Below are 55,148 nucleotides of genomic sequence, written 5' to 3'. Positions count from 1 at the left end.
TATGGTGACCGCTCTCGAGGGGAGGACCTAGGCCATGGCCGTAACCGTGAAGGACATGCTCGAGGCCGCCAACGCCGCCGTCCCGCGCATCAGCGCGCAGGAGGCGAAGGCGCTGCACGGGCACCCGCAGGTGGTGTTCGTGGACCTGCGCGAGCCGCCCGAGGTCGCGGCCTCCGGCAAGGTGCCTGGCGCGCTGACCATTCCGCGCGGCCTGCTGGAGTTCCGCGCCGATCCGGAGAGCCCGCTGCACGAGGCGGCCTTCGACCGCGCCAAGACCATCATCACCTACTGCGCCTCCGGCGGCCGCGCCGCCCTTGCCGGCAAGACCCTGAAGGACATGGGCTACACCGACGTCCGCAACCTCGGCGGCTTCAAGGACTGGGCCGATGCGGGGGGCGCGGTGGAGGGCGGCTGAGCCTCCCGCGCCGGATCGCCGCCGCCATGGCGGAGCCGCTGGCCGCGCCCGGCCCGCTTGCGGAGGCCGCGGCGGCGGAGGGCAACCACGCGCAGACCGGTTCGCCGAGCTACCGGCTGGCGATCGAGGACGCCGACTTCCTCAGGCGCGACGAGATGCGCGCGCTGCGCTTCGCCATGGAGTACGGCAAGGCCGAGCTGGCGCTGCGCGACTGGGGCGTGCGCTCGACCGTGGTGGTGTTCGGCAGCGCCCGCATCCCCGCCCCCGAGGCGGCGGAGGCCTTCGTCGCCGCCGCCCCGCCGGAACGCCGCGCCCGGGCCGAGGCGCTGGCCCGCCTCTCCCCCTGGTACGAAAAGGCGCGCGCCTTCGCCCGCCTGGTCTCGCTGCGCGGCGGGGCGCTGGCGTCCGGGGGGAAGCCGCGCGACAACGTCATCGCCACCGGCGGCGGGCCCGGCATCATGGAGGCGGCGAACCGCGGCGCGGCGGATGTCGGCGCCCCCTCGATCGGCTTCAACATCTCCCTGCCGCACGAGCAGGCGCCGAACCGCTGGTCCACGCCCGAGCTCACCTTCCGCTTCCACTACTTCGCCATGCGCAAGATGCACCTGGCGATGCGCGCCAACGCGCTGGCGGTGTTCCCGGGCGGCTTCGGCACCCTCGACGAGCTGTTCGAGATCCTGACCCTGCTGCAGACGGGCAAGGCCCCGCCGGTCGCGGTGGTGCTGTTCGGCCGCGCCTGGTGGAGCGGCGTCATCGGCTGGCGGATGCTCGCCGAGCACGGCATGGTCGAGCCGCGCGACCTCGACCTCTTCGCCATGGTGGACGAGCCGGAGGAGGCGTGGGAGGCGCTGCTCGCGCGCGGCCTGAAGGCGCACACTCCGCCCGGGGAGGCGCCTGAGCGGTGAGGCGCCCGCGGCCGGCATGGGATCTGGGGCGCAGCCGCCGCTCCGTGCCGGCTTCCGGCAGCCCTATGCGCAGGGATACCCGGCCGCGAACGCCCGGACTTCCCGCGCCGGGCATCAGATCATCGCCATGCCGCCGTTGACGTGCAGCGTCTGGCCGGTGACCCAGCCGGCCTCCTCCGAGGCCAGGTAGGCCACCGCCGCCGCCACGTCCTCCGGCGCGCCCATGCGCTGCATGGGGATGCGCTCCAGCAGCTTCGTCCGCTGCGCCTCGCCGAGCGCGTCGGTCATCGCCGTCCTGACGAAGCCGGGCGCCACCACGTTGCAGGTGACGCCGCGGGTCGCGACCTCCTGCGCCAGGGACTTCGTCATGCCGATCAGCCCGGCCTTGGCGGCGGCGTAGTTCGCCTGGCCCGCATTGCCGGTGACGCCGACGATGGAGGCGATGGAGACGATGCGCCCCCAGCGCTTCCTCATCATGCCGCGCAGCGCCGCGCGCGCGAGGCGGAACGGGGCGTTGAGGTCCACCTCCAGCACCGCCTGCCAGTCGGCATCGCCCATGCGCAGCGCCAGCATGTCGCGGGTGAAGCCGGCGTTGTTCACCAGGATGTCGGGCCCGCCGAGCCCCTTCTCCACCGCCTCTACCAGCCGCGCCGCCGCCTCCGGCTCGGCGAGGTCGGCGGGCACCGCCATCGCCCGCTCGCCAAGCTCCCCCGCCAGCGCCTCGAGCTCGGCGGCGCGGCGCCCGGTCAGCGCCACCTGCGCGCCCTGCGCGTGCAGCGCCCGCGCGATGGCGGCGCCGATGCCGCCCGTCGCGCCGGTGACCAGCGCGACCCTGCCGTCCAGACGGAACATGCCGCTCGCTCCCTAAAGCGTCCTGAGGAAGGACTCGATCTCGGCGGGGGTGCCGATGGCGGTGGCGCCCGCCTCGGGCGCGGTGCGCTTCATCAGCCCGGTCAGCACCTTGCCCGCGCCGAGCTCGGCGAAGCGGTCGCAGCCCATCGCCACCATGGCGGCGACGCATTCGCGCCAGCGCACCGTGGCGGTCACCTGCCGCACGAGCAGGTCGCGGATCGCGGCCGGATCGGTCGCCTTGGCAGCGGTGACGTTGGCCACCACCGGCACCGCGGGAGGGCGGATCTCGGCCCGCTCCAGCGCCTCCGCCATCGCCTCGGCGGCGGGCGCCATCAGCGCGCAGTGGAAGGGGGCGGAGACGGGCAGCGCCATGGCGCGCCGCACCCCGTGCTCGGGCGCCCTGGCGACGGCGCGCTCCACCGCCTCCCGATGCCCGGAGATGACGATCTGACCGCCGCCATTGTCGTTGGCGATCTCGACCACCTGCACCTGCCCGGTCTCGGGATCGGTCCGCGCCGCCTCGCAGATCGCCTCCGCCTGCGCCGTCTCGGCGCCGAGCAGCGCCGCCATGGCGCCGGTGCCAGGCGGCGTCGCCTTCTGCATCGCCTCCCCGCGCAGGCGCAGCAGCCGCGCGGCGGTGGGAAGATCGAAGGCGCGCGCCGCGGTCAGCGCGCTGTACTCCCCGAGCGAATGGCCGGCGACCAGCGCGACCCGCCCGGGCAGGGAGAAGCCGCCCTCCCGCTCCAGCACCCGCAGCACGGCGACGGAATGGGCCATCAGCGCCGGCTGGGCGTTGGCGGTGAGCGTCAGCTCCTCCGCCGGCCCCTCGAACATCAGGCGCGAGAGCCGCTGCTTCAGCGCCTCGTCCACCTCCTCGAAGACCTCGCGGGCGGCGGGGAAGGCGGCGGCGAGGTCGCGGCCCATGCCCGGGGCCTGGCTGCCCTGGCCGGGAAAGACGAAGGCGAGCGCCATGGCGTGTCCTCGTTGGCTGGGGGGTGGCGGGCGGGCGCGGGCTAACCGGGGGTCACGGCGGTGTCAACGGCGGGATGGCCGGCCGCGGCTCTTCCCCGGGCGGCATCCTGGCGGGCGGCGGGGCGGCCGGGGCCTCGGGCACGGCGGGCTCGGGCGGCGCGGCGAGGGAGGGCAGGGTGTAGTCCGGCACCACCCGCGCCTGAGCGCCGGTGATCACCAGCACCTTCTGCCCGAGGGCGAGGGGGGCGCGGTCGCGCTGTGTCACCGAGAGCAATTCGCCCTTGGTCGTGCGCACCACGTATTCGAAGGCCACAGTGTCCACCACCGTATGTTCGGCCGCCTTGCCGAAGACGCCGCCGATCAGCGCCCCGCCGACACCACCCAGCGCCGAGACGATGCCCCCGCCTGGCGCCTGGGCGCCGAGCACGCCCCCTGCCGCGGCGCCGGTGGCGGCGCCGGTGCTGCCCTCGGCGCTGACGCGCACCTCGCGCACGCCGATGACGATGCCCTGCTCGACGCGGTTCGCCTGCTGCACCGCGCGGGTGGCGTAGATGTCGGGCGAGTAGCGCCCGCCGCAGGCGGCGAGCGTCAGCAGGAGGGCAAGGCAGGCGCGGCGGGGAATCGGCAATGGCGGGACCCGGTGCGGAGTGGGGCGGGTTGTCTAGAGCAGATCGCGCGCGCCGGGGAGCGCGGACTCCGCGCCGCCGGCCGGTCACTGGAACCGCCGGGCCGCCGCCTGCGGCGCCCCTTGCCGCTGCCCGGACCCTGTGCTTTACGCCCCCCTTCCCTGCCGGCGCGGCACAGGCATGCGCGCCGGCTATGCCCGTTTGCGCCGCCGGCATGGGGCCGCGGCGCCCCAGGGCTGAGCCAGCCGAAGGGAGAGTCCATGCCACTTTACGAGTGCGTGTTCATCGCCCGCAACGATGTCACGCAGCAGCAGGTCGAGGCCATCGCCGACCAGATGGCGGCCGCCCTCGGCGAGCAGGGCGGCGAGGTCCGCAAGCGCGAGTATTGGGGCCTGCGCGGCCTTGCCTACCGCATCAAGAAGAACCGCAAGGGGCACTACATGCTCCTCGGCGTCTCCGCCCCGCCGGCGGCGATGCAGGAGGTGGAGCGCCAGCTCGGCCTGCACGAGGACGTGCTGCGCAGCCTGACGGTGCGGGTGGAGGCGATCGAGGAAGGCCCCTCGGCCATCCTCTCCCGCCGCAGCGAGGACCGCGAGCGCGAGCGCGGCTTCCGCGGCCCGCGCCCGGCCGGGCGCTTCGCCTCCGGGCGCGGCGGGCGCGAGCGCGACGAGCGCGAGGAATTCCGCGCCCGCTCCCGCGAGGAGATCGAACAGACCGTCCCCGGTGGCGAGGAGTAAGCCGGCATGTCCGAGACCCAGGAGCTGAACCCCGCCGCCCGCCGCCCCGCCGTGGGCGCCCGGCGCCCCTTCTACCGCCGCCGCAAATCCTGCCCCTTCAGCGGGCCGAACGCGCCGCGGATCGACTACAAGGACGTGCGGCTGCTGTCCCGCTTCCTCTCGGAGCGCGGCAAGATCGTGCCGAGCCGCATCACCGCGGTGAGCGCGAAGAAGCAGCGGGAGCTGGCGCAGGCGATCAAGCGCGCCCGCTTCCTGGCACTGCTGCCCTACGTCATCAACGACTAGGGCGGCGGCTCGAGGGCAGACGCCCGGCCGCCAAGGCGGCCAGGGCAGGCGGAGCATGGACGCGGTGACGGGCAAGGGCTCGCAGGGAAGCGGCCAGGGACAGGGCGTGCTGGGCAATCCGGGGCTGCTCGCCGCCGGGGCGGCCGGCTTCGCGGCCGCCTTCTGCGCCCTCTGGGCCTTCCGCGGCCTGCCGCTCGGCGCCGCCCTGCTCTGGGTCACGCCGGTGCCGCTGTTCCTCGCCGGGCTCGGCTTCGGCGCCGGCAGCGCCATCGCCGCGGCCGGCCTCGCCAGCTTGCTGGTGGCTTTGGTGGGCGGCGGCATCCCGCTGATCGCCTTCCTGCTGCTGTTCGGCGTGCCGGCGCCGCTCCTGGTGGCCACGGCGCTGCGCCCTGAGGGAAGGCTCGACCTTTCCCTGCCGCTCGCGCTGATCGGCATCTGGCCGGTGGTCGTGCTGCTGGCGGCGGCGCTGTTCTTCGCCGGCGAGGGCGGGCTGGAGGCGGCGATGCGCCGCGGGGTGGAGGGCACGCTCGGGCGCATGGGCCTGCCGGCGGGCGAGGACTTCATCGGCACCATGGTGCGGGTGAAGGCCGCGGCGGTCGGCTTCTGGGCCGGGCTCGCGCTGATCGTGAACGCGGCGGCGGCGCAGTCCTTCCTGGCCCGGCGCGGTCTGGCCCGCGCGCCCTCGCCCGACTGGGCGGCGGTGCGGCTGCCGCGCTGGTACCCGGCGCTGCCGGGCGCGGCGCTGCTGCTGCTGCTGGTCGCGCCGGCGGAGGCGGATACGGTGCCGCTCTCGGCGCTGCTGCTGCTGCTGCTGCCGCTGTTCTATCTCGGCCTCGCCGGGGTGCATGCGCGGGCGCGCGGCCACCGCGCCAAGGTGCCCATCCTCGTCACCTTCTACCTGCTGCTGCTCCTGTTCCTGCAGCTCATGGCCCCGGCCCTGGTGGGCCTCGGCCTGTTCGACCACTTCCGGCGCTCCGGGGGCAGCCCCCCGGCCGCGCCGCCCCAGACCTGAAGGGCTCTAGGCCATGATCGAAGTCATCCTCATGCAGCGCGTCGAGAAGCTCGGCCAGATGGGCGAGGTGGTGAAGGTCCGCCCCGGCTACGCGCGCAACTTCCTGCTGCCCCAGGGCAAGGCGATCCGCGCCAGCAAGGAGAACCTGGAGCGCTTCCAGCAGCAGCGCGCCCAGCTCGAGGCGCAGAACCTCAAGCGCCGCGAGGAGGCGGAGCGCATCGCCGAGCGCGTCGCCGGCCTCTCCGTCGTGCTGATCCGCCAGGCGGGCGAATCGGGCAGCCTCTACGGCTCCGTCACCGCCCGCGACATCGCCGAGGCGTGCAAGGAGGCCGGGCTGACCGTCACCCGCTCCCAGGTGCTGCTGACGCAGCCGATCAAGACCCTCGGCCTGACGACGGTGTCCGTGGAGCTGCACCCGGAGGTGCATGTGCCGGTCACGGTGAACGTGGCGCGCAGCCCGGAGGAGGCGGAGAAGCAGGCGCGCGGCGAGGAGATCGCCCGCGAGGAGGAGCCGACGCTCGAGGAGGAGCTGCGCGCCGAGCTCGGCGCCGCCACCGAGGAGCGCTGAGGCCGCGCGCCGCCGGCGCGGCGGACGCATGGGAGGGGGCCGCGAGGCCCCCTTCGCATGTCTCCCTCAGCCCGGCCGCGGCGCCAGCCCCGCGCCGCGCCGCGCGCGCAGCGCGTTGACCAGCAGCACCGGCGCGGCCAGCGCCAGGCCGGCGAGGGCGAGCGGACCGCTCGGCGCGATCAGCAGCAGCGCGGCGAGCACCAGCGGCGCCTGGCTCGCCAGGCCCATATGGGTGAAGGCGTAGCCGGTCAGCCCGATGCCCAGCACCAGCACGCCGAGCGCGCAGGTCAGCGTGGTGAGCAGGAAGCCGCCCCAGGTGAAGCCCTCCGTCACCACCAGCATCACCGGCGCGTAGGCGAAGACGAAGGGCACGATCGCCTTCGCCAGGCCGAGGCGGAAAGCGGTGAGCCCGGTGCGGAAGGGGTTCGCCCCCGCGATGCCCGCCGCGGCATAGGCCGAGACGCAGACCGGCGGCGTCAGGTCGGCGAGGATGCCGAAGTAGAGGATGAACAGGTGCGCCGCGATCGGCGGCACGCCGAGCTGCGTCACCGCCGGCGCGGCGATGGCCGCCAGCACGATGTAGAGCGCCGTGGTCGGGATCCCCGCCCCCATCATGATGCAGACCATCGCCACGAAGAGCAGGGTGAGGAACAGGGTCAGGCCCTGCATGGTGGCGACGCCGGGGGGCAGCGCCTCGATCAGCGGCCGGAACAGCTCGGCCGTCGAGGCGGCGGCCTGCGTCACGATGAAGCCGACGCGGAAGCCCGCCCCGGTCAGCGTCACCACGCCGACCACGATGCCGACCGCGGCCGCCGCCGCGCCGACCGCGAGCGCGTAGCGCGCGCCCATGTCGAAGGCGTCCCAGAGGTCGCGCAGGGTCAGCCGGTTGCGGGGGTTGAGGAAGCCCACCACGATGCAGGCGGTGATGCCCCAGAAGGCGGCGAGATAGGGCGTGTAGCCCTCAACGATCACCCAGACCAGGATCACCAGCGGGATCACCGTCGGCCAGCCGTCGCGCAGGGTCGGCCAGAGCCGCGGCAGCTCCTCCTCCGGCAGGCCCTTGAGGCCGAGGCGCTTGGCCTCGAAATGCACCTGCACGAAGACGCCCCAGAAATGCATGAAGGCCGGGATGGCGGCGGCCAGCAGCAGCGTGGTCAGCGGGATCTCGAGGAACTCGATCATGACGAAGGCGGCGGCGCCCATGATCGGGGGCGTGATCTGCCCGCCCGCGCTCGCCGCCGCCTCCACCGCGCCGGCGAAGTGCGGGCGGTAGCCGATCCGCTTCATCGCCGGGATGGTGAGCGAGCCGGTGGTCACGGTATTGGCGATGGAGGAGCCGCTGATGCTGCCGAACAGCGCCGAGGACACCACCGCCACCTTGGCCGGCCCGCCCGGGTAGCGCCCGGCCACCACCGAGGCGATGTCGATGAAGAACTGCCCGAGGCCCATGCGCGTCGCGATCACCCCGAACAGCACGAAGTGGAAGACGAAGGTCGCCACCACCTTCGCCGGGATGCCGAAGATCCCCTCCTGCGTCAGGTAGACGTGGTTGACGAAGCCCTCCCAGTCGGCGCCGGGATGGGCGAGCGCGCCGGTCAGGTTGTGGCCGAACAGCGCGTAGAGGATGAACACGCAGACGATCGCCGGCAGCACCCAGCCCATGGAGCGCCGCGCCGCCTCCAGCGTCAGCACCACCATGATGGTGCCCATCGCCACGTCGGTGGCGTTGGGCATGCCGATGCGGAAGGTCAGGTCGTCGAAGACGATCGGCAGGTAGAGCGTCACCACCACCGCGGCGGCGGCGAACAGCCAGTCGAGCAGCGGGATGCCGCCGAGGCTCGGCCCCGGCAGGCGCCGCCGCGTCGGGAACATCAGGAAGATCAGGGCGAGCACGGCGGCAAGGTGGATCGCCTTGTGCCAGTGCTCGGTCAGGATGCCGAAGCCGGCGGTGTAGTAGTGGAAGACCGAGAGGGCGACCAGCAGCGTCGAGACCAGCGGCACCGCGAAGCCGCGGAGCTGGCGGAAGCGCAGCTCCGCGTCGTAGCTCTTCTCGAGCGCGGCCGCGCGCTCGAGGTCGAGGTGGCGCTCCCCCTCGACCCGTCCGCCGGTGGCGCCGCTCACGAGGCGCGGCTCAGTTCAGCATGCCGGCTTCGCGGTAGAACCGCTCCGCCCCGGGGTGGAAGGGCACCACGCCGCGGCCCTGCAGCGCGTTCTCGCGCACGATCTCGCGCCCCTTGGCGTGACCGCGGTCGAGCAGGCCGCGGGTCACGTCCGACCACAGCGCCCGCGTGATGTTATAGACCAGCTCCTCCGGCACGCTGTCGCGCACCAGCCAGACGGCGCCGACGGTCAGCGTCGGCACGTCCGCCTCCATCCCCTCGTAGGCGCCGCGGGGGATCACGCCGGTGCCGTAGAAGGGGGCGCGCTCGATCACCCGCTGCGCGTTCGGTCCCTCGATCGGCAGCAGGCGGCATCCGGTGCGGGCGCAGAACTCGGTGAAGGCGGCGGCGGGGTAGCCGACCACGGTGAAGGTGGCGTCGAGGCCGCGGTCCTGCATCCGCTCCGTACCCTGGGCCTGGTTCAGGAACTCGGCGGTGTAGTCGCGCCCGGCGCGCAGGCCGTTGGCCTCCAGGATCAGCTCGCTGCCGATGCGCGCGCCGGAGGCCTGCAGGCCGATGGCGATGCGCTTGCCGCGCAGGTCCTCGAAGCCGCGGATCGGGCTGTCGCGCCGCACCACGGCGTGGATGTGCTCGGGGAAAAGGTGGGCGATGAAGCGCAGGCGCTCGAGCTTCGGCCGCCCCTCGAACAGGCCGGTGCCGGTGAAGGCCCAGTGCGCGACGTCGGACTGGCTGAAGGCGCTCTCGGCGTTGCCGGACTGGATCAGGTTCACGTTCTGCACGCTGCCCTGCGTCGCCTGCGCCACCGCGACCAGGCCGGGCACGCCCGCCGTGGCGCCGGCGGTGCCGCAGGGCGCGCCGGGCGGGCAGGAGATGGCGTTCGCGATGATGCCGCCGATCGGGTAGTAGGTGCCGCCGGCGCTGCCGGTGCCGATGCGGAAGAATTGCGGCGCCTGCGCCTGCGCCACGGCGGGCGCGCAGAGCGCGACGGCCGCGGCGGCGGCCAGCACGGTGCGGCGGAGCGTCATTCGTGGTCTCCCGGGATCCTTGCCTCGGCGCAAGCTTACGCGCTCAGTCCGGGGCGCGGAAGCGGGCGGCGAAGAAGCCGTCCATGCCGCCGCGCTCCGCCCAGAAGTCCGGGCGCGTGCGCAGCGCGCCCTGGGGCGTGAACGCCTCCGGCGGCAGGCCCGGCAGCTCCTCCGGCCGCACCGGGTCGGGACGGAGGCCGAGCGCCTCGGCGGCGGGGAGATGCCCCTCCCCCTCCTCCGGCTGCAGCGAGCAGACGGCGAAGACCAGCCGCCCGCCCGGCCGCAGCAGCCGCGCCGCCGCTTCGAGCAGGCGCCGCTGTGCCTCGGCCATCGGCGCCAGGTCGCGCGCGCGCTTGAGGTGCGGGATGTCCGGGTGGCGGCGGATGGTGCCGGTGGCGGTGCAGGGCGCGTCCAGCAGCACCGCGTCGAAGCGCGCCCCGCCGGCGTCCCAGGCGGCCGCGTCCGCTTCCACCACCTCCGCCGCGAGGCGCAGGCGCGCCAGGTTCTCGCGCAGCCGCGCGGCGCGGCGCGGGTCGCGCTCGACCGCCACCACCCGCGCCCCCGCGGCGGCAAGCTGCGCCGTCTTGCCCCCGGGGGCGGCGCAGAGATCGGCCACGCGCTCGCCGGGCTGGGCGGCGAGCAGCCGGGCCGGCAGGGCGGCGGCGGCGTCCTGCACCCAGAAGGCACCCTCGGCGAAGCCGGGCAGCTCCGTCACCCGCGTCCCCGGCGGGAAGCGGATGCTGCCGGTGGGCAGCGCCTCGCCCCCCTCAGGCGCCGTGGCGCCGGGAGCGAGGGTGAGGTCGAGCGGCGCCTCCTGCCTGTGCGCGGCGGCGATGGCCCGCACCGCCTCGCCATAGGCGGCGTGCCAGGAGGCCCAGAGCCAGGCGGGGGTGTCGAGGCGCTCGGCGTCCAGCCCCGCGAGCGCCGCCGGCCCGGCCTCGGCGACGCGGCGCAGCACCGCGTTCACCAGCCCGGCGAAGGGGCGGGGCACCAGCGCCACCGCACTTGCCACCGCGGCATGGGGCGGGGTGCCGAGCAGCAGCAGCTCGGCGGTGCCGATGCGCAGCGCCTGGCGCACCGCCTCCGGCGGTTCCCGGCGCAGGAAGGGCTCCAGCACCGCGTCCAGCGAGCCGGTGCGGCGCAGCACCGCGGCGGCGATGCGGTGGGCTGCGGCGCGATCGCGCGGGTTGAGGACGGCGCGGCCGGGCAGCGCCTCCAGCGCCTCGTCGAGCGGGCGGTGTCGGGTCAGCACCGCCTCCAGCAGCGCCGCGGCGGCACGGCGGGCGGGAGGGGCGGCGGATGGCGTGGCGCGGGGCGGCTGGGTCATGGGCCGGGCTTATAGCGGCGGCCCCGGATCCTCGCCGATGCCAGGCGGGTGGGAATGAACGGGCGGCCGCACGGCGGCGCGGCAACGGGCGCGAATGGCGGAGGGGATGGGATTCGAACCCACGATACGGGTTGACCCCGTATAACGGTTTAGCAAACCGCCGCCTTCAGCCACTCGGCCACCCCTCCGCATGAGTGGCGGCGCACGACGTATGCCGCAGCCCTCTTACAGGCGCCGGGGAGGCTTCGTCAAATGGCGCCCGGCCACGACCCGCTCAATAGAGCCCCCCCAGCCCGCGCTCCAGGCCGGCCGCGCTCGGCCCCTCCTCGCCGGGGGGGCGGGCCGCGTTCTCGGTGCCGGGGCGGAAGGCTTCCATGATGCTGCCGCCCCCGTCATGCCCCACGCGTACCAGCGCCACCCCGGGCGGGGAGCGGAAGGGCACGGGCGGGCTGCCGCGCAGCGCCGCCTCCACCACCTCGCGGAAGACCGGCGCGGCGTTGGTGCCGCCGGTCTCGCCCTGGCCGAGGCTGCGCGGCTCGTCGAAGCCAAGCCACACCGCCACCACCAGCTCCGGCGTGAAGCCGACGAACCAGTTGTCCACATAGTCGTTGGTGGTGCCCGTCTTGCCGGCGATCGGGCGCTGCAGCCCCTGGGCGGCGCGGGTGCCGGTGCCGCGGGTGACGACGCCGGTCAGGATGTTCACCATCTGATAGGCGGCGATCGGGTCGGTGACCTGCCGCCGCTCCTCCGACAGCTCGGGCGGGCCGAATTCCGGGGCGGAGGCGCAGCCGCCGGCGCAGCGGCGGATGTCGCTGCGCCAGATCACCCGCCCGCGCTGGTCCTGTACGGTGTCGATCAGCGTCGGCGCCACCTGCCGCCCGCCATTGGCGAAGGCGGCGTAGGCGGCCGCCATGCGCAGCACCGTGGTCTCCCCCGAGCCCAGGGAGTTGGCGAGGTAGCGCGGCATCTGGTCCACCACGCCGAAGCGCGCCGCGACGTCGGCCACGCGGTCCATGCCCACCTCCTGCGCCACCCGGACGGTGACCAGGTTGAGCGAGCGCTCAAGGGCAGTGCGCATGGTGACATAGCCCATGCCGGTGCTGCCGTCGTAGTTGGTCGGCCGCCACAGGCCCTGCGGCGTCATCACCTCCACCGGCCCGTCCAGGAAGCGCTGGTTCGGCGGCACGCCGAGCTCCAGGGCGGCGAGATAGACGAAGGGCTTGAAGGAGGAGCCGGGCTGGCGCAGCGCCTGGGTGGCGCGGTTGAACTGGCTTCTGTCGAAGGACCAGCCGCCCGCCATGGCCAGCACCCGCCCGCTCAGGGGATCGAGCGCCACCACCGCCCCCTCCAGCGCCGGCACCTGGCGCAGCGCCAGCCGCTCGGGCCGGCCCGGGGTGCGGCCCTGGGCGGGCTGGGCCGGCAGCATCTCCACCATCACCACCTCGCCCGGGGCGAGCACATCGGCCATGCGCCGCGGCGGCGGGCCGAGCCGGCCGCCCTCCAGCGCCCGCCGCGCCCAGGCCGCCTCCTCCAGCGGCAGGGTGCCGGTGCGGGGCTGCGCCGGGCCGCGCGGGTCGGGCCGCTCGATCCAGCCGAGGCGCGCCTCGCGCTCGCGCACCTCCAGCGCCACGGCCAGGCGCCATTCGGGCAGCATGCCGGGCGGTCGGGGCACCGCCTCGAGCTGCGGCAGCCACTCGGTCTGGCCGGTGCCGATGCGCGCCAGCGCGCCGCGCCAGCCGCCGCGGCGGCGGTCATAGGTCATCAGCCCGTTGCGGAGCGCCGCCTCGGTCGCCGCCTGCAGCTTCGGCTCGAGGCTGGTGCGCACGACGAGGCCGCCGGCCGTGGCCTGTTCGGCGCCGAAGCGGCTGATCAGCTCCCGCCGCACCTCCTCGGTGAAGTGCTGGCCGACCGGGACCAGCTCCGGCCGCCGCGTCGGGCGTGGCACGATCGGTTCCGCCTTCGCCGCCTGCGCCTGCTCGGGGGTGATGGCGCGGTCCTCCGCCATCCGGTCGAGCACCCAGTCGCGCCGGATGCGCGCCGCCTCCGGGAAGCGGAGCGGGTTGTAGTTGTTGGGGGCCTTCGGCAGGGCGGCGAGGAAGGCCATTTCGGACAGCGTCAGCTCGTCGAGGCCCTTGTTGAAGTAGGCCTGCGCGGCCGCCGCCACGCCATAGGCCTGGGCGCCGAGGAAGATCTCGTTCAGGTAGATCTCGAGGATGCGCTCCTTGGGCAGCGCCTCCTCGATGCGCATCGCCAGGATGGCCTCGCGCGCCTTGCGCATCAGCGTGCGGTCGGCGCCGACCAGCATGTTCTTGGCCACCTGCTGGGTGATGGTGGAGGCGCCGACGGCGCGCCGGCCGCTGCCGTACTGCTCGATGTTGGTCAGCACCGCGCGGGCGATGCCGATCGGGTCCACCCCGCGGTGTTCCCAGAAGCGCTGGTCCTCGGCGCTGACGAAGGCCTGCTGCAGGAGCTGCGGGATGGCCTCGATGGGGACGAAGACGCGCCGCTCGGTGGCGAGCTCGGCCAGGAGCCGGCTGTCGGCGGCATAGATGCGCGACATCTGCGGCGGCTCGTAATCGGCGAGCCAGCGGTAGTCCGGCAGGTCGGCCGCCACCTGGCGGTAGAGCCCGACCGCCGCCACCCCCCCGCCGACCACGAGGATGGCGAGGGCAAGGCCGAGCGCGCGGACCAGACCGAAACCGCGGCGGCGCCGGCGGCCGGGCGGCGGGCGCTTCGGTCGGCCTGGGGCGGGCCCGGCCAGGGGGTCTGCGGCGCGGAGGTCGGGGGAGGACATGGAACTTCCAGATAGGAGGGCGCCGCCGCGACCGGAAGCGGGGCGAAACGCCTTTTCACGCGTGGCGATCCATGGCCGAAGGGCGTGCCATCCTCAAGCGAGGAGGCCCCCGCATCACCGCCTTGTGCCGGTGGCCAGGCCCCCGCGGGGGCCCCGGCAAGGGGCGCTCGGGCCGCCGGGCGGATGCGGCAGGGACGCCGCCGGCGCTTCCTTTCTCTCTCGCGCGGGATGCCCTTCGCTTGGCGCGCAGCGGAAGCCGGCGCTTCCCTCTTCGGGGATGGGCCTGCTGGCGATTTTGGATCCTCGCTGGCACAGCCGAAGCTTCGCCTAGCCTTGACCCCCCTAAAGATCGGGTCTGCTGAAGAACCCCCTCCCCCAAAAAAACCCAACCAATCCAATCCCCTGGAAGGCAGCTTCGCAACACGGCGCACCCGCATCGGGGCTAACCCTCAAGATCCGGGTCAGGATACACCGCATCATCGGGTTCCGCCACGCCCCGCTGGCCGAGCAGCCGGCCGAACGGCCTGGAACGGCCCTCTCCCACAAGCACATCCGCGGGCCAGCTCATTCCCCACACCTCCACCTGCGCATTCTCGGCCAGCGGCCAGGCCCGCACATCGTCGCGGCGCGGGTGGATCAGTTCCGCAAGCGCCGCCCACACGGAAGCGAATTCCGCCTCCGTCCAGCAGGCCACGAACAGGGAGTATTGCAGGCGGTAGGCGCGCTTTTCCAGCAGCCGGGCCACGCGCCGCAGCCGGCGCGGCGAGGCGATGTCGTAGCCGATCAGCCAGGTGCGCCGCCGGCCCATCCTCACGTCTCCGCCGCCAGCCGCACCGCCAGGCGGGCGAGGATCCGGTCGCGCTCGGGCTCAAGCCCCGCCTGCTCGAACAGCCTGATGGCGGCGCGGCGTGCCGCCGCCTCCGGCGCCCCGGCATGGTCGCGGGCCAGGCGCCCCAGGGCCGGGCATAGCGGGGTGACGAGGGCCTCCCCCAGCAGGGCCGGCAGGGGGAAGGCCCCGCTGCGCCGCGCCAGGAATTGCGCCCCCACGCCCTGGCGGGCCAGCCCCTCCGCCACCAGCCCCTCGCCCAGGCCGCGCAGCAGCCCCCACAGCGCCTGCGCCCGGGCGGCGGGCGGGCCCTCGCCCAGCCACAGCGCGCGGAGGAAGGCCGGGCGCAGATCGGCCCTCGCCGGGGCGATGCGCTCCGTCCGCAGCGTCGCCAGCGCGGCCCGCCGCTGCTCGGCGCGGCAGAAATCCTCCAGCCAGCCGCGGAAGCCGGGCAGCGTCGCCGCCGTGTCCAGCGCCGCCGCGAGGTCGCGGCGCATGGCGGGCGGCGCCACCGGCAGCAGCACCGCCAGCAGGTCGCCCCTGCCCCCCATCAGCAGGACCGGCACCCCCGCCTCGGCGCAGGCCATCAGCGCCTCGGTCCGCCACTGCACCCGCGGGCCGTGCACCACCACCCGCGACAGGCGCGGCAGCGGCGCGAAGACGTCGGCGATGCCGGGGCGGCGCAGCCGCAGCGCCGGCCCCTCCAGCAGTACCGCGACCGGCCGCTCGGCGGCATCCAGGTGCAGCGCCTCAAGCATCCGCCGGTCCCTCCCAGGCCAGGCCGGACGCCGCCGCCCGCGCCGCCCGTACCAGCGGCCTGAGGCCGCGGCGCAGCCACCGCCGCGCCGGGGCTACCGCCTCCTCCCAGGCCGCGTAGAAGGCGAGCCTCCCCGCCTTGCCGAGCAGGCAGGCCTCTCCGTCGCGGGTGAAGTGTGCCGCGCGCAGCACCTCCTCGGCGAAGAGCCGCCAGACCAGCCGTTCGCACAGCGGGCGGAGCGGCTCGACGAGGTCGCAGGCCAGGCTGTCCCGCCCCGGGGCGAGGGCGTGCAGGAAGCCCACGGCGGGGTCGAGGCCGGCGAGCCGCGCCTCCCGCACCGCCTCGAACTGCGCGAGGGTGTAGGCAAGCGACAGCGCCGCGTTGGCGGGGTCACGCGGCGGGCGGCGGTTGCGGCCCGCGAAGCCGGCCGAAGGCGGCAGCAGCGCGCCGAAGGCCTCGAAATAGGCGGCGGCCGCCGCCCCCTCGATGCCCATCAGCCGCGCCGGCGCCGCGCCCTCCGCCGCGCGCAGCCGCGCCAGCGCCTCGGCCAGGGCGGCATCGCCGCGGGTCAGCGCGAGGCGCCGGTCGGGGCGCCGGCGCAGCGCCTCGCGCAGCAGCCGCTGCTGGCCGAGCAGCTTCCGCCGCAGCAGGAGCCGCGCGATGGCGCCGCGCGCCGCCTCGTCCAGCGCCAGGCGGAACTGGCCGAGGCGGATCGCGGCATCGGCATGGGCGGCGCCGGCGACGACCCCGGCCAGCCGCCCCTGCCGGCCGGAGAGCACGAGCAGCGCCGCCCCCTGCCCGGCGATGGCGGCGATCGCACCGGTGGACAGGCGCGCCGGCCCGCGCAGCACCACGCGCTCCACGGGGGCGAGCGGGGTGCGGGCCAGCGTGCCATCGGCGGCGCGCACCAGCAGCGTGCCGGCCTCGGCCTCGATCAGCGCGTCGCGGCGGTCGATGTAGAGCGTGGTCATGGCGCTACCCGATGATGCGGAAGCCCGGCGGCTCCGGCGCGCGGGCGGTGCCGAGGCACCGCGGCGGCAGGCGGGGATCGAGCCGGGCCGCGAGCAGCCGGTCCTGGCGCGGGTGCAGCAGGCCGCGCAGCGTGCCGAGCAGCCCGGCGCGCTCGGCCCCGCTCAGCCAGCACTCATGAGCGGATTTCTGCCCGCCCGTGGCGTGCCGGCGCGCCGCGTGCAGCGCCCGGCGCAGGCGCTTCGGATGCGCGACGTCGTAGGCGAGGAGGTGCAGCGCGCGGTCGGCCATGGGCATGCGCGATAGCCGGGCGCGGCGCCCGCCGCAGCGGCGACAACATTGTCGCCGGCGCCCGGCGATGGTCGGATTCGGTTGTCAAGCAGCGGCGCGCGGCCTCACGCCGGCCGCGCGATGACCCGAGCCATGATGGCAGGCGGCCGCACGGCCGGCAGGGATCCTAAGGCCGTTTCCCCTCGGCCGTGAGTGCGGAAACGGCTCCGGTTCAGTGTTCGCGGGGCGGAGTCACGCTCCCGGCCGGTGCCGGCCCTCCGCGATCCGACCTGGCGCCTGCTCCGTGAAGGCGGGAGCGGCGAACCGGCCGCCCCGGGAAGGGCGGACGCGGGATCGGCCCGGGCGGATCACGCTGCGGGTCGGGCGCGCCGCCGCCACTCCGGGCCCCGTCTCGGCCGGCGGCGGGCTCCGGGACCCTCACGCCGGGCATCAGAGGCCAAGGCACGCGGGATCGGCCGGAAGCTGGGGCGGCATCTCCTGCGGCGCGCCGGCCTGGCGCAGCAGCGGCACCAGCACCGCGGTGCGCATCCGCTCGGCGAAGTCGTGCCACTTCTCCCAATCCTCCTTCTGGAGCGGGCGGTCACCATGCGCGAGGATGGCGCGGTTGCGCAGGTCCAGCATGTCCTTGAGCCGCCCCTCAGCCGTCTTTCGCGGATCCCTGGGATGGGGAAAGGACGAGGCGAGGAAGCGCGCCGCGGGGCCGCCGGGGTCCTTGGCGGCCATCAGCTTCCAGGCCTGCACCAGGCCCGAGAGGGTGGGCTTGCCCCGCTGTTCGGACAGCCCGGCGCGACGGATCTCCTCAGCCGTGAGTCTCGACCAGTCCATCCGGCCCGTGTCGAGGCCATAGGCATGGTCGAGCCACCACTGCGCCACCCATTCGGTCAGCCGGTAGAGCCGCGCCACCGCGTAGTCGTAGCGGCCGCGCCCGGCGCAGCGTTCCGCGTTGCGCCAGAGGTCGAGGATGCGGGCGGGCTTTTCCGCCGCGCAGCGCCGCGCCCGCGCCACCCAGGGGTCGAGCTTCGGATACCGGAAGGCCAGCCCGCCCAGCGCATCCGCCGCCTCCTTGTAGCGGAAGCGGTCCCACAGGTCGAAGGCTTGCGAGACCTGCGCGAGGGCGCGCAGCCGCCTGCGCACCGCCTCCGGCGCCGTCTCGTCGCCGCCCAGCTGGTCCGTCAGCTCCGCGAATCCCTTCGCCGCCGTCGCGTAGTCGAAGCCGGACCAGGCTGCGCGCAGCCGCGCCTCGGTGCGTTCGGCCACCAGCCAGTCCGTCGCGATGGCCGTGGGGCGTTCGGTGCCGTCGGTCACCCTCTCCAGGTTCTCGCGCCGCCCCAGCATGAACTGGACCCGCGCCCCCTCCGTGGCGATCGCCGCCTGGAACAGTGCGCCCGTCATGGATTTGGTACCGCCCGTGTAGTCGAACAGGATCGTGGCGCGGGGATGTTCGGCGCGCAGCGCGCGCAGCCTTTCGCCGAGCCGGAGGAAGATCGCCTCCGGATCGTCCGGGGGCACCGCCAGCACCTCGTGCGCCTGCTGCGGGCGCTGCGCCCTCTGCAGGATGCCCGGCACCTGGTCGGCCGATCCGGGCTGCGCCCCCTTCGGCGCGGAGGCGACGAAGAGGACGAAATCCGGGCGCTGCGCCGCCAGCGCCGAGGCGATGGGCGCCGGCGAACCGCCGACGGACGCGATCAGGATGGTCTTCACCCGTGCTCCTCCTTGTCTTGCGACGCCGGGCTCCGGTCACGGCCGGATGGGCTGGCGACCGCCCAGCCGATCACCCAGCCGAAGGGGATGGGATTGCCCGCGGCATCGCGCGTGACGGTGCGCGTCTGGCCCCAGGCGCCAGGAGGGCGGATGCGGTCCGCCGGATGGGTCGCCTGCGGGACATGGCCGCGGCGCACGCCCTCCAGCGACTTGCTCTCGAAATGCCCGAAGCGGCCGAGGCGGAGGAGGACGAAGCCGGGACTCCAGCCCTGCTGCGTGACCGGCAGCCGGCCGCCCTCGCCCGCATGGCCCCGCAGCAGCCGCAGGAGCCGGGCCTTGACCGCGCCCTCGAAGAAGCGCGCCATCTCGGTGTTGAAGAGACTCAGATGGAAGGCGCGGCAGCGCGACAGCAGAAGGCGGAGATCGAAGCGCGCGGGCTGACGCGCCACGCAGCGCCCGTCGAGCGCCCGGCCATCGAGATGGATCGCGACCGTGAAGACGGGCGCCTTCGCGCCGTCGGTCAGCGCGCGCGTGCGCTCGTAATGCATTTGCGCCTTGCCCGCAGCGGGGTTCTTGAGGTGCATCACCTCCGCCTGATCGATCAGCGTCGCGTCCTCAGGCAGGAACGCGTCCTCGACATGGAGGAAGCGCAGCGGGTCGGTCGTGGTATCGTTCGAGCTGAGGCCGAGGGCGGCGGATAGCGCGCTCTCGTCATGCCAGCCGCCAGGCGGCTCGCAATCGCGCGGCAGGGCGGCGGAGGCCAGCGCCGTGCGGAAGGCACCCTTGAGGGAACTGCCGGGGATGTAGAGCCGCCCGCCGCTGCGGATGAAGGGCTTCACCTGGCCCGAACGCAGCAGCGGGTCCTTGAAAGCCTTCTTCAGTTCGGCGGCCGAGCGCCGGGAAATCGGCATGCGCTCCACGATCGCGCCCCTGCCCGCCTCCCGCAGCGCCCTCGCCGCCTCGCCCAGCTGGCCCGAATCGAGGGCGTGCTGGAAGGCGCTGCGCTGCGCCGGCGTCATCGCGCGCATCGCCTTCGCCTGGTCGAAGCGGCAGAGTTTCGGCGCCTGCGCCTGCTCCTCGATCTCCTCGCCCCATTTGTCGAAGCGCTGCCCCTGCGACGGCTCATCCAAGACATACTCGTCCAGCCGCATCTCCGTCCCGTCGCCGATATGGAGCGGCGTCAGCGGCACGAGGCGCAGCGTCAGCCGCGCCATGGCGCGCGGCGGGCCGGCATGGAGGTTCACGCGGCAGCCTCCGTGTAGGGGATCGCCAGATGGAAGGCGTTGTGGCCGATCGTCGCATCGTCCTGGTGCACGCCGGTGATCCAGGCGCCGAAGGGGCCGTCGCCCTCGGGCGCGAAGGTGGCGCCGGACTCCGCCAGCAGCAGCGGCAGCTTCCAGGGCCGCTTGCCCTCCACCACCATCTCCCGCCCCAGCTTGCCGAACAGCACGAAGCGCCTCCAGCGCGCCTCCCGCATCGTGTCCGTCACCACCCCCTGCGAGAGCGAGAGCATGCGCGCCGACACCCCGCCACCCGGCCGCTCGTCGAGCCAGCCCGCGGCCTCGCTGCCCTCCAGGGTGAAGCGCCCGCGCCCGGTGGCGGCATCGCGGCCGAAGCCCGTCTCCCCGACATGGGCGATGAGCGCCTCGGCCTCCCGCGCCGGCAGCGTGCCGCGCAGGTAGAGATCGGCCTCGATGCGGCGCGGCCCCTCCCGCCCCACCTTCGGCCAGAGTTCGCCGGCGACCCACAGCCCGCCGCCGCCGGCCTCGGGCGTCCTTCCGGTGGCGCGGTCGATGCGGTTGTGCGGCACCCGCGCGGGCGCGAGGAAGGGCGGATCGTCCCGCGTCTCGCGCAGCAGGGCATCGAGGGTCGCCGCCCGCGCCCCGACGCGCAGCCGCCGCCAGGCGGCAAGCGGCAGGTAGCGGCGCCGCCTGGCCTGCTTCGCGTCCTCGCGCGGATCGTCCTGCACGGCGGGAGCCAGCAGCGGCTTCGGCAGATGATCCGCGGGCAGCAGGTCGGAGAGGGCGCAGGGCTCCGCGGGCAGGCGCGCGAGCCAGGCGCGCAGCGCCTCCCGCCCCTCGCGCGCCCGCTTCGCCCAGGCGAGATGGCCGAAGAGCGTGCCCGAGGTGGGCGGGGTGCCGAAGGCCGAGAACCGGTCGAGCACCAGCCGGAAGCGGCGGAGTTCCATCAGGCCGGCACCCCGAGCACCTCCTCCGCCCTGACGATGGCGGGGGCCTTGGCACGGTCGAAGCGGTGGCCGCGGAAGCGGTTGTCGAGCCTGATCTCCTTGGGCCCCGGCGCGTAGAGGGCGAGATCCTCGAAGGCGATGCGCCCGTAGCCGCGCGAGCCGGAACCGCCGAGCGCATCCTCCTCGAGCAGCGCGAGGCCCTGCAGCGCCCAGTTCAGGCAGTCGAGGTCGCGCGCCGCGCCGTCGCCAAGATCGTAGAGGCGGAAGGCCATCTCGAATTTGAAGGCCACGCCGGCCGGAACGCGCTCGGTCTGGCGCGGGCCGACCTCGCCATGCGCCTTGCCGCTGATGCGGTCGATCAGAACCTCGGTCTTCTCCTCGAAGAAGGCCTCGGGCGCCTCGCGGTAGCGGTCCCAATCATCTCCGCAAAGCGGCGCGTCGCGCACCATCAGCCGCGTCGGCCCGCTCTTCCACTCCTTCAGCGCATTGCCGAAGATGCGCAGCACCGGGTCATCGGCCTCGACGGGTTGGTTGTCGTTGAAGCCCCAGGCATGGCCGTCCGCGCGCACCTTGCCGAAGGCCCATTCCAGCAGGAAGCGCAGCTTGCCCTTGAGGGAGGAGCCGGGGATGTAGGGCTCGCCCGTGTGCGGGTGCTTGATCACCGGGTTGTCGATGCCGCCGATCTCCACGCTGTCCTTGCCGGCGCCGATGTGGAGACCGGAGCGGAGGCGGATCAGGCCGGTGACGCGCACACGGCCGGCTTCGCGGATGCTGCTCATGCGGCGTCCTTCTTCTTCCCGAACACCCTGTGGAAGGCCATCACGGCCTCGAAATGCGGCTGGAAGCCGCGCAGGAAGTCGTGCCTGGTCTCGACGCTCGCGGCATGGCGGGTGAAGAACAGGACGAGTTCGTCCGGATAGGATTTCTGGCGCGCCCAGGTGTAGGCGGCCTTGGCGCGCAGCAGCATGAGCTGCGCGCGGACTTCCGCATCGCTCGCCCCGGCAAGTTCGGCGCGGCGCTTGAGCGCCATCACCTCGGCATAGAAGCGGCGGAGCTGGCTCGCCGGCACCTCCGCGAGCTTCCTGGCCACCTCTTCGGCCTTACTGCCCAAGAGGTTCGCGTCGATTACCTTGCGATCATTGTCGGCGAAGTAGCACAGCTTCTGCGCCGGCGGCCGGAGCAGGTCCTCGATGCGGCCGCGCGCATCTTCGCCGCCGGCTGGCGGCGCCGCATGTCCCGGGCCGGTCGCCGGCTGGCGCGCAAGCCCCCCCGTGCCGGCGAAGCGCCGCTGCGACGGACCTCCGCCCGGCCCGCGGTGGTTCCTGTGGTGGCCCGACATGCCGTTCCTCCTATCTGTTCCGCCACAGCGCGATGGTCATGGCGATTTCCGCATCGGCTTCGGTCGCCTGGCAGGGCGGCGGCAGGGCGCGCAGCAGCAAGGCGCGCAGCCCCTCGCGCGCCTCGGACGGCGCGCGATCCAAAAACCGCGCCTCCTGGTAGCGCCACTTCGGATTCCAGTCGGCCGCCCTCACGGCGTCTTCCCGTATCGGGGCTCTTCCCGTCCTCGCGCGCGGCTCCGTTTCCGGCCGGGTAGCCTCGGTTTCCGCCGACTCCGCAAGGCGGCGCCGCGCGGCGAACCAGCGCATGCGGTGCAGGAAGGTCGGCGGCAGGTGTTCCTCGCGGACCGCCCGGTTCAGCGCCTCGGCAAGATCAAGCGTGGCGTGCAGGCTCTCCCAGCGCAGCACCCGCCCGAAGACGCCGAGGCGGTCGCGCCCGCCCGTCTTGGCCGCCTCGAGCGCCTCCTCCGCCTCCTTCACCGCCAGGGCCAGGGGATGCTTCGGATGCACGAAGGCGACGCCCGCCGAGAGCGTCAGGTTCGGATTGCCGCCGGCGAAGGCCACGAAATCCTCGCGCAGCCTGAGCGCCAGCGGCAGAGCGAAGCGCCATGGCGCGATGAGCAGCAGGTCATCGCCCCCGGCATAGACCGTGTAGGTGGCGGGAAAATCGCGGGAGAGCAGCCAGGGCAGGCGTTCGGTGAAATAGCCGTCCAGCAGCCGCGAGAGCTGCGCCACGCGCGCCGGCGAACGGTCCCGGCCCAGGCCATCGGCGAAGACGCGGCCGAGGAAATCCACATCCGCCTTGAGGATGCCGAGCAGGTCGCGCCCGACGATCCCGTCCCTCTCGACGGTCTCCAGCGCCTCCGCTCCGATCTGGGCGAAGGTCATGAGGTCGCCCGTCGCGTTGCGATCCTCCGCGGGAATGCCGGCGTGGTCGTAACGCCGATCGGCGGGATCGGCGACGAGCGGCACGTAAGCGGGCGCGCGGAAGACGGCGCTGCCCGCCTCGGCGCGCGTGAAGGCGTGGCTGGCGCGCGCCGCCGCGCCGCGCTCGGGCCAGGGCGCGAGGCGCAGGCCCCCGGGCAGGGCGGCCGGCGCCTCCGCCGCCTCGGCGGTCGCCTCGAGCAGCGCGAAGCCCTCGGCCTTGGGCAGGCGCTGGCCGAGGCGATAGGCCGCATCGCAGACGCGACAGCGCCAGGCCCCATCGAGCGGCGTCTGCGCCACCGCCGGCCGCACGCCGCAGCTCGCGCAGGCGCCGTGCGCCGCATCGAAGGGAGCGGGGATCACGCCGGTCCCCAGGAACCCCCCGGACCACCCCGCGAGGGGGCGGAGCTTCGCCGCATCCAGCGCCGCGGCGAGCTTCGCCCGCTCCTGCCGGTAGCCCTCGGCCACCGCCCCGTCCTGGCCACGGGGGAGGAACTGCTCGGCGGCGAAGGGCGGGCCCGCGGCCAGGATCAGCGCCAGATCGCCCTGCCAGTGCGCGACCATCCAGCCATCCAGCGCCGCGCGCACGGCCTCGAGCCGCGTGTCGAGATCGGGCAGGTCGGGCAGCAGCAGCTCCGCCTTGCCGCCCGCGTTCAGCAGCACCGAGGAGAAGGGCAGGCCGAGGCGGCCGAGCAGGAGATGCAGCGCCGCCTCCACCGTCTGGCCCATGAGGAAGGAGCGCGCGCGCAGGATGCGGCTCGCCCCGCCGCGGCCGTCGAGGCGGAACAGCGCCGCCTGGATGCCGGAGAGGTCGAGTGCGGCAAGTCGGAACTTGGGTGTCCTGCGGTCCTTCACCGCGGCGACCTCGGTTGCACCCCGCGCCGCGTGCCAGGCGGTCAGCGCTGCGGCGATGGCGGCGACCGCGCGCGCATGCTCGTGCAGCGGGACGTCCGGCTGGTCCACGGTGGAGGAGGGCACGGCCCAGAGCAGCCGCTCGGAGAGGCCGAGCAGCGCGCGCTCGAAGCGGTGGGCCGAGAGCCCGTGCTGCCCGAAGCCCAGGAATCCCGCCTGCCAGTCCGCCCAGAGGCGGCCGTAGCAGCGCGGCTGGTCCCTGGGTGCGGGCGGGCGGGGCAGAAGCGCCTCGGGCGAGGCCTCCTCCGCCGGATGCCACATCGCCCCGGGCGCGGCACCGCGCCCGATCGCGATCGCGGGCAGCAGCGCGCGCTGCTCGCGCTCGCGCAGCCTTACGCCCTGCGCCTCCTCCGCCTCGTCCTTCTCCTTGCGTTCGAGGCCGGAGGCGAGGCGGTCGGCCTCGGCGAGGATCCAGTCGGCAGGGTCGTCGTGGCGCGGGTCATGGTGGCGCACCGCCACCGCCGCAAGCCGGGCACCGTTCACCTCGACCGGCCAGCGCAGCCGCTGGCGCTCGGCCTCGCGGATCGCGAAGTCGCTCCACAGCGCGTGGCGGTGGGTGTAGCGGCCGTCGCGCAGCGGCAGGATTGCCGCTTCGGTGCCCGCGAGGTCGCCGCCATAGGCCTCGCGCAGCGCCCGCTCGTCCGCGTGGGCGCGCTGCGCGAGCTTGCCGATGTCGTGCAGCAGGCCGGCCAGGGCGGCCTCCATCGGCGAGAGCAGAGGGGGTGGGGCGTCAGCGGCCACGGGCGTCCTCGATGATGGTGATCGCCTCCGCGGGCAGGGCGAGACGGTAGCCGGTGCGGGGCCGCCGCCCCTCGGCGCGGATCAGGAAGGGCTCGGCGGCGGGGCCCAGCGCCTGGCGGAAGGCCCGGTTGAGCCGCGACACCTTCTCGGCGAGGTAGGTCCGCTCCATGCCGGCGGAGAGCGCCCGCCGCGCCTGGTCGAGCTCGGAGCCGCGGACCACGCGCTCCATGGCCGCGAGGTATTGCGCGGCGAGGTCGCGGGCCTGCTCCGCGGTCCGCCACCAGGGCACGGCGTCGCCGCGCCGCGCCAGCTCGGCCAGCCAGAGCAGGCCGGCGAAGAGCGTCGGGGGGAGCGGCAGCCGGTGCGCGCCGAGATGCGCCTGCCGCCGGGCGGGATCGAGGATCAGCCGCGGCGGATCGAGCGCCTCCTGCGCCGCGGCCACGGCGGCCGAGAAGGCGTCGGCATCCCGCCCCGGCCGCCAGCGCGCGCGCAGCCGCACGAAGGGAATCTCGGCCAGGGTCAGCCCGTGCTCGGCGGTGCTGACCGTGCCGCCCTCGGGCAGGGGAAGCCGGCGCGGCACGGCGGGCGGGAAGAAGAAGTCCGCGCGGCCCTGCAGCCTCGGATCCACCAGCACGTGGGAGAGGCAGTCGCCCTCCCGGCCGTACAGGCTGAGCGCGATGGCGGCGAGGCAGCCCATGGTCTTGCGCCCGCCCGCGATGGACAGGTGCACATCCGTCGCGGGGTCGAGCGTCGCCTCGGCCACCGCGGCGAGGATGGCATCCGCCGCGGCGCGGTTGTCGGCATCGCTCGCGATGTCCTTGAGCGGCGCGGCGTCGCGTCGGCGCAGAAGGCGCAGCCGCGGCGGGGGCAGGCCCGCCCCGAGCGCCGCCGACAGGTCGCGCAGGGCCGGCGGCAGCAGGCGCTCGGCCAGGGGCCGGCCAGCCGCGGTGGTCAGGACGGTGATGCGGGAGGGCAGGCGCGGCGGCCGGCGCCGCGCCAGGCACCAGATGGTCTCCGTGACCACCTGCGGCGACAGCCCGGCCAGCGCCAGCAGGTGCAGGGGCCTCGGGACCGGGTCAGCGGGCACGGGCTTCCACCCGGCCGAAGCCCATCGCCGCCCCCTTGCCGAGATGCAGGATCGAGGCCGCCCAGAGCGGGGGCCAGACATGCGGCGCCCCGCGCAGGTCGAGCACCGCCTCGCCCACGATGCCGCCGAACTGCATGGCGCTGTTCTGGCGGGAGGAGAAGCGCGTGGTCTCGAGCCAGCCGAGCCGCGCCGCGGCGAAGGCCAGGCCCTCCGCCTCCTTGCGCGCCGCCGCGGCCAAATCCGGGGAGGGGCCGAAGCCCAGCAGGCGCAGCCGCCGCAGCGCCGCGCCCACCAGGTGGCCGGGGCGCAGGGTGCGCGCCGTCAGCAGATCGCCCGCGAGCCGGATGCGGAGGGGCGAGGTGAAGCGCAGCTCCACGGCCGGGGGCGGTGGCGGGGCGACGCAGGCCACCGGCGCGGGCAGGGAGCCGTGGGGGGCCAGCGGCTCGCCGGTCGCGGCATCGGTGACGGAGACGCAGTCGAGCGCCACGCGCCGGCCGGACAGGCCCTGCTCCGCCGCCCGCAGCAGGGCGCGCACCGCGTAGGCCGCGGCCGCCTCGGCGCCGGGCAGCAGCGTCAGCCGCACGGTGAAGGGCCGGCCGGCGCGCAGCAGGCCGTCGCGCGGAAGGGGCTCGGGCGAGAGGATGAAGGGGCGGGCGGCGTCGTGATCGGCGCCGGCGCCGAAGAAGGCGGTGTAGAGGCAGCCGTCCGCGAGCGGGCAGCCCTCGCAGGGGCGCAGCCGCATGGCGCAGACCATGCGCTTCAGCGCGTGCCCGAAGGCGCCCCGCCACGCCGAACCGGCATGCGCCTGCAGGCACAGCGCCGCCCGCGGGACGAACGCGAAATCCAGCCGGCGCACGCCGCCGAGGCTCAGGGTCGCTGCCATGGGGAGATTGAATCCGGCATGTCAACGGGTGACAAGCGCGACAACATTGTGGCCTGTGCCAGGCGCGGACCGTGTGGCGGACATGCCCCACCGGCGGCAGCGCGCCCCTGCCCCGCGGCAAATGCCCCGGCCGCTGACGCGCGGGCATCGTCACCCGCTCAGGGCGCCGACCCGAATGGGCTCTGCCCTAGGCGCATCACGGAGGGGCGGAAACGGTCGGGCGCGTGGCCCCTCGCCGCAGGCAACGGAGCGGGGCCGTTCCCGCGCTCACGGCCGAGCGGAACCGGCTCCGGTGCCTTGTCCGTCCGCCCGGGCCTGTTGCCCTGCGGGCCTCCTCACCCGTTCAGGCGGGTTCATCCGAGCGGGATCGGCCCTGGCCCGGATCGCCGGGCGGCGGGGCGGCGCCGGCCGGATCGCGCTCCAGCAGCCCGGCATCGTTCTCCGCCACCCGGCCGACCCGCGGCGACACCGGCCAGAGGTCGAGGGGCGGCGCCGCATCCGGGGCGAGCAGCGCGCGCAGCGCCGCCTCCTCCGCCTCCTCCTCGCCGAGCCAGGCCGGCCAGGCGGCGCGGGGGAGCATCACCGGCATCCGCGGATGCAGCGGCCGCAGCCTCTTATTGGCGGCGGTGGTGACGATGCAGAAGCTGCGCAGCACCTCCCCCTTGGGCGAGCGCCACCCCTCCCACAGCCCGGCGAGGGCGAGCGGCGCCCCGTCCGCCGCGGCCACGGCGAAGGGCTGCTTCGGCGCGCCCGGGGCGGCGGCGCGCCATTCGTAGAAGGCATCCGCCGGCACCAGGCAGCGCCGCCTGCGGAAGGCATCCCGGAAGGCGGGCAGCGTGGCCACCGTCTCGGCCCGGGCATTGATCATGCGCGCCGCGCCGCTCGCATCCCGCGCCCAGCGCGGCACCAGCCCCCAGCGCAGCGGGCCGAGGTGGCGCAGACCGGTCTCGGGGTGCCGGCGCACCACCAGCGCGTCCTGGGTGGGGGCGACGTTCCAGGAAGGCGGGTGGTTCGGCACCGGGTTCGCCGTTCCGAAATGCCGCGCGAGGGCGGCCGGGGACCGGTACAGCGCGTAGCGTCCGCACATGGCGGGGAAGCCTACCGCGCCGGGCGCGCCTCCGCAGCCGCCCCCTGTCCTTCTCCGGAGAAGGAAGGCACCTCGGCCTCGCCCCGCAGCAGAGCGCGCAGCGCCGGTTCGAGCCGCGCCGCCGCCTCATCGTGCATTGCCTGCGAGGGGTAGTAGGTGTTGCGCGTGGGGTCGGGCCGGCCGGCGAAGATCGGCACCGGCTCGCCGGTGCGGGCATCCCGCGCCACCTCCGGCAGGCCGGCGGTGGACACCACCTCCACCACCGCGCGCACATGCGGGCGCAGCGCCTCGATGGCGGCGCGGTCCACATGGTGGGGGAAGCCGCCGGCCCAGGCCTCGAAGGAGTCCAGGCGAGAGACGAAGCCGGGCGGGCGCTGCGACAGGTAGAGCAGCACGCAGCGCCCGGCGGCGCGCGCGGCCAGCCGCTTCATGTCGCGCAGCCAGGCGGCGAGGCAGACCATGCGCGCGCGGCGCAGCGCCGCCGCCTCGCCGCGGCGGAAGGCGGCACGGTAGACATGGTCCACGAAGCGCGGCGGCCCGGCCTCCCCCGGCGGCAGCCCGGCATTGGCGTGGTGGCTGTTCGGGACGAACAGCTCCGTCGCGTAGCCGCGGGCGGAGACCGCCTCCAGCACCACCGCCCGCGCGCGGTCGAGATAGGGCCGCAGGCCGGGATCGGCCAGGAAGGTCGCCGGGCGCGCGCCGCCGATGCCGGCATTCACCACCGTCACGCCGAGCCGCCCGGCGAGGCGCTGGGCGAAGGGGTGGCGCACCGCGCGGCCGAAGGTGGCGGCGGAGCCGAGGAACAGCACCGCCTCGTCCGCCCGCGCCGGCGGGACGGCCGGCGCGCGCAGCATCGCCCGCGCCCCGGGCGGCCGCCACAACCCATACTCCACCACGCGCCGGTCCGCCTCGGCGTAGGGGGCGATCACCGCCATCCCCCGCCCGAGGGTGCGCCAGGCGCCGGCATAGTCCGGCGGGTGGCGCGCGAGCAGGCGGAGCGCGTCGAGCGCCGCGCGATCCTCGGGCGCGGCCGGCGCCGCGCCGCCCGGCGGGGGAAGAGCGGCGCCGAGGCGCGCCCGCCCCGCCAGCAGCGGCCCCGCCCCGATGCCGAGGAAGGCGGCGATCCGGCGCAGCGCCACGCCGTCCGCGGCGGCGAGATCCTCGGCCAAGACCGGCAGGACCGGCACGCGCTGCGCCCAGTCGAGCGTGGCGCGCAGCGCCTCCCCCCAGGCGGTGTCCGGCCCCGGCGGGGCGCCCAGCAGGACCAGGAAGCGCGGATCGGGAAGGGCCGAGGCCAGCGCCGCGTAGCGCGCGAAGGCCCGGCGCGGCGCGGCGGCGAGGGCATCCGCCGCGCGCCGGTCCTCGCCCTGGGCGGTGCCGCGCAGCACCGCTCCCTGGCGCAGGCGGAACAGGCGCGCCCCGGCGCGGCCGAGCGGGGCCAGCGCCGGGTGGGCGGCGAGCAGCGCGGCGAGGGCGTCGAGCACGCCCTCCGGGCCGCCGCAGAGGCAGAGGACCGGCGCGCTCCCGCCGGGCGGCGGGGCGGCCGCCGCGCCTCCCCCGATCAGGCCCTCACCCCCCGCCGGGCCGGCGCTCCGCGGCGAAGGCGCGCACCGCCGCGGCCAGCGCCGGCTCGAGCAGCCAGATCGCCGGATCCACGTAGCGGATCTCGCGCGTGCGTTCGGCGAAGGCCTCCTCCGGTGCCGGCAGCGGCGTGCGGATGCAGTCTCCCCAGTGGTCGAGCAGCGCGCGCTCCATGCGCCGGAAGGCCGGCATGTCGTAGCCGAGCGTCACGGTCCGCAGATGCGCGGCCTCGCGCGCGACCGCCTGCTCGCGCAGCGCGCGGGTGCCGGCCTCGGGCAGGATCCCGCCGCCCGTCCCGCAGCCCAGCCGGTTGAGCATCCGCCGCAGCTCCGCCGCCGCGGGGCGGAGGGAGCGGTTCGCCTGCCGGCGCTGCGCCGCCCAGCCGGAGGCGTCGAGCTCCAGCACCTCCCGCGCGAAATGCGCGACGAGGCCGGGATCGGCGCGGATCCGGTCGTAGAGGAAGACGTGGATGCTCTCGCGGCCGAACGCCTCGGCGAGGCGGCCGAGCACCGCATGCGGCGCGAAGAGGTGCAGCCGGCCCGGCGCGGCGACGATGTCGAGCAGGAAGGCCGTCAGCTCCTCGGAGCGGCCGTGCTTGATGCGCTCCTGCCACCAGGAATAGGCGAGGTCGAGGAAATTGCGCTGGTAGTAGACGACCGCCACCTCCCTGCCGCGCAGCGCCCCGGCGAGGCGCTGCAGCGCCTCGAGCGGGGCGCGGGAGAGGTTCTCGCTGGAGAGCACCAGATCCCCCGGCTCATCGGCGAGGGCGGCGAGCATCCGCTCCGCCTCCCCGTCCTCGGCCTTGACGAGGGCCTGCACCAGCGCGTGGTGCGCCTGCTGGCTGTAGCCGATCGCGGGGTAGCGCCAGCCGGCCTGCGCCAGCGCCTCGGCGTTGTGGTGCAGCGCGTCCTGGATCGTGGTCGTGCCGGTCTTGTGCGGCCCGACATGCAGGACGGCCCGGCGCCCTGGCATCGGCATCTCCCGTGTCCGTTTCGGCATCCGGCGGCACCGGGCCTGAGCCCGGCGCCGCGCGCTCCCGCCTCAGGCCGCCTGCGCGGTGACCTCGGCGGCGTCCGCCTCCGCGCCCTCGGCCTCCTCCGCCGGGCGCAGCGACTGCAGCAGGCGGCTGACGCGCGGCAGCAGCGCCTGCACCTGCTCGTCGCGCTCGAGCAGCGCCTCGAGGGCGAGGATGTCCTTCATCCGCTGCTCGTTCAGCATGCCGGTCATGCCGAAATAGGCGAGCAGCGCGACCATCCGCTTGGCGCTCGGCGGCATGGCGCGGTGCTGCGGGTCGCTCTCGTCCAGCGTCCAGTTGTGGAGCGACTTGCGGCTGAAGCCGCCCCATTCGGCGAGGCGCTGCAGGTGGGCGCCATCGCCCTTGGCGTTCAGCAGGCGGCCGATGCGGAACAGGGTCTGGCGCGAGTAGTTGGGCATGATCCGATCCCCCTGGGATACGGAAACCGGGGTATCATTCCCAATGGGCAACTCGCAATTCGGTTTCCCTGTCCGGGACAAATTTAAACCTTGGGTTATGGATTGGCGCAGAACCGGCGTCTCAGCGATCCGGCCGCGCCTCGCCGGTCACGGGATTGACCTTGAGCTTGCGCTTCACGCCCTGCCGGTCGATGTACTCGACCTCCCAGTAGCCGTCGTCGTCCCACTCGATCTCGTCGAAATAGGCGACGTCGCCGCGCTGCTCGAGCATGCGCACGATCTCGGAGAGCGGCAGCGCGTTCGGGGGCGGCGGGGCGGCCGAGGCCGGGGCGAGGGGCAGCAGCAGGCCCAGGGCCAGCGCCGCGGGCAGGATCATGCGGGGCATCGTCCGTCCTTTCCGGTCCATGACGCGGCCATGACGCGGCGCGGGGCGCGGGGTTGCCCGCCGGGCGCGGTCATGCCCCGCCCGGCGCCTCCGCCCAGCTTCGCAACGCGCGCAGCCGCGGCGTCTTCTTCGCCTGATGTTCCGCCATGCGGCGCAGCAGCCCGTCCAGCGCCTCGATCGCGGCGGCGATGTTCGGCCCCTTGTTCAGCATCACGCATTCGGCGCGCGCGGCCATCGCGGCGTCGGTCATCTCGCCGCGCGTCGGCAGGCCGGTCTTGACCAGCGCCTCCAGCACCTGCGTCGCCCAGACCACGGGTATGTGCGCCGCCTCGCAGAGCCAGAGGATCTCCTCCTGCATCTCGGCTAGGCGGGCGAAGCCGATCTCCACCGCGAGGTCGCCGCGCGCGATCATCACCCCGAAGGGCTGGCTGCCCGCCGCGCGCACGATGATGCCGGGCAGATCGCGCACCGCCTGCAGCGTCTCGATCTTTGCCAGCAGACCGATCCGCCGCCAGTCCGCCGGCCGTCGCGCCGCGAGCTCCTCCTGCAGCCGGGCGATGTCGGCCGGCCTCTGCACGAAGGAGTAGCCGACGATGTCGGCGAGCCGCGCCACCGTGTCGAGATCGGCGAGGTCCTTCGGCGTCAGCGGGTCGAGGCCGAGCGGCGTGCCGGGGAAGTTCAGCCCCTTCTCGGGGCGCAGCCGCGCCCCCTTCAGCCGGCCGCGCTCGATCCGCACCAGCACCGTTCCGTCCGGGCGCGCCGCCTCCACCACCCCCGCCGCCTTGCCGTCGTCATAGGCGAAGGCGGCGCCGGGGCGGAGGCGGCGCAGCACCTCGGGCGGCAGGCACTGCGCCTGGAGGGGCGGATCGGCCGGGCCGGCCCGCGGCGGGTCGGGGCGGAGCAGCAGCGCATCGCCCGGACGCAGCCGCGCCGCGCCCTCGGGGGGGTGCACGGCGCCGGTGCGGAGCTTCGGCCCGGCGAGGTCCATCAGCACCGGAATCGGCCGCCCGACCGCCCGCGCCGCGGCGCGAGCATGCGCCGCCATCGCCGCCCAGGCCGCCGCATCGTCATGGGCGCAGTTGATGCGCACCGCGTCCAGGCCGCGCCGGGCGAGGTCGAGCAGCCAGGCGGGATCCTCCGCCGCCTCGGCGGGAAGGGTGACCAGGATGCGCCCCTCCCGCCCCGCCGGAGCCGGGCCGAACAGCGCCTCTGCCTCGTCCCGCAGCCGCGCCTCGCCGCGGAAGAAGCGGCGCGGCGGGGGCGGCCAGGCGGGGCCCGGCGTCCCCTCTCCGGCCAGGGGCGCGAGGGCGCCGGCCACCGCGTCGAGCGTCGCCAGCACCCGCCCCTCCAGCCGGCCGAGGGAGGAGAGGCCGTGCCGCATCAGCCCCCGCTGCAGCGGCCACAGGCCGCGCCGGCGGAGCGCGAGGTAATGGGCGAGGTTCAGCGCCCCGGCGGCGAAGCCGGGGCGGCGGATGGCGGGGCGCCAGCGGCGGAAGCCGGCGCGCCCCTCCTCCGCCACCCTGGCGCGCAGCGCCCGCACCGCCTCCAGCAGCGCAGCGGGACCCGCGCCTTCCAGGGCGGGGGACGGCTCCCCCGGCGGGGGGGTGGGGAACGGATCTCGATCGCTCATGGCCGCAGAGATGGCGCCCCGGCGCGCGCCGCGCACGCCCGCCCGCATGACATCGCGCGCGGCCGGCCCCGCCCCCTGTTTCCCGCCGCCGGCCGGGCGCTACCATCCTCCGGCCGCCCGAGATGGCAGGAGGAAACGAGACATGGCGCTGCAGCTCATCCCGCTCCATCCGCTCTTCGTCGCCGAGGTGAAGGGGCTCGACCTCCGCACCCCGCCCGGCCCCGGGCTGTGCGAGGAGATCCACCGCGCCATGGACCGCTACGCGGTGCTGGTGTTCCGCGACCAGCGGCTGGACGACGACCAGCAGATGGCCTTCGGCGAGGCGCTGGGGCCGCTGGAGCAGGACCGGGCCACGGTGGACGTGCACAAGACCCGCCTCAAGCACCGGCAGATGAACGACATCTCCAACCTGGACGTGGACGGCAGCCTGCTCGCCGCCGACGACCGGCGGCGGATGTTCAACCTCGGCAACCAGCTCTGGCATTCCGACAGCAGCTTCAAGGCGACACCGGCCAAGTATTCGATGCTGCACGCGCGGGTGGTCCCGCCCGAGGGTGGGGACACCGAGTTCGCCGACATGCGTGCCGCCTGGGACGCGCTGCCGGAGAAGACCAAGCGGCAGGTGAAGGACCTCGTCTGCCACCACTCCCTGCTCTACTCGCGCGCCCAGCTCGGCTTCGCCGACTACACGGAGGAGGAGAAGAAGCGCTTCGCCCCGGTGCGGCAGCGCCTGGTGCGCTGGCACCCGGGCAGCGGGCGGCACTCCCTCTACCTCTCCTCGCATATCGGGGAGATCGAGGGCTGGCCGCGGCCCGAAGCGATGATGCTGATCCGCAACCTGACCGAGTTCGCCACCCAGCGGCAATTCGTCTATGCCCACAAGTGGCGGCAATGGGACCTGGTGATGTGGGACAACCGCACCACCATGCACCGCGCCCGCCCCTTCGAGGACAAGACCTATCCGCGCGACATGCGCCGGGTCACGCTGACCGACGTGGCGCCGACGCTGGAGCAGCGCGCGGCCTGAGGCGGTTCCGGCGCGGGCGCACTCCCCGGGACGCGCCCGCGCCGGAGAAGGGGGTGCCGCGCACGGCCGAGCGGGACGATCCGGCGATGCCGCGGCGGGTCAGCGCGCGGTCGTCCTCGGCGGCTCGCCCTGGATGGCGTCCACCGGCTCCTCGAAGGCGATGAACAGGATGCAGGGTTCCGCCGACCGGCACGAGGCGGTGTGCGGCAGCCGGGCCGGGCCGTAGGCGTAGGTGCCCGGCCGCAGGACGACCGGGTCCTGGCCGTCATAGGCGACGTGCAGTTCGCCCGCGATCAGCACCATCCGCTCCGCGGAGGTGTGCCAGTGGCGCTCGGCCGTCGTGTTGCCGGGCAGGCGGAAGAAGACATCCGCGTTGTGCCTGGCGGGATCGCCCTGCAGCACGGCGAGTCCGCAGCCCTGGGGCATCCAGCCGGGGCAGGGCCCCCATGGCAGCGCCGGGTCGTCGGCCATCCGGGTGAGCGGTCCTGCGGGAGCCTGCGCGCTTGCGGGCACGGGCAGCGAGGCCAGGACGACGAAGGCCGCCGCCGGAATGAGGGCGATGCGCGGGATCATGGCCGGTGCTCTCCTCCTGTTGCTCTTGTTCTCCGTTGCATCACGCGGCACCGGGCGCCGCCTCGCGGCGGGCCTGCCCTGACCGGAGCCATGCCGCACGCGGCCGCCTGCGCCCGCATGTGCGGCCTTCGCCGCCAGGCCTGGATCCTTCTCCGCAACACCATCCTCCCCGCGGCGGCTCCGCCACAGGGACGCACTCCGAAGGTGGAGACGATTTCAGGAAGGCCCCGCCATCGCCGGAGGGCGATGCCGGGTGGTGGCCCGGAAGGGGCGCCGCGGGCGGGGCCGGAGCGCGCTTGGCGCATCTCCTCCCCGGGGCGCATGAAGGCGGGGCGAGCCACCGCTTCCTGCTTGGACCATGGCCCGGCAGCCGCTAGACGGGGAGCATGTTCGCCTTTCGTCCATGGATTGGGGCCTGATCCGCGCATGGCCAGGGACCGCACCCGCTTCGTCTGCCAGGAATGCGGCGCCGCGCATCCGAAGTGGCAGGGCCGCTGCGACGCCTGCGGCGCCTGGAACACCCTCTCCGAGGAGGCGCCGGCCCCCCGCCCGGCCGTGCGCGCGGGCGGCGGCAGGCGGGTCGCCTTCGTCGGCCTCGCGGGGGAGAGCGCGCCGCCGCCCCGCATCCCGACCGGCATCGCCGAGCTCGACCGCGTGCTGGGCGGCGGGCTGGTGCCGGCCTCGGCCGTGCTGGTGGGGGGCGATCCGGGCATCGGCAAGTCCACCATCCTGCTGCAGGCCGCGGCGCGCATCGCCGAGGCCCTGTCCCCCGGCGGCCGCCGCGTGCTGTATGTGAGCGGGGAGGAGGCGGTGGAGCAGGTGCGGCTGCGGGCGCTGCGCCTCGGCCTCGCCGGTGCGCCGCTCGGCCTCGCCGCCGCCACCGCGCTGCGCGACATCGCCGCCAGCCTGGAGGAGGAGCGCGACGCCGCGCTGGTGGTGATCGACTCCATCCAGACGCTGTGGCTCGACGCGCTGGACAGCGCGCCTGGCACCGTCGCCCAGGTGCGTGCCTGCGCCGCCGAGCTGATCCGCCTGGCCAAGAGCCGCGGCTTCGCCGTGGTGCTGGTCGGCCACGTCACCAAGGAAGGCACCCTGGCCGGCCCCCGGGTGCTGGAGCACATGGTGGACGCGACGCTCTATTTCGAGGGCGACCGCGGCCACCAGTTCCGCATCCTGCGCGCGGTGAAGAACCGCTTCGGCGCCACCGACGAGATCGGCGTCTTCGAGATGACGGAGCAGGGGCTGGTGGAGGTGGCGAACCCCTCCGCCCTGTTCCTCGCCGAGCGGCGCGGCAACGTCTCGGGCGCGGCCGTCTTCGCCGGCATCGAGGGCACGCGGCCGGTGCTGGTGGAGGTGCAGGCCCTCCTCGCCCCCTCCGCCGGCGGGGCGCCGCGGCGCTCGGTGGTGGGCTGGGATTCCGGGCGGCTCTCCATGCTGCTCGCGGTGCTGGAGGCGCGCTGCGGCCTCTCGCTCGGCGCCAACGACGTCTATCTCAACATCGCGGGCGGTCTGCGCATCGCCGAGCCGGCGGCGGACCTCGCCGTGGCCGCCGCCCTGGTCTCGGCCGCCACCGACCGCCCGACCGAGGCCGACACCGTCTATTTCGGCGAGGTCGGGCTCTCGGGCGAGGTGCGGCAGGTGGCGCAGGCGGAGGCGCGGCTCAGGGAGGCACAGAAGCTCGGCTTCGCCGCCGCCGTGCTGCCGCCCCGCCTCGCGCGCGCCGGCCGCGCCGTGCCGCCGCCCGAGGGCATCCGGCTCTCCGAGATCGGCCACATCGCCGATCTGGTGGCGCCCTTCGCCGAGCAGGCGCAGCGCCAGCGCCAGCGGCGGACGGGCTAGGGGCGCGGTCAGCCGCCCGCCCCGCGCGGGAGGAGGCGGCGCCCGAGCCAGAGCGCCGCCAGGCCGAAGCCGAGCACGCCCAGGGCGCCCGGCTCGGGGATCTGGACCGGATTGTGCACGCCCGTCAGCACGAAGGTGTAGCCCGTGATGTCGTCGAAGAAGAGCGTCGAGGTCACGGTGCCGGAGAGGGTCGCGCTCATCTGGTCGGTGTGCCGCGCCGGGTGCGTGCCCGCCGCATTGCTCGAGGTGGAGAAGGTGCCGCCGCTCGTCTGGTCCGCGTCCACGATCAGGTTGAAGGCGAGCGGCGGGCCCGCCGCGATGTCCTCGGGGTGCGGCCGGTACAGGTGGGTGAGCGTGCCGTTGATGCTGAGCACGTCGTTGATGAAGCCCGCATCCTCGCTGACCTTGAAGTCGTAGGCCCAGAGGTCGGCGGAGAAGGTGTTCTGGCCGTCCTGGAAGGTGCCCCTGGCGGTGCCGGAGAAGGGCACGTTCAGGCTGTCCGAATCGAAGTCGTTGCCGGTCAGGCTCAGGGAGAAGGTGGTCTCCGTCGCCTGCACCTGCAGCTTGTCCGCCGAGAGCGTGGTGGTGCCGCAGCCGGTCGGCGGGGCGAGCAGGCTGTAGACCGCGATCCCGAGGCCGATGATGCTGCACGCGCCCCCGCCGTAGTTCAGGATGTGGGCGATGGCGACGAGGACCGGCGCCGCGGCCGCCGGGCTCCAGGAGAGGGACAGCCCGAGGACCGCCGCGGCGGCGAGCAGTCTGGCGTGGCGCATGGCTCCTGCCTCCCGTGGCGCAGGACTGCGGTGGCTCCCGGCGGAATTGTCGAGCGGAGCTGGGCGGAGACCCGGCCGGGGCCTCGCCCCTGTCCCCGGATCTCCGGCGGCCGCCGGCCGCATGGCCGGTCAATACTTGGCAGTGTAGTGCCGGGGCGGCGAAATTTGCAACGGAATTCGCTGCAATCTCCAGCCCCGGAGAGGTCGTGCCCCTGCGTGACACCCCCCTTCCCCCCGGCTATACCCGCCGCGTCATGACCTGGGTGGACGGCGTAGTGCTGGCGGTGCTCGCCGTCTCGGCGGTGGTCGCCTTCTCCCGCGGCCTCGTGCATGAGGTGCTGGGCGTCGGTGCCTGGGTCGGCGCCGTCCTCGCCGCCCTGACCCTGCGCGAGCCCATGGCGCGCATCCTCGACGGCACGGTGGACGAGCCCTGGATCGCCGAGGCCCTGGCGGCGGCGGGCATCTTCGTCGTGGTGCTGATCGTCCTGAAGCTGCTGATCGCCGCCATCGCCCGGCGGGTGCAGGACAGCGTCCTCGGCGGGGTGGACCGCGCGCTCGGCCTGGTTTTCGGCCTCGCGAGGGGTGCGTTCCTGGTGGTGCTCGCCTATATCCTGGCCGGCATGGTCCTGCCGGCACCCGACCGCTGGCCGGAGGCGGTCCGCGAGGCGCGGTCCCTTCCCCTGGCCGCCCAGGGCGCCGGCTGGCTCATCGCCCAATTGCCGCCCGAGATCCGGCCGCGGCTCGCCGAGCCCCCCGTCCGGCCGGCACCGACCCAGGACCAGCTGATGCGCCTACCGGCCCGCACCCGGACGTGAGGACCCCCGATGCATGACCTGCCCCCCCGGCCCCTCGCGTCGGAGGACGACAAATTCCACGAGGAGTGCGGCGTCTTCGGCGTGTGGAACGCCAAGGACGCGGCGGCGCTGACCGCGCTCGGCCTGCACGCCCTGCAGCATCGCGGCCAGGAGGCGGCAGGCATCGTCTCGCTCGACGAGGGCGGCATCTTCCACGCCCACAAGGGCCTTGGCCTGGTGGGCGACAACTTCTCCGACGCCAAGGTGATGGCGGGGCTGCCCGGGCGCGCCGCGGTCGGGCACAACCGCTACGCCACCACCGGCGAGACGGCGCTGCGCAACGTGCAGCCGCTCTACGCCGACTTCGCCTTCGGCGGCCTCGCGGTGGCGCACAACGGCAATCTCACCAACGCCCACACCCTGCGCCGCAGCCTCGTCTCCCGCGGCTGCCTGTTCCAGAGCACCACCGACTCCGAGGTGTTCATCCACCTCATCGCCATCAGCCTCTACTCCACCGTGGTGGACCGGCTGATCGACGCGCTGAAGCAGGTGCAGGGCGCCTACTCGCTGGTGGCGCTGCACAACGGCGCGCTGATCGGCGCGCGCGATCCGCTCGGCGTCCGCCCGCTGGTGCTCGGGCGCATGGGCGGCGCGGAGGCCGCGCCGGGCTGGGTGCTGGCGAGCGAGACCTGCGCGCTCGAGATCGTCGGCGCCGAGTTCGTGCGCGACATAGACCCGGGGGAGATCATCGTCATAGACGATTCCGGGGTGCACAGCATCAAGCCCTTCGGCCGCCACCAGAGCCGCTTCTGCATCTTCGAGTACATCTACTTCGCCCGCCCCGACTCGATCGTGGAGGGCACGCCGGTGTACGAGACGCGCAAGCGCATCGGCGCCGAGCTCGCGCGCGAGAGCGCGGTGCCGGCCGACCTCGTGGTGCCGGTGCCGGATTCCGGCGTGCCCGCCGCCATGGGCTACGCGGCCGAGGCCGGCATCCCCTTCGAGCTCGGCATCATCCGCAACCACTATGTCGGCCGCACCTTCATCGAGCCGACCGACCAGATCCGCCACCTCGGCGTGAAGCTGAAGCACAGCGCCAACCGCGCCATGCTGGCCGGCAGGCGCGTGGTGCTGGTGGACGATTCCATCGTCCGCGGCACCACCAGCCGCAAGATCGTGGAGATGGTGCGCGCCGCCGGCGCCACCGAGGTGCACATGCGCATCTCCTCCCCCCCCACCACCCATTCCTGCTACTACGGCATCGACACCCCGGAGCGCGGCAAGCTGATGGCGGCGCGCCATTCGGTCGAGGAGATGGCGGCGATCATCGGCGTGGACAGCCTCGCCTTCATCTCCCTCGACGGGCTCTACCGCGCCCTCGGGCGCCAGCGGCGCGATCCGGCGCGGCCGGATTTCTGCGACGCCTGCTTCACCGGCGACTACGCCATCCCGCTCACCGACCAGCAGGACAACAGGGAGCGGCAGCTCTCCCTGCTGCAGGCGACGCAGTGAGCGCGCCGGCGGAAAGGCCGCTCGCCGGCGCGGTGGCGCTCGTCACCGGCGCCTCGCGCGGCATCGGCGCCGCGGCGGCGGTGGAGCTCGCCCGCCTCGGCGCGCATTGCGTGCTCACCGCACGCACCCAGGGCGGCCTCGAGGAGACGGACGACGCCATCCGCGCCGCGGGCGGCGCCGCCACCCTGTTCCCGCTCGACCTGGTGAGGGGCGCCGAGCAGCTCGACATGCTCGGCCCCTCCATCGTCAGCCGCTTCGGGCGGCTCGACATCCTGGTGCACGCGGCGGGGGTGCTCTCCAAGCTCACCCCGGTCGCGCACATCATGCCGCGGGACTGGCAGGAGGCGGTGGCGGTGAACCTCTCCGCCTGCTGGCGGCTGATCCGCACCTGCGACCCGCCGCTGCGCGCCGCGCCGGCCGGCCGCGCCGTGGTCCTGACCGACGGCGTGGTGGCGCGCCCGGCCGCCTACTGGGGCCTCTACGGCGCCGGCAAGGCGGGGCAGGAACACCTCGTGCGCGCCTGGGCGGCGGAGGTGGCGAACACGCGGCTGCGCGTGAACCTGCTCGATCCCGGGCCGGTCGCCACCATGCTGCGCGGCACCGCCATGCCGGGGGAGGATCCGCGCCGCCTGGCGCAGCCGGCCGACATCGCCCCCGCCATCGCCGCGCTCTGCCTGCCAGAGGAGACGCGGCACGGCACCGTGGTGCGCGTCCAGGAGGCTGGCTAGAGCGTTTTCGCTTCGCTCTGACCTGCGACGAATGCCCCGGCTTCCTGATAGGCGGGCATCCTCATCCGTTCGGGTGATACCCCCTGAGCGGGACCTGTCCCAAGCACGCCGCCCGCCATGAACTACCGCCACGCCTTCCACGCCGGCAATTTCGCCGACTGCATGAAGCACGCGCTGCTGGTCTGGCTGCTCCGCGCGCTGCGGCGCAAGGAGACGCCCTTCGCCGTGCTCGACACCCATGCCGGCGCCGGCGCCTACGACCTCGCGGCGCCGGAGGCGGCGCGGACGGGCGAGTGGTGCCGCGGCATCGGCCGTCTGCTCGACCTCACGGACGGTCCGCTCGCCGACTACGTGGCGCTGGTGCGCGCCGCGGGCGCGCCCGCTGCCTATCCCGGCTCGCCTGCCCTGGTCCGCGCCCTGCTGCGCCCGGGCGACCGCCTCGCCTGCTGCGAGCTGCACCCCGAGGACCACGCCGCGCTGCGCGCCCGCTTCCACAGCGACCGCCAGGTGGCGGTGCACCGCCGCGACGGCTGGGAGGCGCTGCGCGCGCTCACCCCCTTTCCGGAGCGGCGCGGCCTGGTGCTGGTGGACCCGCCCTTCGAGCAGCCCGGCGAGTTCGAGCGCATGGCCGCCGGCATCGCGCTGGTGGCGCGGCGCTTCCGCGCCGCCGTGCAGGCCTGCTGGTACCCGATCAAGCACCGCGCCCCGGTGCGCGCCTTCCACGCCGCGCTGCGCGCGGGCGGCGTGCGCGACCTGGTGGCGGCGGAGCTGTGGCTGCGCGAGCCGACCGACCCGCAGCGGCTGAACGGCTGCGGCCTGCTCGTCGCGAGCCCGCCCTACCGCTTCGAGGAGGAGGGGGGTAGCCTCCTCGCCGCGCTGCTCGACCGGCTCGGGGAGGGAGAGGCGGGCGCGGGCTGGACGATCACCCGGATCGCGGAGGAGTAGGATGCCCCGTCCCCCCCGGCCGCGGCTCGCGGTGCTCGGCGCCGGCGCCTGGGGCACGGCGCTGGCCATGCAGGCGGCCCGCGCCGGCGCCGCGCCCGTGCTCTGGGCCCGCGACCCGGCGCGGGCGGCGGCGCTGGCGCGGGAGCGGGAGAACCGGCGCTACCTGCCCGGCCTCCGGCTCGCCGAGACCGTGGCGGTGACGGAGGACCTCGGGGCCGCGATGGCCGGGGCGGCCTTCGTGCTGGTCGCGGTCCCCGCGCAGCACCTGCGCGCGGTGCTGCGGCGCCTGCCCGGCCCGCCGGCGCCGCTCGTGCTCTGCGCCAAGGGGGTGGAGCGGGAGACGCTGCGCCTGCCCCTGGAGGTGGCGGCCGAGCTGTGGCCCGGGGTGCCGGCCGCCGTGCTCTCCGGCCCCAATTTCGCGCACGAGATCGCCCGTGGCCTGCCCGCCGCCGCCGTGGTGGCGAGCCGCGACGCGGCGCTGCGCGGCCGCGTCGGCGACCTGATCGGCTCGCCCGGCTTCCGCCTCTACGGCGGCGACGATCCGGTGGGGGTGCAGGTGGGCGGGGCGGCGAAGAACGTCATCGCCATCGCCGCCGGGGCGGTGATCGGCGCCGGGCTCGGCGAGAACGCCCGCGCCGCGCTGGTCACGCGCGGCCTCGCCGAGCTGTCGCGGCTGGCGGTGGCGCTCGGCGGGCGGCCGGAGACGGCGGCGGGCCTCTCCGGCCTCGGCGACCTGCTGCTGACCGCGACCGGCCCGGCCAGCCGCAACACCGCGCTCGGCATGGCGCTCGGCCAGGGGCGTAGCCTGGAGGAGGCGCTGGCGGCCACGCGCGGCGTCGCCGAGGGCGTGGCCACGGCGCCGGCGCTCGTCGCCCGTGCCGCCGGGGTCGGGGTGGAGCTGCCGATCTGCCAGGCGGTGGCCGAGCTGCTGGCGGGGGGGCTGACGGTGGGCGAGGCGATGGCGCGCCTGCTGGCGCGCCCGCGGCGGGACGAGTGACGCGCCGCGCTCAGGGCCCCCGCCGGGCAGGCTTCCGCCGGCGATGCCGTGCCGGCTCCGGAACGGCGCGCTTCAGCGCCTCCGCCGCGGCAAGGTAGCCGGCCGTCAGGCCGAGCACCGCCAGCAGCACCGGCCAGGGCAGCGGGGCGAAGCCGAAGGCCGCGCCGATCGGCGACAGCGCCAGCAGCACCGCGAGGGCGAGCGCGCCGAGGGAGGTCGCCACCAGCGCCGGATGCGGCGGCGCGGCGGCCCAGGCGGGGGCGTGGGTGCGGATCAGGAAGATCACCAGGATCTGCGTCGCCATCGATTCCACGAACCAGGCGGTGCGGAACACCTCCGGCGACGTGCCGAAGCCGAGCAGCAGGACGGCGAAGGTGGCGAGGTCGAAGGCCGAGGAGAGCGGCCCCATCACCAGGGTGAAGCGCCACACCGCGCCCATGTCCCAGCCATGCGGCCGCGCCGCCTCCGCCGGGTCGACCCTGTCGAAGGGGATGCCGGTCTCGCTCAGGTCGTAGAGCAGGTTGTTCAGCAGCACCTGCACCGGCGTCAGCGGGAGGAAGGGGATGAACAGCGACGCCACGGCCATGGAGAGCATGTTGCCGAAGTTGGACGAGGTCCCCATGCGCACGTACTTCATCACGTTGGCATAGGTGCGCCGCCCCTCCGCGACGCCATCCGCCACCACGCCAAGGTCGGGCGCGAGCAGGATCAGGTCCGCCGCCGCCCGCGCCACGTCCGTCGCCCCCTCCACCGAGAGCCCGGCATCGGCGGCGCGGATCGCCGGCGCGTCGTTGATGCCGTCGCCGAGGAAGCCCACCGTGTGGCCGCGCGCCTGCAAGGCGCGGATGATGCGCGTCTTCTGGTCCGGCGAGACCCGGGCGAAGAGGTCGGTCCGCTGCACCCGCCCGGCCAGCGCGGCGTCGGAGAGGCGCGCGATCTCTGCCCCCGTCAGCATTCCCCGCGCCGGCAGGCGAAGCGTCGCCACCAGGTGGCGCAGCACCGGCGCGGCGTCGCCGGAAACGATCTTCACCCGCACCCCGGCGGCGCGCAGCCGGGCGATGGCGGCGGCGGCGGAGGGCTTCGGCGGGTCCTCGAACACGCAGAGCCCGGCGAACACCAGGTCCCGCTCGTCCTCCGCCACCGGCTTGTCGCGGTCGGGCGGCAGCTCGCGCCAAGCGACGCCGAGGCAGCGCAGCCCCTCTTCCGCCTTCGCCTCGTGGAGCGCGGCGATGCGCGCCCGCGCGGCCACGTCCAGCGGCGCCGGCGCGCCATCCGCCGCCTCCGCCGCCGCGGAGCGCGCCAGCACCTCCTCCGGCGCCCCCTTCACCACCAGCAGGCGGCGGCCATCCTTCTCCGCCAGCACCGAGACCCGCCGCCGCTCAAAATCGAAGGGCACGTCGGCGATGCGCCGCCAGCCCGCGAGCGGCAGCGCCTCGGCACGCGCGAGGATGGCGTCGTCGAGCGCGCTGCGCAGCCCGCTCTCGAAGCGGCTGTTCACCGCGGCGAGTTCCAGCACGCGCGCCGCCTCGGCGCCGTCGGCGCCGACATGGCCGACGAGGGTGATGCGCGCCTCGGTCAGCGTCCCCGTCTTATCGGCGCAGAGGACGTCCATCGCGCCAAGGTCATGGATCGCGGCCAGGCGCTTCACCACCACGCGCCGCGCCGCCATGCGCAGCGCGCCGCGCGAGAGGGTGACGGTCGTGACCATCGGCAGCAGCTCGGGCGTCAGCCCGACCGCCAGCGCCACGGCGAAGAGGAAGGAGTCCAGCGCCGGCCGTCCGGCGGCGAGATGGGCGAGCAGGACGAACAGCACCAGGAAGGCCGTCATCCGCAGGATCAGCAGGCCGAGCCCGCGCAGCCCGCGCTCGAAGGCGGTGGGCGGCTCCTCGCCGCCGAGCGCGGCGGCGATGCCGCCGAAGCGGGTGCGGGGACCGGTCGCCACCACCAGCATCGTCGCCTCGCCGCTGACGAGGGCGGTGCCGCCGAACAGCGCGTCGAAGGCCTCGGCGGGGGTGGCGGCGCCGCTCGGGCCGGGGCGCTTCTCCACCGGATAGGGCTCGCCGGTCAGCAGCGCCTCGTTGGCGTGGGCGGCGCGGCTGGCCAGCACGATCCCGTCGGCCGGGACGAGGTCGCCCGCGGCGAGCTCGACGATGTCCCCCGGGACGACCTCCTCGGCCGCGACGCGCAGCGGCACGCCGTCGCGGCGGACCGTGGCGCGGATGGCGACGGAGCGCTTGAGCGCCTCCGCCGCCGCCTCGGCGCGGTGCTCCTGGCCGACGTCGAGCGCGATCGAGGCGGCGAGGATCGCCAGGATGATGGCGAGGCTCGCCCAGTCTCCCATGGCGCCGGAGATCGCCGCCGCGACGATCAGGATCGCGATGAGGGGCTCGGCCAGGCGGCGCCCGACCCGGGCGAGGATGCGGCGCCGGGGCGCCAGGGCGGCGGCGTTCGGCCCCCAGGCGGCGAGGCGCCGCCGCGCCTCCTCCGCGCCCAGCCCCTCGGGGCTGGCGCCGAGGCGGGCAAGCAGCGCATCCGCGGGGACCGACCAGAAGCGGTCGGACGGAAGATCGGGAGCCATTGCCGACCGGGATCCGAGGCCGTCCCTAGAACACACCCCGTTCAGGTGGACGCGCCCGAACGGCTGAGGACGCCCCCACACCCAACGGGCCAGGGCATTGGCCGTGAGCCGGGGCGAACGGAACATGCTCTAGCGCGCCCCGGTCCCGATCCGAACGGGAATCGGTGGTCCGTCGCCGGGGGAAGCGCACCTGCCCCGCACGCGCGTGCCGCCGGGGGGTGCCGATGCGGCGGCGCCAAGCGCGGGATGCCATGGGGCAAGGCGCCGGTCCCGCCCCAGGCGGCGAGGCCTCTCGCCGGATCCCGCGACCGGGGCGCGCACCCGGGCCGTTTCACCCCGGGTGCCGTACGCCCACCTGCCGGCACTGGCGGAGCAGCGGGCAGGCCGGGCAGCGCGGCCGCGCCCCGGTGCAGACATGCTTGCCGAAGGGCACCAGGCGCTCGTTGATCTCGATCCAGTACCGGCGCGGCAGCACCGCCTCCAGCGCGCGCTGCGTCCGCTCCGGGGTCGGGGCGGCGACGTAGCCCCAGCGGTTGGTCACGCGGTGCACGTGGATGTCCACAGAGATAGCCGGGATGCCGAAGCCGATGCCGAGCGTCAGCGCGGCGATCTTCGGCCCGACGCCGCGCAGCGCCGTCAGCCCCTCGGCGGTGTCGGGCACGGCGCCGCGGGCGGCGATCGCGGCGGAGAGGGCGCGGATGTCGCGCGCCTTCGGCTCGGGGAAGGTGGCGCCGTGCAGCAGGCGCGCGATCTCCGCCTCCGGCAGCGCCGCCATCGCCTCCGGGGTGCGGGCGCGGGCGAAGAGGCGGAGGCAGACCGGCACCGTCGTCTCGTCCCGCGTGCGGGCGGAGACGAGGGCGCCGACCAGCACCTCGAAGGGCGTGCCGTGGCCGCGGTCGCGCAGCGCGAACATCGCCGCCCGGGGCAGCCCGGCCGTGGCCTCGCGCAGCAGGCGGAAGACCAGGTGGATGTCGAAGGGATCCTTGTCCGGCGGGGCCATGCGCCCGCAACGCGCCGGCCGGGCCCGGGGATCAGCCGGGGTCGGGCAGCAGCCCCGGCAGCAGCCCCTCGGCGGCGGGCGGGCGCGGGCGGCGGCGCGGCGGCTCCGGCGGCATGGCGGCCGTGGCGGCGCGCAAGCGGATCAGCTCGTCGAGCAGACGATCCATGGTCTGCCACAGCGGCTCGTCGCCGCGCCGCTCGGCCATGACGAAGCGGTGCGCGGCGAGGGTGACGTTCAGCGTGCCGCGGGTGCTCTCGGGGCGGCGGCTGCGCATCTGCACCAGCGCCTTCTCCACCTCCTCGACCGGGACCGCGAAATGCGCCGCGATCTCCTCGGCCGCCACGCCCTTGCGGCGCAGCGCGCGGGCCTTCGCCGCCTCCTTCGGCGTCAGCGCGATGGCGGGGCGCAGCGCCGCCGTGCGCCGCGACATCTCGCCCGAACCGCTGCCCGGTGGCCTGCCCCTGAACGCCATGCGCCGCCCTCCCCCCGGCCACGGCGGGACGATCCGCCGCGTCCCGGGCCGTTTCCCGTCAGGCCGCCTGCCGCGGCTTCTGGCCGCCCTCCGCCAGGCCCTGCCCGCCCGGCCGCCGCACCCGCAGACGCCGGATGCGCCGCGGGTCGGCGTCGAGGACGCGGAATTCGAGCCCGGAGGAGTGCGAGATCAGCTCCCCCTTCGCCGGCACCCGGCCGGCGAGGGTGAAGACGAGGCCGCCCACCGTGTCTATGTCCGCCTCGCGCTCCTCCTCGGTCAGCACCGGGCCGAGCTGCGCCTCGAACATCTCGATCGGCGTGCGCGCGTCGAGCTCGATGGTGCCGTCGGCGCGCTCCACCATCTGCGGCGGCCCCGGCTCGTCGTGCTCGTCGCTGATGTCGCCGACGATGGTCTCCACCAGGTCCTCGATGGTGACGAGGCCGTCTATGCCGCCATACTCGTCCACCACCAGCGCGAGGTGCATGCGCGCCTGGCGCATCTGCAGCAGCAGGTCGAGCACCGGCACGGAGGGCACGACGAAGAGGGGGCGGCGCAGGATGGATTTGAGGTCGAAGGGTCCCTCGCGGCCCACCGCGGCGAACACGTCCTTGATGTGCACCATGCCGACGATGTCGTCGAGCTGGCCGCGATAGACGGGGTAGCGGCTGTGACCCTCGCGCTGGATCAGCGCGATCGCCTGCTCGAGCGTGAACTCCTCCGGCATCGCCACGATGTCGGCCCGCGGCACCATCACGTCCTGCGCGGTCTTGCCGGCGAGCTTCAGCACGTTGCCGAGCAGCGCGCGCTCCTGGGCGTCGAGTCCCTCGCCGTGGCGCTGGCCGTTGCCGTCGGGCGGCTTCTCCTCGCGCTCCTCGATCAGCTCCTCCATCCGGTCGCGGATGGATTCCGCCTCGCGCCGGCGCAGCAGACCCTGCAGGCGCCAGAACAGCCCGTCGCGGCGGGCATCGCCGGTGAGGCCGCTCATGCCGCCCGCCTCGCGGCGGCGGCCGCCTTCCAGGGGTTGGGCAGGCCGAGCCGGGCCATCGCCCGCGCCTCCGCCCGCTCCATCCGCCGCGCCTCGCCGGCGGCGAGGTGGTCGTGGCCGAGCAGGTGCAGCGTGCCGTGCACGACGAGATGCGCGACATGCGCGGCGAGGCGCCGCTCCGCCGCCGCCGCCTCGCGCCGCACCACGCCGAGGGCGAGGGCGATGTCGCCGAGATGGCCCGGGGCCGGGGCCGGGAAGCTCAGCACGTTGGTCGGCTTGTCCCGGCCGCGGTGGCGGTGGTTCAGCCGGCGCAGGGTGCGGTCGTCGGCGAGCAGGATGGTCATGCCCGCCGTCTCCTCCCCGGCCTCGGCCAGGGCGGCGGCGGCGGCGCGGCGGGCCAGCGCCTCGGCCCGCGGCAGGAACCGGCGCCAGGCCGGCTCGGTGAGGACGACCTCGATCCGGCCATCCCCGTCCGGAAGCCCGACGGCGTCCAGGGCGAAGCCCCGGCCGCCGCCGGGGGTGCTACTTCCAGGTTCCATCCTGTTCCTTCTTCCCCCGCCTTTCGGCCGGGGCGGCCCGGCCCTCGGCGGCGGTCCTCTCCTCCGCCCGCCCGTAGGCGGCGACGATGCGCGCCACCAGCGGGTGGCGAACCACGTCGCGCTCGTCGAAGGTGGCGACGGCGATGCCCGGCACCCCCCTCAGGATCGAGAGCGCCTCGATCAGCCCGCTCTTCTGGCCGGGGGGCAGGTCCACCTGGGTGGGATCGCCGGTGATGACCATGCGCGTGCCCTCGCCCATGCGGGTCAGGAACATCTTCATCTGCGCCGGCGTGGTGTTCTGCGCCTCGTCCAGGATGGCGTAGCAGTGCGCGAGCGTGCGGCCGCGCATGAAGGCGAGCGGGGCGATCTCGATCTCGCCCGAGGCGAGGCGGCGCGCGACCTGTTCGGCGGGCAGCATGTCGTGCAGCGCGTCATACAGGGGGCGCAGATAGGGGTCCACCTTCTCCTTCAGGTCGCCGGGCAGGAAGCCCAGCCGCTCCCCGGCCTCCACCGCGGGGCGGGACAGCACGATGCGGTCCACCCGCCCCGCCAGCAGCAGCGCCACGCCCTGCGCGACGGCGAGATAGGTCTTGCCGGTGCCGGCGGGGCCGGTGCCGAACACCATCTCGTGGCGCGCCAGCATCTCGATGTACTGTGCCTGGGCCGGGCTGCGCGGGGCGATCGCCGCCTTGCGGGTGCGGATCTCCGGCCGGTCCTGCAGCGGCAGGCGCGGGTCGTTCTCGGCCTCGCCCTCGGCCATGCGCAGCGCCGCCTCCACCTCCGCCGTGCTCACCTGCTGGCCGCGCTCCAGCCGCTGCCAGAGGGCGCGCAGGGCCGCCTCGGCGACCTCGGTGCGCTCCGGCGTGCCGGCGATGGTCAGCCGGTTGCCCCGCGATCCCAGCCGGACCCCCAGGCGCTGCTCGATGCGCACCAGGTGCTGGTCGTGCTCTCCATACAGCAGCGGGAGCAGGCCGTTGTCGTCGAATTGCAGCGTCACGCTGCGCTGCTCGGGGGCGGACGGGGCAGGCCGCAGCATGGCGCGACCCTCCCCCTGGCGGAGGGCGATGGCGGAGTTCAAGCGGGGGCGGGCTCCTCTTCGCGCTGGTCGTGGCGGACCGCCTCCCCGGCCGCCAGCAGGCCGGAGAGGGAGTTCGGGTGCGCCGCCGCGATGCGGACCGGCGCGATGCGGCCGATCAGCGAGGCAGGGCCACGGAGGTGCACGGGCTGCAACCAGGGCGACCGGCCGACGATCTGGCCCTCATGCCGGCCGGTGCCGGTGAACAGGACGGGCATGGTCATCCCGACCCGCGACCGGTTGAAGCCCTCCTGCTGTTCCCTGAGCAGCGCCTGCAGCGTCGCCAGCCGCGCCTCCTTCTCCACCTCGGGCACCTGATGTGGCGCGCCGGCGGCCGGCGTTCCAGGGCGGGGGGAGTATTTGAAGCTGAAGGCCTGGGCGAAGCCGACCTCGCGCACGAGGGCGAGAGTCGCCTCGAAATCGGCCGCCGTCTCCCCCGGATGGCCGACAATGAAGTCGGAGGAGAGGGCGAGGTCCGGCCGCGCCGCCCGCAGCCGCTCGGCGAGGCGGCGGTACCCCGCCGCGGTGTGGCCGCGGTTCATGGCGGCGAGCACCCGGTCGCTGCCCGACTGCACGGGGAGGTGCAGGAAGGGCATCAGCATCGGCAGGTCGCGGTGCGCCCCGATCAGCTCCTCGTCCATGTCGCGCGGATGGCTGGTGGTGTAGCGCAGGCGCGAGAGGCCCGGGATCTCGGCCAGCGCGCGCAGCAGCCGCCCCAAGCCCCAGGTGGCGCCGTCCGGCGCCTCGCCGTGGTAGGCGTTCACGTTCTGCCCGAGCAGCGTGATCTCCCGCGCGCCCTGCGCCACCAGGCGCCGCGCCTCGGCCAGCACGGCGGCGGCGGGGCGGGAGAATTCGGCGCCGCGGGTGTAGGGCACGACGCAGAAGGAGCAGAATTTGTCGCAGCCCTCCTGCACGGTGAGGAAGGCGGTGATGCCCTGGCCGCCGGCGGCCTCCGGCAGGTGGTCGAACTTGGCCTCGACCGGGAAGTCGGTCTCGATCACCGCGCCGGCGGCGCGGGCGGCGCGGGCGACCATCTCCGGCAGGCGGTGGTAGGTCTGGGGGCCGAGCACGATGTCCACCCAGGGCGCGCGGGCGGTGATCTCCGCGCCCTCGGCCTGGGCGACGCAGCCGGCCACCGCCAGCACCATGCGCCCGCCCGCCTGCTCCCTGCGCCGCTTGACGGCGCGCAGCCGCCCGAGTTCGGAGAACAGCTTCTCGCTCGCCTTCTCACGGATGTGGCAGGTGTTGAGGATGACCATGTCGGCCCCCTCCGGCGTCTCCGCCGGGGCGTAGCCGAGCGGCGCCAGCACGTCGGCCATGCGGGCGCTGTCGTAGACGTTCATCTGGCAGCCCCAGGTGCGGATGAAGAGGCGCTTGCGCGCGGGGGCGGCCGCGGTGTCGGTCATGCTCGGGTCAGGCTCCTCGCTCCCGGCGGCCAGGGAGCGCCGGGTCTCGCGCGGCAGATGCGGGGCGCGCGGGGCCGGGTCAAGCGGCGGTGGAGCCCGGGGCGGTCCCCGGATGCGGGACGAGTCGAGCCACGGTGGAAGACTCGGGCACGGAACGCTCCCTGGTCAAGCGACGATGTCGTGCAGGGAAACGCGGCGCGGGCGGCGCGGTGGCATCCGCCGGCGCGGCGGGGCGCCGGAGGGCCTTCGTCTCTCGCGCCTCTCGCATGGCGAGCCTCCCGCCCGGACGCTAGGCCTGCCCGCCCAGGTGCGGCGGCAGGGGTTCGGCGGGGCGGTTCTGGCGCAGCGCCGCGGCGCCGGCGGAGACGATGCGCCAGGTCTCGGCGGCCAGCGCCTTGCGGTCGGGCAGCAGCGCCGGGGCGAAGGGCTCGTGCAGCAGCACGGTCGCGCGCGCGCCGCTGCGCCGGGCGAGGCGCCAGAAATGGCTGGCGATGTTCATGTCGCCATACCAGGCGAAGAGCGGCCGGTCGCGCCGGCAGGCCGGCAGCCCGCCGAGGCGGTCATAGACCAGGGACACCGGCTGCACCCGCCGTGCCGTACCCGCCGTGGCGAGGAAGGCGGAGCGGAAGGGCAGCACCCGCGTGCCGTCGCTGCTGGTGCCCTCGGGGAACAGGATCAGGCTGTCCCCGGCCTCCAGCCGGCGGCGCATCTCCACCGCCTCGCGGCCGGTGGCGCCGCGGCTGCGGCTGACGAAGACGGTGCGGCCGAGCCGCGCCACGAGGCCGATCAGCGGCCAGCGCCCGACCTCCGCCTTGGAGACGAAGCAGGCCTCCAGCACGCCGCCGAGCACCAGAATGTCAAGCCAGGAGGAGTGGTTGGAGACGAACAGCACCGGCCTCTCACGCGCCGGAGTGCCGATCACCCGCACCTCGAGGCCGATCAGCCGGCACAGCACCGCGTGGTAGAGGCGCGCGAACGCCACCTTGCCCCGCCCCGGCAGGCAGACCAGCACCACCTGGACCGGGATCGCCAGCAGGGTCCAGAGCAGCGCCGCGACCATCCGCCGGACGGCGCGGAAGCGCCCGCCGAGGCGCCGCTCCGCGAAGACGTCGCCGAAGGCGCCGCCGGGCAGGGCGGGGCGGAAGCGCAGCGGCCGTCCCCGCCGCAGCCGGCGGGGGCGCAGGGCGAGGCTCGGGTCGCGGGCGAGGGCGTCCATCCGCCGCTGCGATAGCCCGCGCCCCGCGACACGGCAATGACACCGGCGCGAAGCCTTGGTGACGGATGCGCGGGAGGATCCGGCGCGGCGGATGGCGCCTTCGCCGCCCCCCCGCCAGCGGCGGCTTTCACCGCCGAACTCATGCGGCCGCCGGGCCCCGCGCGCGGATGCGCCCGGCGGCGGCGCCGGCATCAGCCTTCCCGGACGTGGTCCAGCGCCCGCAGCACGATGCCCTCGGTCAGCACCTGCGGCAGCACCTGCGGCGCGCCGCCACCCGCCGGGTAGAGCAGGTAGAGCGGCACCCCCTCCCGCCCATGGGCGCGCAGCAGCGCGCCGATCTCGCCCCCGCCATGCGTCCAGTCGCCCCTGAGGTAGGCGACGCCGCGATCCGCGAAGGCGGCGCGCACCGCCTCAGCGCGCAGCACCAGGGTCTCGTTGACCTGGCAGGTGATGCACCAGGCCGCGGTCAGGTTGACGAAGACCGGCCGCCCCTCCGCCTGCAGCGCAGCGACGCGGGCGGCGGACCAGGGCTCCACCCCCGCCTCCGCCACCGCCTCGCGCGGCGGGGCGGCGGCAAGGCCGGGCAGCAGCGCCAGCGCCCCGGCCATGGCGGCGAGCGCCCCGGCGCGGCCGAGCCGCCCGGCGCCGCCGGCGCGCTGCGCCACGCCGAGCGCCCAGGCGGCGAAGCCGATCAGCACCGCCCCCGCCAGCGCCAGCGCCAGCCCCTCCGGCCCCGCCTGCTGCGCCAGCACCCAGGCGAGCCAAGCGGCGGCGGCATACATCGGGAAGGCGAGCGCCTGGCGCAGCCGCTCCATCCAGGGGCCGGGCCGCGGCAGGAGGCGCGCCAGGCCGGGCGCCAGCCCGAGCAGCGCGTAGGGCGCGGCAAGGCCGAGGCCGAGGGCGCCGAACACCGCCAGCGCGGCGGGGGGCGGCATCGCCAGCGCCGCGCCGACCGCCGCGGCCATGAAGGGCGCCGTGCAGGGGGTGGCGACCAGCACCGCCAGCGCCCCGGTGGCGAAGCTGCCGCGATGCCCACCGCGCGCGGCGAGGGCCGATCCGGCGCCGATCGTCCCGCCCATGGCGTAGACGCCGGAAAGGTTCAGCCCCACCGCCAGCATCAGCCAGCACATCAGGGCGACGAAGGCCGGGGCGGTGAACTGGAAGCCCCAGCCCGCCACCATCCCGGCCGCGCGCAGCGCCACCAGCGCCCCGCCAAGGGCGAGGAAGGTGGCGAGCACGCCGGCCGTGTAGCTCGCCGCATGGGCCCGCACCTCGGCCCGCGCGGCGCCGGAGAGGCGGGCCAGCGCCATCGCCTTCATCGCCAGGACCGGGAAGACGCAGGGCATCAGGTTCAGGATCAGCCCGCCAAGGAAAGCCCAGGCGAGCGCCTGCCACAGCGCCAGGCCGCCCGGCGCCGCGGCCGCCGGCGGGGCGCCGAGCGGCGCCTGCATCGCATAGGCCGAGCGCACCCCCGCCCCGTCGGTGAGGGCGAGCACGCCCGCGAGCGTGGCGACGGGGGGGGCGCCCTCGGGACGGGTGAGGGCGAGGGTCAGCCGCCCCTCGCCGAGGTCGAGCCGCTGCGGCGCGGCGTTGTCGAGCAGCCCGGGCTCGGCGGGGAAGAAGAAGGCCTCGCGCACCGTGGCGGGGGAGAGCGCCTCGCCGCTCAGCGCCAGGCGCCCCTCACGCCCGCGGAAGCCGGCCTCGGCCGCCCAGGGCAGGGGCCGCGGCAGGGCGGCCTCGGCGGCGGCGAAGAGGGGGGCGAGGCGGAGGTCGGGCCGTGCCCGCTCGGCCACCGGCAGTTCCAGGCGGAAGCGCCCCTCCTCCGGGATGCAGACCTGCTCGCAGACCAGCCAGCGCGCCTCGGCCTCGACCACCAGGCGCTCGCCGGGGGCGAGGCCGGCGGGGGCGGTGGCGCGGAGCGGCAGCAGCACCTCGCCGGTGTAGCCGTAATTGACCAGGGGGCCATAGGGGATGCGCTGCGGCGCCGGCCACTCCACCGGGCTGGCTTCCGCCCCCTCGGGCAGGACCAGCGCGATCTCGGGCGGTGCGCCGGCATCGCCCGCATTCTTCCAGTAGGTGTGCCAGCCGGGGGCGAGGCGCAGGCGCAGCCCGAGGCGGAAGGCCTCGCCCGGCGCCACCGCCTCCTCCGCCGCGACCAGGGTGGCGGTGGCGCGGTCCGAGCGGACGGGCGCGCTCTCCGCCGCCCGCAGGTCCGGGGCGGCGAGCGTCAGGAGCGCCAGGGCGGCCAGGAGGCGGAGCATCGGCCCCGTATATAGGCTGCCCCGGCCGCCCGCCGGAAGCGCCCCGGCCCCGGATCACTTCCCCGCGCCTTGCCGGGAAGCCGCTTGAGGCCAGGCGGGAGGGCCGGCAGCAATCGCATATCTTCGCATCGCATACATCATTCCTGATTCCAAACCGTCCCACCCGCCGCCACCGCCCCCACGCAAGAACGAGAGCCGAAAGGTGCGGCGCGGCCGGACGGGACGCCATCAGGGGAGCCGTGGCGCATGGGCCTTGTCCGTCATCCCTTCTCCCGCGCCGGCCGGCAGGCGGACGCGCCCTTCCTCGAGACCGCCGCACGGCGTGCCCCCGCTCCCGCCCTCTCCGCCCGCGAGGAGGCGGAAAGCCGCACGCGCTGGGCCCGCGCCCTGGCCCGGCAGCGGCGCCGGCAGGCGCTCTCCGGGCGCGAGAAGCTCGGGATCGGCGCCTATGCCGCGGCACTGCTCGCCCTGCTCGGCCTCGAGCGGCTGCAGGAGGGGCCGGCGGCGGAGATCCCGGAGGCGGAGGCGCGGGGCGGCACGCCGCACCAGGCTCCCATCGCCTTCGCGGCCCTGCCCGAGACCGCCGCGGCAGCCGGCGCCGTGCCCCCCCTTCCGGGCGCCGAGGCCGGCCCGGCGCCGCCGACGCGCGGCACGACCATCCAGCCCACCACCCTGCCCGAGGCGGAGGAGGAAGCCCCGGCCGCGCCGCGCGCCCGCGCCGCCGCGGAAGCCGCCGGGGCGGAACCGGCGGTCCGCGCCGCCACGGGGCCTGAGGCTCCGCCCGAGGCGGTTCCCGCCCCGCCCCCGCCCGCCGCCGTGCCGGAGCCGGATGGGGAGGCACGGGCCGGGGACCGGGCGCCGCCGCGGGAAGGCGGCGGCACGACGGGCACGGCGCCGGCCGCCACCCGCGCAGCGGAGGCCCCCGCGGCCGCCCTCGGCGGCGACACGCCGGTACCGCCGGAGGCCGCGCCCGTCCCGCAGGATCCCGCGCCCACCGTGATCGCGGCAGCGCAGCGGGCCGCCCCGCCCCCAGCGGAGGGCGAGCCGCCCTCCCGCCTGTCCGACACCCCGGCCCTGCCATCGGCGGAGGGCGTGCAGCCGGCGCATCCCGCCAGCGCCGCCGCCCCGGCCTCGCCCCCGGCGGACTCCGGGCAGCCCGCGCACCCCATCAGCGCCGCCGCGCCTGCCCTGCCATCGGCAAGCCAGCCCTCACCCCAGCCGCCCGTCGCCATCCTCCCGGCGGAGGGCAAGGCGGCGCCGGAGCGCCCCGCCCCGCCCGTGGAGACGGCCGCCCCGACCGAGCCCGGCGGCAGCGCCCCTTCCCCGCCCGGAAAGGCGGCGCCCGCGCCGCCCCCCATCGAGGCGGCGGCACCGGCGGCGAAGCCCGTCCCGCCCCTCCCCACGCCCGGCGAGGCACCGCCGCCCTTCCTTGCCGACACCAAGCCTGGCCAGGGCGCCGGGACGACGGAGCAGGGGGCGCCGCCGGCCCTGCAGGATGCCCCCGGCTCTCCTCCGCCTGCTGCCGGGCCGATGGCGCCCGGCCTCCTGGTGGCGGGGCACAAGGTGCCCGCGCACGCGGCGGTCAAGGCCGGGATCCCGGCGATGGAGGACCATGGCGCCAGCGCGGTGGCGGTACCGGGCCTCGGCAAGGGGCCGCTGGGCCTGCTGGCCGGACCCCCACCCGGCAAGGGCGCTTCCGCTCCGCCCGGCCTTGCCCTCGGCTTGGCCAAGCAGGAACCTGCCGCCCCTCTCGCCGAGGCGACCAAGCCGCCGCCCGGTCCGGCCGCCGCGCCGGGCTTCCTGCTGGCGGGGGAGACCCTCCTGATCGCCGCGGCGGATCCTTCGCCGGGCAAGGTGGCGCCGCCCCTCCTGCCGGAGCCGGCCACGCTGGCGCCCGGCCCCGGCCATGGCTCCGGTCATGGCAAGGGCTTGGCGATGAAGGCCCTGCCGGCGGCGCTTCCGGATCCCCTCCTGGCGCTGGAGGAGGGAACGACCCAGGCCGGTACCGGAGAAGGAGGATGGTTCCTCTAAGCCGCGTGGACAAACCTGATCCACAG

At 75.3% G+C, this 55,148-nt stretch carries 50 protein-coding genes and 1 tRNA gene; 14 read left to right on the top strand and 37 right to left on the bottom strand.

Annotation, left to right across the window (positions count from 1 at the left end; genetic code table 11):
* Positions 1–34: 34 nt before the first annotated feature.
* Together ET526_RS11775 and ET526_RS11770 are read left to right on the top strand one after the other, a co-directional pair.
* Entirely contained in the window at positions 35–415 is a 381-nt protein-coding gene (locus tag ET526_RS11775; protein WP_135467899.1) for a rhodanese-like domain-containing protein, read from the top strand.
* 26 nt (positions 416–441) lie between these two features.
* Positions 442–1,320 carry an LOG family protein gene (locus ET526_RS11770; protein WP_135467898.1) on the top strand — a complete coding sequence of 293 codons (879 nt, stop codon included), beginning with the start codon at positions 442–444 and terminating at the stop codon, positions 1,318–1,320.
* 114 nt (positions 1,321–1,434) lie between these two features.
* On the opposite strand, the gene fabG is transcribed toward ET526_RS11770, so the two are convergent.
* The 3 genes from fabG to ET526_RS11755 are packed head-to-tail and all read right to left on the bottom strand — an operon-like array spanning position 1,435 to position 3,772.
* Entirely contained in the window at positions 1,435–2,172 is a 738-nt protein-coding gene (gene fabG, locus ET526_RS11765; RefSeq protein WP_135467897.1) for a 3-oxoacyl-[acyl-carrier-protein] reductase, read from the bottom strand.
* A gap of 12 nt (positions 2,173–2,184) precedes the next feature.
* The gene (fabD, locus tag ET526_RS11760; protein ID WP_135467896.1) at positions 2,185–3,144 is read right to left on the bottom strand and encodes an ACP S-malonyltransferase; all 960 of its coding nucleotides are present in this window, start codon (positions 3,142–3,144) and stop codon (positions 2,185–2,187) included.
* Between the two features lie 52 nt (positions 3,145–3,196).
* On the bottom strand, positions 3,197–3,772 hold the full coding sequence (locus ET526_RS11755; RefSeq protein WP_135467895.1) for a hypothetical protein: 576 nt from the start codon (positions 3,770–3,772) through the stop codon (positions 3,197–3,199).
* A 258-nt stretch (positions 3,773–4,030) separates the two neighbouring features.
* Here ET526_RS11755 and rpsF point away from each other — a divergent pair, with 258 nt between their 5' ends.
* Genes rpsF through rplI form a run of 4 tightly spaced genes read left to right on the top strand, consistent with a single transcriptional unit; the run spans position 4,031 to position 6,372 of the window.
* Positions 4,031–4,507 (top strand): 30S ribosomal protein S6, encoded by a 477-nt coding sequence (gene rpsF, locus ET526_RS11750; protein ID WP_135467894.1) that lies wholly within the window; start codon positions 4,031–4,033, stop codon positions 4,505–4,507.
* A gap of 6 nt (positions 4,508–4,513) precedes the next feature.
* Positions 4,514–4,792 (top strand): 30S ribosomal protein S18, encoded by a 279-nt coding sequence (gene rpsR, locus ET526_RS11745; RefSeq protein WP_135467893.1) that lies wholly within the window; start codon positions 4,514–4,516, stop codon positions 4,790–4,792.
* 55 nt (positions 4,793–4,847) lie between these two features.
* A complete protein-coding gene (locus ET526_RS11740) occupies positions 4,848–5,804 on the top strand; it encodes a DUF2232 domain-containing protein (RefSeq protein WP_135467892.1) in 957 nt (318 codons plus the stop codon).
* Positions 5,805–5,817: 13 nt separating this feature from the next.
* Positions 5,818–6,372 carry a 50S ribosomal protein L9 gene (gene rplI / locus ET526_RS11735; protein ID WP_135467891.1) on the top strand — a complete coding sequence of 185 codons (555 nt, stop codon included), beginning with the start codon at positions 5,818–5,820 and terminating at the stop codon, positions 6,370–6,372.
* A 66-nt stretch (positions 6,373–6,438) separates the two neighbouring features.
* On the opposite strand, the gene ET526_RS11730 is transcribed toward rplI, so the two are convergent.
* The 23 genes from ET526_RS11730 to ET526_RS11620 all read right to left on the bottom strand — a co-directional run bounded on the left by ET526_RS11730 (position 6,439) and on the right by ET526_RS11620 (position 32,371).
* Positions 6,439–8,493 (bottom strand): TRAP transporter permease, encoded by a 2,055-nt coding sequence (locus tag ET526_RS11730; RefSeq protein ID WP_135467890.1) that lies wholly within the window; start codon positions 8,491–8,493, stop codon positions 6,439–6,441.
* Between the two features lie 10 nt (positions 8,494–8,503).
* Positions 8,504–9,517, bottom strand: a complete 1,014-nt coding sequence (locus ET526_RS11725; protein ID WP_135467889.1) for a TAXI family TRAP transporter solute-binding subunit — start codon at positions 9,515–9,517, stop codon at positions 8,504–8,506.
* Positions 9,518–9,560: 43 nt separating this feature from the next.
* Complete coding sequence (locus ET526_RS11720; protein ID WP_135467888.1) at positions 9,561–10,844, bottom strand: RsmB/NOP family class I SAM-dependent RNA methyltransferase; 1,284 nt, start codon at positions 10,842–10,844, stop codon at positions 9,561–9,563.
* Between the two features lie 95 nt (positions 10,845–10,939).
* Positions 10,940–11,032: transfer RNA gene (locus ET526_RS11715), tRNA-Ser, on the bottom strand.
* Between the two features lie 86 nt (positions 11,033–11,118).
* Complete coding sequence (locus ET526_RS11710; protein WP_135467887.1) at positions 11,119–13,638, bottom strand: penicillin-binding protein 1A; 2,520 nt, start codon at positions 13,636–13,638, stop codon at positions 11,119–11,121.
* Positions 13,639–14,080: 442 nt separating this feature from the next.
* Positions 14,081–14,446 carry a CRISPR-associated endonuclease Cas2 gene (cas2, locus tag ET526_RS11705; RefSeq protein WP_135467886.1) on the bottom strand — a complete coding sequence of 122 codons (366 nt, stop codon included), beginning with the start codon at positions 14,444–14,446 and terminating at the stop codon, positions 14,081–14,083.
* A gap of 2 nt (positions 14,447–14,448) precedes the next feature.
* Positions 14,449–15,222, bottom strand: coding sequence for a hypothetical protein (locus ET526_RS11700; protein WP_135467885.1), 774 nt, complete (start codon positions 15,220–15,222; stop codon positions 14,449–14,451).
* Positions 15,215–16,192 carry a CRISPR-associated endonuclease Cas1 gene (gene cas1 / locus ET526_RS11695; RefSeq protein WP_135467884.1) on the bottom strand — a complete coding sequence of 326 codons (978 nt, stop codon included), beginning with the start codon at positions 16,190–16,192 and terminating at the stop codon, positions 15,215–15,217. Before cas1 ends, ET526_RS11700 begins: the two co-directional genes overlap by 8 nt.
* Positions 16,193–16,196: 4 nt before the next feature.
* Positions 16,197–16,487 carry a CRISPR-associated endonuclease Cas2 gene (locus ET526_RS21260; RefSeq protein WP_158295566.1) on the bottom strand — a complete coding sequence of 97 codons (291 nt, stop codon included), beginning with the start codon at positions 16,485–16,487 and terminating at the stop codon, positions 16,197–16,199.
* 423 nt (positions 16,488–16,910) lie between these two features.
* A complete protein-coding gene (locus ET526_RS11685) occupies positions 16,911–18,182 on the bottom strand; it encodes a TIGR02710 family CRISPR-associated CARF protein (RefSeq protein WP_135467883.1) in 1,272 nt (423 codons plus the stop codon).
* Positions 18,179–19,426 (bottom strand): RAMP superfamily CRISPR-associated protein, encoded by a 1,248-nt coding sequence (locus ET526_RS11680; protein ID WP_135467882.1) that lies wholly within the window; start codon positions 19,424–19,426, stop codon positions 18,179–18,181. The genes ET526_RS11685 and ET526_RS11680 overlap by 4 nt, the downstream gene beginning before the upstream one ends.
* Positions 19,423–20,370 carry a hypothetical protein gene (locus ET526_RS11675; protein WP_135467881.1) on the bottom strand — a complete coding sequence of 316 codons (948 nt, stop codon included), beginning with the start codon at positions 20,368–20,370 and terminating at the stop codon, positions 19,423–19,425. Before ET526_RS11675 ends, ET526_RS11680 begins: the two co-directional genes overlap by 4 nt.
* Positions 20,370–21,149 carry a type III-A CRISPR-associated RAMP protein Csm3 gene (gene csm3 / locus ET526_RS11670; protein ID WP_135467880.1) on the bottom strand — a complete coding sequence of 260 codons (780 nt, stop codon included), beginning with the start codon at positions 21,147–21,149 and terminating at the stop codon, positions 20,370–20,372. Before csm3 ends, ET526_RS11675 begins: the two co-directional genes overlap by 1 nt.
* Entirely contained in the window at positions 21,146–21,709 is a 564-nt protein-coding gene (csm2, locus tag ET526_RS11665; RefSeq protein ID WP_135467879.1) for a type III-A CRISPR-associated protein Csm2, read from the bottom strand. The genes csm3 and csm2 overlap by 4 nt, the downstream gene beginning before the upstream one ends.
* Positions 21,710–21,719: 10 nt before the next feature.
* A complete protein-coding gene (cas10, locus tag ET526_RS11660) occupies positions 21,720–24,284 on the bottom strand; it encodes a type III-A CRISPR-associated protein Cas10/Csm1 (RefSeq protein WP_135467878.1) in 2,565 nt (854 codons plus the stop codon).
* Complete coding sequence (csm6, locus tag ET526_RS11655) at positions 24,274–25,371, bottom strand: CRISPR-associated ring nuclease Csm6 (protein WP_158295565.1); 1,098 nt, start codon at positions 25,369–25,371, stop codon at positions 24,274–24,276. The genes cas10 and csm6 overlap by 11 nt, the downstream gene beginning before the upstream one ends.
* Positions 25,361–26,254 carry a CRISPR system precrRNA processing endoribonuclease RAMP protein Cas6 gene (gene cas6 / locus ET526_RS11650; RefSeq protein ID WP_135467876.1) on the bottom strand — a complete coding sequence of 298 codons (894 nt, stop codon included), beginning with the start codon at positions 26,252–26,254 and terminating at the stop codon, positions 25,361–25,363. The genes csm6 and cas6 overlap by 11 nt, the downstream gene beginning before the upstream one ends.
* A 343-nt stretch (positions 26,255–26,597) precedes the next feature.
* Positions 26,598–27,341, bottom strand: a complete 744-nt coding sequence (locus ET526_RS11645; RefSeq protein ID WP_135467875.1) for an SOS response-associated peptidase — start codon at positions 27,339–27,341, stop codon at positions 26,598–26,600.
* 11 nt (positions 27,342–27,352) lie between these two features.
* The gene (locus ET526_RS11640) at positions 27,353–28,825 is read right to left on the bottom strand and encodes a DUF6473 family protein (RefSeq protein WP_135467874.1); all 1,473 of its coding nucleotides are present in this window, start codon (positions 28,823–28,825) and stop codon (positions 27,353–27,355) included.
* Positions 28,826–28,910: 85 nt separating this feature from the next.
* Positions 28,911–29,894, bottom strand: coding sequence for a hypothetical protein (locus tag ET526_RS11635; protein WP_135467873.1), 984 nt, complete (start codon positions 29,892–29,894; stop codon positions 28,911–28,913).
* A gap of 69 nt (positions 29,895–29,963) precedes the next feature.
* Positions 29,964–30,356, bottom strand: a complete 393-nt coding sequence (locus ET526_RS11630) for a hypothetical protein (RefSeq protein WP_135467872.1) — start codon at positions 30,354–30,356, stop codon at positions 29,964–29,966.
* A 121-nt stretch (positions 30,357–30,477) separates the two neighbouring features.
* Positions 30,478–30,741, bottom strand: a complete 264-nt coding sequence (locus tag ET526_RS11625) for a PepSY domain-containing protein (protein WP_240048367.1) — start codon at positions 30,739–30,741, stop codon at positions 30,478–30,480.
* Positions 30,742–30,811: 70 nt separating this feature from the next.
* Positions 30,812–32,371, bottom strand: a complete 1,560-nt coding sequence (locus ET526_RS11620; protein ID WP_135467871.1) for a pyruvate kinase — start codon at positions 32,369–32,371, stop codon at positions 30,812–30,814.
* Between the two features lie 142 nt (positions 32,372–32,513).
* Here ET526_RS11620 and ET526_RS11615 point away from each other — a divergent pair, with 142 nt between their 5' ends.
* Positions 32,514–33,398 (top strand): TauD/TfdA dioxygenase family protein, encoded by an 885-nt coding sequence (locus ET526_RS11615; protein ID WP_135467870.1) that lies wholly within the window; start codon positions 32,514–32,516, stop codon positions 33,396–33,398.
* A 99-nt stretch (positions 33,399–33,497) separates the two neighbouring features.
* Here ET526_RS11615 and ET526_RS11610 read toward each other — a convergent pair whose 3' ends face one another.
* Positions 33,498–33,971, bottom strand: a complete 474-nt coding sequence (locus tag ET526_RS11610) for a cupin domain-containing protein (protein ID WP_135467869.1) — start codon at positions 33,969–33,971, stop codon at positions 33,498–33,500.
* Between the two features lie 426 nt (positions 33,972–34,397).
* On the opposite strand from ET526_RS11610, the gene radA reads away from it, so the two are divergent.
* Positions 34,398–35,810 carry a DNA repair protein RadA gene (radA, locus tag ET526_RS11605; protein ID WP_135467868.1) on the top strand — a complete coding sequence of 471 codons (1,413 nt, stop codon included), beginning with the start codon at positions 34,398–34,400 and terminating at the stop codon, positions 35,808–35,810.
* A gap of 8 nt (positions 35,811–35,818) precedes the next feature.
* Here radA and ET526_RS11600 read toward each other — a convergent pair whose 3' ends face one another.
* Positions 35,819–36,583, bottom strand: coding sequence for a PEP-CTERM sorting domain-containing protein (locus ET526_RS11600; RefSeq protein ID WP_158295564.1), 765 nt, complete (start codon positions 36,581–36,583; stop codon positions 35,819–35,821).
* 206 nt (positions 36,584–36,789) lie between these two features.
* On the opposite strand from ET526_RS11600, the gene ET526_RS11595 reads away from it, so the two are divergent.
* The 5 genes from ET526_RS11595 (at position 36,790) to ET526_RS11575 (ending at position 41,559) form a co-directional block, all read left to right on the top strand.
* Positions 36,790–37,398 (top strand): CvpA family protein, encoded by a 609-nt coding sequence (locus ET526_RS11595; RefSeq protein WP_240048366.1) that lies wholly within the window; start codon positions 36,790–36,792, stop codon positions 37,396–37,398.
* 9 nt (positions 37,399–37,407) lie between these two features.
* Complete coding sequence (gene purF, locus ET526_RS11590; RefSeq protein WP_135467866.1) at positions 37,408–38,889, top strand: amidophosphoribosyltransferase; 1,482 nt, start codon at positions 37,408–37,410, stop codon at positions 38,887–38,889.
* The gene (locus tag ET526_RS11585; RefSeq protein WP_135467865.1) at positions 38,886–39,617 is read left to right on the top strand and encodes an SDR family NAD(P)-dependent oxidoreductase; all 732 of its coding nucleotides are present in this window, start codon (positions 38,886–38,888) and stop codon (positions 39,615–39,617) included. The genes purF and ET526_RS11585 overlap by 4 nt, the downstream gene beginning before the upstream one ends.
* 117 nt (positions 39,618–39,734) lie before the next feature.
* Positions 39,735–40,562 (top strand): 23S rRNA (adenine(2030)-N(6))-methyltransferase RlmJ, encoded by an 828-nt coding sequence (locus tag ET526_RS11580; protein WP_135467864.1) that lies wholly within the window; start codon positions 39,735–39,737, stop codon positions 40,560–40,562.
* Position 40,563: 1 nt separating this feature from the next.
* A complete protein-coding gene (locus tag ET526_RS11575; protein WP_135467863.1) occupies positions 40,564–41,559 on the top strand; it encodes an NAD(P)H-dependent glycerol-3-phosphate dehydrogenase in 996 nt (331 codons plus the stop codon).
* A 10-nt stretch (positions 41,560–41,569) separates the two neighbouring features.
* Here ET526_RS11575 and mgtA read toward each other — a convergent pair whose 3' ends face one another.
* The 9 genes from mgtA to ET526_RS11530 form a co-directional block, all read right to left on the bottom strand.
* Complete coding sequence (gene mgtA / locus ET526_RS11570) at positions 41,570–44,137, bottom strand: magnesium-translocating P-type ATPase (RefSeq protein WP_135467862.1); 2,568 nt, start codon at positions 44,135–44,137, stop codon at positions 41,570–41,572.
* 331 nt (positions 44,138–44,468) lie between these two features.
* Complete coding sequence (locus ET526_RS11565) at positions 44,469–45,137, bottom strand: endonuclease III domain-containing protein (protein WP_135467861.1); 669 nt, start codon at positions 45,135–45,137, stop codon at positions 44,469–44,471.
* Positions 45,138–45,168: 31 nt separating this feature from the next.
* The gene (locus ET526_RS11560; RefSeq protein ID WP_135467860.1) at positions 45,169–45,609 is read right to left on the bottom strand and encodes a hypothetical protein; all 441 of its coding nucleotides are present in this window, start codon (positions 45,607–45,609) and stop codon (positions 45,169–45,171) included.
* A 58-nt stretch (positions 45,610–45,667) separates the two neighbouring features.
* Positions 45,668–46,594, bottom strand: coding sequence for a hemolysin family protein (locus tag ET526_RS11555; protein ID WP_135467859.1), 927 nt, complete (start codon positions 46,592–46,594; stop codon positions 45,668–45,670).
* Positions 46,591–47,133, bottom strand: a complete 543-nt coding sequence (gene ybeY, locus ET526_RS11550; RefSeq protein ID WP_135467858.1) for an rRNA maturation RNase YbeY — start codon at positions 47,131–47,133, stop codon at positions 46,591–46,593. The genes ET526_RS11555 and ybeY overlap by 4 nt, the downstream gene beginning before the upstream one ends.
* A complete protein-coding gene (locus tag ET526_RS11545; RefSeq protein ID WP_135467857.1) occupies positions 47,117–48,169 on the bottom strand; it encodes a PhoH family protein in 1,053 nt (350 codons plus the stop codon). Before ET526_RS11545 ends, ybeY begins: the two co-directional genes overlap by 17 nt.
* A 38-nt stretch (positions 48,170–48,207) precedes the next feature.
* Positions 48,208–49,614 (bottom strand): tRNA (N6-isopentenyl adenosine(37)-C2)-methylthiotransferase MiaB, encoded by a 1,407-nt coding sequence (gene miaB / locus ET526_RS11540; protein ID WP_135467856.1) that lies wholly within the window; start codon positions 49,612–49,614, stop codon positions 48,208–48,210.
* A 289-nt stretch (positions 49,615–49,903) separates the two neighbouring features.
* Positions 49,904–50,830 (bottom strand): lysophospholipid acyltransferase family protein, encoded by a 927-nt coding sequence (locus tag ET526_RS11535; protein ID WP_135467855.1) that lies wholly within the window; start codon positions 50,828–50,830, stop codon positions 49,904–49,906.
* Positions 50,831–51,021: 191 nt separating this feature from the next.
* Positions 51,022–53,091 (bottom strand): protein-disulfide reductase DsbD family protein, encoded by a 2,070-nt coding sequence (locus ET526_RS11530; protein ID WP_135467854.1) that lies wholly within the window; start codon positions 53,089–53,091, stop codon positions 51,022–51,024.
* Positions 53,092–53,337: 246 nt separating this feature from the next.
* Between ET526_RS11530 and ET526_RS22615 the strand changes: the two genes are divergently transcribed.
* Positions 53,338–55,122, top strand: a complete 1,785-nt coding sequence (locus ET526_RS22615) for a hypothetical protein (protein ID WP_135467853.1) — start codon at positions 53,338–53,340, stop codon at positions 55,120–55,122.
* Positions 55,123–55,148: the final 26 nt, after the last annotated feature.

This window comes from Crenalkalicoccus roseus (assembly GCF_004761865.1).
GTDB lineage: Bacteria > Pseudomonadota > Alphaproteobacteria > Acetobacterales > Acetobacteraceae > Crenalkalicoccus > Crenalkalicoccus roseus.
The sequence above is the reverse complement of the archived record's forward strand: the minus strand, read 5'-3'. Positions and strand labels throughout refer to the sequence as shown.

Excerpts from the sequence above, each read along its gene's own strand:
- ET526_RS11620 (WP_135467871.1), bottom strand. The coding sequence starts at position 32,371 with ATGAGCGATCGAGATCCGTTCCCCACCCCCCCGCCGGGGGAGCCGTCC.
- ET526_RS21260 (WP_158295566.1), bottom strand. The coding sequence starts at position 16,487 with ATGCCCATGGCCGACCGCGCGCTGCACCTCCTCGCCTACGACGTCGCG.
- radA (WP_135467868.1), top strand. The coding sequence starts at position 34,398 with ATGGCCAGGGACCGCACCCGCTTCGTCTGCCAGGAATGCGGCGCCGCG.
- ET526_RS11600 (WP_158295564.1), bottom strand. The coding sequence starts at position 36,583 with ATGCGCCACGCCAGACTGCTCGCCGCCGCGGCGGTCCTCGGGCTGTCC.
- cas1 (WP_135467884.1), bottom strand. The coding sequence starts at position 16,192 with ATGACCACGCTCTACATCGACCGCCGCGACGCGCTGATCGAGGCCGAG.
- ET526_RS11770 (WP_135467898.1), top strand. The coding sequence starts at position 442 with ATGGCGGAGCCGCTGGCCGCGCCCGGCCCGCTTGCGGAGGCCGCGGCG.
- ET526_RS11630 (WP_135467872.1), bottom strand. The coding sequence starts at position 30,356 with ATGCCCAACTACTCGCGCCAGACCCTGTTCCGCATCGGCCGCCTGCTG.
- ET526_RS11535 (WP_135467855.1), bottom strand. The coding sequence starts at position 50,830 with ATGGACGCCCTCGCCCGCGACCCGAGCCTCGCCCTGCGCCCCCGCCGG.
- ybeY (WP_135467858.1), bottom strand. The coding sequence starts at position 47,133 with ATGGAACCTGGAAGTAGCACCCCCGGCGGCGGCCGGGGCTTCGCCCTG.
- cas6 (WP_135467876.1), bottom strand. The coding sequence starts at position 26,254 with ATGGCAGCGACCCTGAGCCTCGGCGGCGTGCGCCGGCTGGATTTCGCG.
- purF (WP_135467866.1), top strand. The coding sequence starts at position 37,408 with ATGCATGACCTGCCCCCCCGGCCCCTCGCGTCGGAGGACGACAAATTC.
- ET526_RS11740 (WP_135467892.1), top strand. The coding sequence starts at position 4,848 with ATGGACGCGGTGACGGGCAAGGGCTCGCAGGGAAGCGGCCAGGGACAG.
- csm2 (WP_135467879.1), bottom strand. The coding sequence starts at position 21,709 with ATGTCGGGCCACCACAGGAACCACCGCGGGCCGGGCGGAGGTCCGTCG.
- cas2 (WP_135467886.1), bottom strand. The coding sequence starts at position 14,446 with ATGGGCCGGCGGCGCACCTGGCTGATCGGCTACGACATCGCCTCGCCG.
- ET526_RS11575 (WP_135467863.1), top strand. The coding sequence starts at position 40,564 with ATGCCCCGTCCCCCCCGGCCGCGGCTCGCGGTGCTCGGCGCCGGCGCC.
- ET526_RS11725 (WP_135467889.1), bottom strand. The coding sequence starts at position 9,517 with ATGACGCTCCGCCGCACCGTGCTGGCCGCCGCCGCGGCCGTCGCGCTC.
- ET526_RS11560 (WP_135467860.1), bottom strand. The coding sequence starts at position 45,609 with ATGGCGTTCAGGGGCAGGCCACCGGGCAGCGGTTCGGGCGAGATGTCG.
- ET526_RS11700 (WP_135467885.1), bottom strand. The coding sequence starts at position 15,222 with ATGCTTGAGGCGCTGCACCTGGATGCCGCCGAGCGGCCGGTCGCGGTA.
- ET526_RS11555 (WP_135467859.1), bottom strand. The coding sequence starts at position 46,594 with ATGAGCGGCCTCACCGGCGATGCCCGCCGCGACGGGCTGTTCTGGCGC.
- rplI (WP_135467891.1), top strand. The coding sequence starts at position 5,818 with ATGATCGAAGTCATCCTCATGCAGCGCGTCGAGAAGCTCGGCCAGATG.
- miaB (WP_135467856.1), bottom strand. The coding sequence starts at position 49,614 with ATGACCGACACCGCGGCCGCCCCCGCGCGCAAGCGCCTCTTCATCCGC.
- fabD (WP_135467896.1), bottom strand. The coding sequence starts at position 3,144 with ATGGCGCTCGCCTTCGTCTTTCCCGGCCAGGGCAGCCAGGCCCCGGGC.
- ET526_RS11615 (WP_135467870.1), top strand. The coding sequence starts at position 32,514 with ATGGCGCTGCAGCTCATCCCGCTCCATCCGCTCTTCGTCGCCGAGGTG.
- ET526_RS11565 (WP_135467861.1), bottom strand. The coding sequence starts at position 45,137 with ATGGCCCCGCCGGACAAGGATCCCTTCGACATCCACCTGGTCTTCCGC.
- rpsF (WP_135467894.1), top strand. The coding sequence starts at position 4,031 with ATGCCACTTTACGAGTGCGTGTTCATCGCCCGCAACGATGTCACGCAG.
- rpsR (WP_135467893.1), top strand. The coding sequence starts at position 4,514 with ATGTCCGAGACCCAGGAGCTGAACCCCGCCGCCCGCCGCCCCGCCGTG.
- ET526_RS11710 (WP_135467887.1), bottom strand. The coding sequence starts at position 13,638 with ATGTCCTCCCCCGACCTCCGCGCCGCAGACCCCCTGGCCGGGCCCGCC.
- mgtA (WP_135467862.1), bottom strand. The coding sequence starts at position 44,137 with ATGGCTCCCGATCTTCCGTCCGACCGCTTCTGGTCGGTCCCCGCGGAT.
- ET526_RS11720 (WP_135467888.1), bottom strand. The coding sequence starts at position 10,844 with ATGACCCAGCCGCCCCGCGCCACGCCATCCGCCGCCCCTCCCGCCCGC.
- ET526_RS11635 (WP_135467873.1), bottom strand. The coding sequence starts at position 29,894 with ATGCCAGGGCGCCGGGCCGTCCTGCATGTCGGGCCGCACAAGACCGGC.
- csm3 (WP_135467880.1), bottom strand. The coding sequence starts at position 21,149 with ATGAGCAGCATCCGCGAAGCCGGCCGTGTGCGCGTCACCGGCCTGATC.
- ET526_RS22615 (WP_135467853.1), top strand. The coding sequence starts at position 53,338 with ATGGGCCTTGTCCGTCATCCCTTCTCCCGCGCCGGCCGGCAGGCGGAC.
- ET526_RS11530 (WP_135467854.1), bottom strand. The coding sequence starts at position 53,091 with ATGCTCCGCCTCCTGGCCGCCCTGGCGCTCCTGACGCTCGCCGCCCCG.
- ET526_RS11580 (WP_135467864.1), top strand. The coding sequence starts at position 39,735 with ATGAACTACCGCCACGCCTTCCACGCCGGCAATTTCGCCGACTGCATG.
- fabG (WP_135467897.1), bottom strand. The coding sequence starts at position 2,172 with ATGTTCCGTCTGGACGGCAGGGTCGCGCTGGTCACCGGCGCGACGGGC.
- ET526_RS11675 (WP_135467881.1), bottom strand. The coding sequence starts at position 20,370 with ATGGAACTCCGCCGCTTCCGGCTGGTGCTCGACCGGTTCTCGGCCTTC.
- ET526_RS11625 (WP_240048367.1), bottom strand. The coding sequence starts at position 30,741 with ATGCCCCGCATGATCCTGCCCGCGGCGCTGGCCCTGGGCCTGCTGCTG.
- ET526_RS11610 (WP_135467869.1), bottom strand. The coding sequence starts at position 33,971 with ATGATCCCGCGCATCGCCCTCATTCCGGCGGCGGCCTTCGTCGTCCTG.
- ET526_RS11775 (WP_135467899.1), top strand. The coding sequence starts at position 35 with ATGGCCGTAACCGTGAAGGACATGCTCGAGGCCGCCAACGCCGCCGTC.
- ET526_RS11645 (WP_135467875.1), bottom strand. The coding sequence starts at position 27,341 with ATGTGCGGACGCTACGCGCTGTACCGGTCCCCGGCCGCCCTCGCGCGG.
- ET526_RS11545 (WP_135467857.1), bottom strand. The coding sequence starts at position 48,169 with ATGCTGCGGCCTGCCCCGTCCGCCCCCGAGCAGCGCAGCGTGACGCTG.